The organism is Pedobacter jeongneungensis (assembly GCF_039538295.1).
In the GTDB taxonomy this organism is placed as follows: Bacteria; Bacteroidota; Bacteroidia; order Sphingobacteriales; family Sphingobacteriaceae; genus Pedobacter; species Pedobacter jeongneungensis.
This window is the reverse complement of the sequence record NZ_BAABBY010000009.1, coordinates 288,358-344,724: the sequence shown is the minus strand read 5'-3', so window position 1 is coordinate 344,724 and position 56,367 is coordinate 288,358. Positions and strand designations below refer to the sequence as shown.

Here is a 56,367-nt window from a genome sequence, read left to right as displayed (position 1 = left end):
TTATTATAACTGGGAAAGACCACACCAGGGAATTAATGGTAAAAAACCGGCGGAAATGGCAAATATAAATAACAAAAAATAACTCTAGTTCATTACCGAATTACTAAACCTTTACAGCAATGACGACTCTTTTCAAAATAAAAAAGCCGAACTAAAATTAATCCGGCTTTACTATATTACCTTTTTTGAAACGATCGCTATTTGACTACAGACTCAGGACTATTTCCATCCTTTTACCCACTCTGCCTGTGCGGCTTCATCATGGAAAGTCCAGGCTACGAAACGACTTATTTTTTGTCCCTGGCTCATTTGCACCGTACGAACTTCGAAAGCATCGGCCTTAACCAAAGCATTATAAATACTTTTCAGGTTAGCACTTTTAGAAACGAGTGAGCTGAACCATAAAACCTGGTTTTTGATTTGTGCACTCTGGATAATGATTTGCTCAACAAAGGCACGTTCGCCGCCCGGGCACCAGAGTTCGGCTTTGTTTCCACCAAAGTTTAATACGTGTTTTACCTCTTTTTCATTTCCCCCAAGGTTGCGCCATTTCTGGCGGGTGCCCTGCTCGGCTTCTTTTAACGAAGAATGGAAAGGTGGATTACAAACTACCGCATCAAAGCGCTCTGTTCTGCCCACAATCCCTCTGAAAATACCCATTTTTGAAGATTGCTGACGAATTTCTATGGCACCCTGCAATGGTTTATTGGCTTCGATAATGCGTCTTGCAGATTCGACCGAAAGCGGGTCTATTTCTGAACCTACAAAGTTCCAGCCATATTCCTGGTGACCAATAATCGGGTAAATGCAGTTAGCACCTACACCAATATCGAGCACATTAATGTTAGCGCCTTTCGGACTTTTACCTTTATTGCTCGATCCTAGCAGATCGGCTACATAATGGATATAATCTGCCCTACCCGGAATAGGCGGACAAAGAAAATCAGCAGGAATATCCCACTGCTGGATATCGTAAAAATATTTTAACAATGCCCTGTTCAATGCTTTTACGGCATTTTGATCTGCAAAATCGATAGAATCGTCGTTATGCTCGTTTTTAAAAACGAAACGTCTTAAATCTTTTGAAGTTGCAATAAGTTGTTTGAAATTGTAACGCGAACGGTGCTTGTTGCGTGGGTGTAACTCGCTCTTTTCTTTGCGGTTATTTTGTTCTTCCTGAGCCAATGTGCTATGAATTAATTAAACAAGCTGTGTGCATGTTTCTGCTGCAAAGATAGGTAATTAGTTGGGAGTTCGGAGTTTTAGTTGGGAGTTACAAAGCATCCTCAAAATTCATTCCTCCAAACGCTCACCGCTGAACTAAACTTCTTCCTCTTTTTCTATCATCACAGGCTGAATGGCCTTTAAATACTTTTCTTCATCAAACTGGTTTTCGCTTTTGGAAATTACGATGGTTGCTATACCGTTGCCGATTACGTTGGTGATGGCCCTTGCTTCGCTCATGAAACGGTCTACCCCGATCAATATGGAAATGTGTTCGATGGGCATGATTTTTAAAGCGGTTAAGGTTGATACCAACACAATAAAACCACTTCCAGTTACGCCTGCTGCACCTTTAGAGGTTACCATGAGTACGCCCAAAACGGTAATTTGCTGTCCTAGGGATAAATCGACATGAAAAACCTGACAGAGAAATATAACCGACATGGCCAGATAAATGGCCGTACCATCGAGATTAAAGGAATAACCGGTAGGAATTACTAAACCAACAACCGATTTATCGCAGCCGATGGATTCCATTTTCTGCATCATACTTGGTAAAGCTGATTCGGAAGATGAAGTACCTAAAACAATTAAAATTTCCTGACGGATATATTTTAAGTACTGCCACAAACTGAATTTATAGTATCTGCATATTCCGTTTAACACAATAAAAATGAAGAGGATACAGGTTAAATACACTGAACCCATCAGTTTGGCCATCCCCACTATACTTTGTAAGCCGTGCGTACCGATGCTAAAAGCCATCCCACCAAAAGCACCGATGGGTGCTAAACGCATAATTACCTTCATGATTTTAAAAAGCACTTTCGATATTTTATCAAAAGCATTTAAAACACTGGTTCCTTCGTCGCCCAGTTTATTCAGTCCGTAACCAAAAAGAATGGCAAAAAGCAAAATCTGCAGGATGTTTCCTTCTGCAAAAGCAGCAATTACATTATGCGGAATGATGTGCAGGAAAAATTCAGCCCAGTTCATTTCTTTGGCTTGTTCGGCATAACCTGCAATTTTTGTTGCATCGCCAGCTTTGGCGATCATTCCTGCACCAGGTTTTAAGATATTGGCCACCAGTAAACCAATTGCAATGGCTACCGTGCTCACAATTTCGAAATACAATAGTGCTTTACCGCCTACCCGGCCAACCTTTTTCATATCGCCCATGTGTGCGATGCCCAAAACAATGGTAAAAAATATGATCGGGGCAATTAACATGCTGATCAGGTTAATAAAACCCTGACTGATTAATTTAGCCGTGGGCGCAAAACCAGGAAAATAAGCACCAACATAGATGCCTATAATGATGGCAAGTAAAACCTGAAAGGTTAAATTGGCAAATATTTTCTTTACAAATTCTTTAAATGTCATTTGCTTGGTGTGAGTAAGAATATATATGTGTATTTTTATATTTAGTGCAAACAGCTTCAAGCTTTAATTAATACAGCTACTTAGTTATTTATAAATATTAACTTCAATTTTACCATCTGCGGTAATTGTTCCCCTATACATGCCTTCGGTGTTAAAAGGCATTGCTACGTTACCGTGTTTATCTAAGGCGATCAAGCCACCATCACCGCCCATTTTTCCCACTTTATCCAATACAATTTTCGAGGCTTCGGCAACTGAAATGCCTTTATATTCCATTAAATCGGAAATGGCTTTAGCTACTACATTGCGGATGTAAAATTCGCCCCAGCCGGTACAAGAAATACCTGCAGTTTCGTTATTGCAATATGTACCTGCGCCAATAATTGGTGCATCACCCACACGGCCATATTTTTTGTTAGTCATGCCCCCAGTTGAGGTTCCCGCAGCTAAATTGCCTGCTTTATCGAGTGCAACACAGCCCACGGTACCGAATTTATAATCGTGATTTTTTATCCCCAAAAGTTCCGATTTTTTATTTCCATGATCGAGAACAGCTTTTGTTGAGTCTTCTTTAATTGCTTTTTGCAGGCCATCCCAGCGCTCTTTTGTCCAGAAGTATTTCGGATCTACGATTTCCAAACCAACTTCTCTGGCAAACTGCTCTGCTCCTGCGCCTACCATCATCACATGTTCCGATTTTTCCATCACAGCCCTTGCTGCAGAAATTGGGTTTTTAATGGTCGTTACTCCAGCAACCGAGCCTGCCATTAACGTTTTTCCGTCCATTATAGCTGCGTCGAGTTCATTTCTTCCATCGTGAGTAAAAACTGCACCTTTGCCGGCATTAAAATGCGGATCGTTTTCTAAAACATGAATAGTAGCTTCAACAGCATCGAGGCTGGATTTACCTGCTTTAATTTGGCCATATCCCGCCTGTAAAGCCTGAGTTAGGACCGCTATATAGGCTGCTTCTTTTTCGGGAGTCATATTCTTTTTAAGAATGGTACCTGCGCCGCCATGAATAACCATTACATACTTTTTCTGCTGGGCAGTAACCTGTAAAGTTATCACCGAAAGTAAAAATAAGGCAATCAATTTTAATAATTTCATCTTCCTGTTGGATTTAAGAAGCTGTTAAATTAAGAAAATCCTTGAAAATAAATGAGTTTTAAACTTTAGCAATTCCTTTAGAAGAGAACTGAAGATCGTAAAGTTTTTTATAATAGCCGTTTAGCTTTAACAACTCCTGGTGTGTGCCTTTTTCCTTGATTTCGCCTTTATCGAGTACAATAATCTGATCGGCCTTCTGGATGGTGGATAAACGGTGGGCGATTACAATCGAAGTTCGGCCTTCCATTAAATTATCAATGGCTTTCTGGATCAACAATTCGGTTTCAGTATCTACGGATGAAGTAGCTTCATCTAAAACCAAAATAGCCGGATTGTGCACCAATGCACGGATAAATGAAATCAGCTGCGCCTGCCCTGCTGAAAGTGTTGCGCCCCTTTCCATCACATTATATTGATAGCCACCGGGCAAACGTTCTATAAAATCGTGTGCGCCGACTTTTTTGGCCGCATTTACCACTTCATCGATAGTAATTTCAGGGTTATTGAGTGTAATGTTGTTTAAAATAGTATCTGAGAACAGGAAAACATCCTGTAGCACTGTAGCGATGTTGCTTCTGAGGTAATCCAGGTCAAAATCTTCGATACGAATGTCATCAACCGTAATATTTCCTTTTTTTACTTCGTAAAAGCGGTTCAGGATGTTGATGGTAGAAGATTTACCTGCGCCAGTTGCCCCAACTAAGGCCACCGTTTGGCCGGCTTTCACCTCAAAGGTGAGGTCTTTCAATACATAATTTTCGTCGTTATAGGCAAACCAAACATTTTCAAACTTAATATTTCCTTCTAATATGGCTGGTTTTTGCGTACCCTCGTTGGGTGTAGTTTCATCAGTATCTAAAACTTTAAACACACGTTCAGCACCAACCATTCCCATCTGTAATGTATTAAATTTATCGGCCAACTGGCGGATCGGCGTAAACACCATACCCAGATACATAATAAATTGAGTGATGGTTCCAGGAGTAACATCTAAAGGCTTGGAAAGGATACATTTTGCACCATACCACACCAGTAAACCCAACGACATGGCCGAAATTAACTCTACCACCGGGAAAAATATAGAATAATACCAGTTAGAGCGGATATTGGCATCACGGTAACGTTTGTTAATGGCATAAAACTTCCGGTATTCCTGTTTTTCCCTTGCAAAATACTGCACAATAGAAACGCCAGTAATGTGCTCCTGCAAAAAGGTATTCAGGTTGGATACTTCATTCCTGATTTCCTGAAAGGCTACTTTAATGGCTTTCTGGAATTTCCGGGTGGCCATAATTAATAGCGGAATGGGCAAAAGTACTACCAAACTCAATTCCAAATCAGTATAGAGCATCACACCCACAATTACCACAACCTGCAAACTATCGCCTATCATGGAAATTAAACCTTCCGAAAAAATATCGGCAATGGTTTCGAGATCGGAAACGGTACGTGTAATTAATTGTCCGATGGGTGTTTTATCGAAATATTTAAGGCGAAGCCTGGTAATGTGGTTAAAAACATTGATCCTTAAGTCGCGGATAACCGATTGCCCTAAAGTATTGGTTAAAAGTGTATGGTTATACTGAATCAGCGTTTGCAACAGCAGCATGAAGATCATCAGCATCGTCATGTTTACCAAACCATCATATTTTCCGGTTAAAATGTAATGATCAAGTGTGTATTTTATCAAAAACGGGCGCACAGGAGAAATGGCGGCCAATAGAATAGTTAAAATAACCGACCAAACAAAAACGGCACGGTAGGGCTTTACATATTGAAAAATACGTTTCAGTAATCCGGTGTTATATACGTCGCCTGTAACTGCCATTTTTTTATTTAATGAGTGAGTTCTGAATGAGTGAATGAGTGAGTATTATGGGCGATGGCCATTTCACATTCACTCATTAAATCAACCTCTAATTCTTTCATTTATATAAGGATACTCAATCTTTACTAAATACAAACCACAGGCGGGTACCGATTGGCCAGCTTTACTGCGGTTTTTGCTTTCTATTATTGCTTTAAAATCGTCTAAATTTATTTCTTTTTTTCCAATCTGCACCAAAGTTCCCATAATCGCCCGCACCATATTCCTTAAAAAACGGTCGGCCTGAATGGTAAATACCAACCCATCTTCCTGCTTTTCGAAAACAGCTTTTATTACCTTGCAATTGTTGGTAAAGGTTTGGGTATTCGATTTGCTGAAGCAGGAGAAATCGGTATAATTTAATAAAAGTGACGCAGCCTGGTTCATTGCTTCTACATCCAGTTTATCTTTAATCAGCCATGAACGATTAAGCTTAAAAGGATTTTTTCCGAAGTGAAGGTAATATTTGTAGGCACGTGCGGTGGCATCAAAACGGGCATGGGCCTCATTATGCACCGGAATGATTCGTTTTGCTGCAATCTGATAAGGCAGCATGGCGTTAATACCAGCAATTGCACTTAAAACCTTTGTTTCTTCTAAGTCTTCAACATCGAAATGAGCATAAAAATCTGTCGCATGTACACCGGCATCTGTCCGGCCACAACCTAAAGTTTCGATCGGCTGACGAAAAAAAACAGACATAGCTTTATCCAGCAATTCCTGAACGGTGATGGCATTGGGTTGAATTTGCCAGCCATGATACAAGCTGCCATCATAAGCCAATTGGATGAAATACCTTTTTTTATTCAAAGCGATGCAAAAATACAGTTTAAGGGGGAAAGGGCAAAGTGATGAGTGAAGTGTTTAGCGCCGGGAGTTTGGCGTTCGGTGCAAATGGTTCTTTAACGAAGATTCTTTAACCACGGATGCACACAGCTAAACACAGATTTTATCCTTTCTATCTATTATTAAATCGTATTTGACTATAATAAGCGCTTAACTACTCAAGAACTTTATTCTTTCTTTTCTCAAAAAAAGCTAGATTTGTTGTTATATATTTTACATTCATGATACAAAGAATACAATCGATCTGGTTTTTTTTAGCTGCTTTAACTTTAATTTTAATGCTGTTTTTGCCTATTACCAGTAAACAAACCACAGGAACAGAAATGGCCGTGTACTCTAGTGGCTTATTTCAGATTATTGCAGGCAAGGCAGGCTCTCCATTTAAAATACAATCATTTTTACCCTTATTGATTACCAATATCGCTATTGCTATCCTTTGTTTTATCAATATTTTTAATTTTAGAAAGAGAACTTTTCAAAAACGCTTTGCTGTTATTTCGATCATATTAATTGGTGGTTTCGCCTTCTGGTGCAGTATTTATGCAAAAAAATTACCAGGGGGCATTGAAGGTGCCAGTTTCGGTATTGGTGCATATTTACCAGCTTTGGCCATTTTATTTATTGTATTGGCGATTTTTGGAATTAACAAAGATGAAAGGCTGATCCGTTCGGCAGAGCGGTTGAGATAACAGCGGAAAGCGGTTGGCGTTGGATCGTATCATCATTTCGAGCGGAGTGCAACGCAGTCGAGAATTCTATTTTGGTAGATCTCTCCCTGCCCGTAGCAGGCGGGCATTCCACTGCATTCCAGTCGAGATGACGATCTTTTATTAAAGTTTTCTTTTGCAATTAACCAATTTCAACAATTAACCAGTTAACCCAAGTTTATTTTAGCTCTTCTATCCCCAATTTCACTGCAAGCTCATTCAGGTCTTTTACCACAACATCAATTAACGGGATACCGCTTATTTTTCTTTCCTGTTCAAATTCATGTTCCGGTTCGCCGGGGATGATTACTTTTTTATCGGGATCTATTGTTTTTGCACTTTTAAAGCGTTCTACCCAATTATCTAAGTGATCTTTAAATTCGGCAGCCGGCCTGAAACCATCAACCCGCATGGCACCTAAAAAATGCCCCAGGCCTTCGCCAACCGGGTTTGCAGAAGGCTCTAAGAAAGCAACAAATGGAGGCACCCAGGGACCATAATTAGCACCAGAAAGTACAGCAGATAAAATATCAACTGTGGCGCTCAGTCCATAACCTTTATGGCTGCCATGATCTTTATCGCTACCCAGTGGCAATAAGGAACCGCCGCTTTTCAGCTCATTCGGATCAGTAGAATTTTCGCCGTTTTTATCCTGAACCCAGCCATCCGGAATACTTTTATTGGCTCTTTGGGCAATTTCCAGTTTTCCATTTGCTGCTGCAGCTGTGGCCATATCTACAATTACAGGAGGATATTTCCCCGCAGGGAACGCATAACACATCGGGTTTGTACCCAATAAACGTTCGTTGGCATAAGTTGGGGCAACCAGCGGACTGGCATTCGTCATGCTGATTCCGATCATATCTTTTTCTACCGCCATTAAAGCATGATAGCCCGCAATACCAAAGTGGTTGGAATTTTTAACCGATACCCAGCCGCTTCCATATTTTTCGGCTTTCTCTATCGCAACTTTCATTGCAAATGGCGCGACCACCAAACCTAAACCCGCATCGCCATCAACTGTTGCCGTAGTTGGGGTTTCGTGCACAATTTTAATGTTAGGTGTAGCATTTATCCTTTTCTTTTCCCAAAGACGAACATAACCACTTAACCGGGCCACACCATGCGAATCGATGCCACGTAAATCTGAACGGATTAACACATCGGTTGCCAGCTCAGCATGTTCATCAGAGCAGCCCATTTTTTTAAAAACGTTGTAGGTGAAGGCGCGTAAGTTGGTTTCGGTAAAGGTGATGAAGTTCATTTTATACTATTAGTCGTCATTGCGAGGCATGAAGCAATCTTAATGCGCTCAATTTAGCGAAAGTTGTAGGGTTGCTTCGTGCCTCGCAATGACGGAATTATTTAAAAATTAAGGCAATAAAACCGTAAAATCGCCGCCTAATGGTTCGAAATTTTCTATACACGAAGAAAGAAAATCTTCTCCGTAATTTACATACATCGGGGCAATATTCATGGTTCTTTCCTGTAGGGCTCCGTTCGGGAAAAGCCTTTTCTTTACATTATCAATCTGTAATAGCGCGGTTTCATGTTTTCGTTTTTCTGCACGGAAAAGCTTCTTTTCGAGGTTGGCCAGTAGATGATTGGTTTTTTGCTTCGCTGTATCGGTTGATACGGAAAGCGTTTTATCAATTTTATAGGCGTTTAACTTAATCTGGTCGAAAATACTGTTAATCGCCCTTGTTTCATCAGCTAAACTCAACTGTGCAGTTGTGTTCCGCTTAACCCAGATGTTTTTTAACTCTTCAACAGGTAAGAAAATATCTTCTAAAGAAAATCCGAGGTTATATAAGTTTTGCGCACTGCGTTTATCAATCAGCAAGGCCGAATTACGCAATAATAACACCGGAAAATCAACTTTATAAAAATCGAAATTGGTTTTCAACTGCATCCAGTAAGATACTTCGGCTCCGCCACCGATATAGGCAATGTTAGGGAGAATCACTTCCTGGTACATAGGCCTCATTACTACATTCGGACTAAAGCGTTCGGGATGTGATTCGATTTCAGCTTTTAGTTCACTTTCAGTAAAGCTGATGTCGGTATGATTGACGGTATATTTACCTTTTTCAAAAATTAAACGTTCGCGCAGGTTATCAATAAGGTAAAAGAAATTAATGTCACGGCCATTAACCTGAGTTTTGTATCCCAAATCTTCGAGATTTTTCGAACTGTTTTCGATATTTTTCGCACTGTTGTGCTGAATAATATCTTCGGTAATGATATTAGCGAACTGTTTTTTTAATTGAGGATCGTCTGCATTTACAATCACCAATCCATATTTTTCGAATAAATTATTCACTAAAAACCTGGTGGCATCGGCTAAATTATCGTGTTGTAAGTAAGCCTGTTCTACCAATCTGGCAATCCGTTTTCCGTTTTTTGAAATGCCAAGATAACCTTTGTAAGCGGTTACCGCAGCGGCGACGGTTTTGGTGCTCAACCTTCCGGTTGCACCATTGGTTTGTTGTATCCAGCTGATGTTTTTTTCATCAACACTTACATGGTTAATTTCTTCAAAATCGTGATCTTCTGTAGCCATCCAATACACCGGAACAAAATTTTTGTCGGGATGTGCCATTTTTAACTCAATGGCCAGGTTAATGGCGGTTACAATTTTATAGATGAAATATAGTGGACCGGTAAACAGGTTTAACTGGTGACCAGTGGTAACGGTAAAGGTATTTTCGAGGCCTAGCAATTCGATATTTTTGCTAACCGATTTATTGGCCTGAAGATGCTGATATTGGTTTTGCAAAACCTTTACCAGCGTAGAACGATCGCCCTGGAAATTTCTATTATCTATTGCTTTGGCTAAACCCTCCATATCAGGGCGGTAACTATAAAAAGCCTGAAGCTGTTCTTCGTTATTAATATAATCCAAAACCAGTTTTGAAAATGAACCGGTTTCCTGATATGAGATATATTTTGCCTGCATGATGTGCGAAAGTAATGCAATTTAAGGATAATTATAAAGTTGCGTTACTATTTTACAATTGTTAAATAATTAGAGGTTACTCTCAATTGCGCCAACTTTTTCGCGGTATAAATCGATAGGGCCATCTAAAAGCACAGCGATTACGGTTAACACCGGATCTAATTTATCTTCAGGCACAGGAATATACACAATGCCGGGAATTTTGCTCCAGTATAGTTTGTTATAAATTTCGTGCGGAAGCATGGTACCCTCCCCTACAATCCTGATCCTGCTGATGCTATTTTTTAAGCCTTTAATGACAATCGGACCAGTTGGTTTGCCTTCAACAAACAGGTAGAGGGTCTGTTTATCTGCAGAAAGTGCAGTATTTCCCTGATAATGTCCTGCGGGAATTCCTCCTGATGTTTTGTACAAGGCCTCCGCATTTTTGATTACCCAGTTGTTCACGGTTTGATCCAAAGGTTTAATATTAGCGTTGAAATCCATTCCGTCAGCTGCTAAATTGGTGTCGTTAAAAATATTGATACCCCTGTCTAAAGTTGTAGCTAATTTTTTCAGTTTGTAGGGAACAGAAATCTGTTTATTATTTGCTGTAAATAAATCTTTTAATGAAATGGCTTCATTTTCGGTTTCGATAAGAGCAACAGGTTCATCAAAACTTACTTTTACTACGGTCACATCCTGATCAAAATCAGTTAAAGGGATATTGATTATATAATCCGATGCGTTAATATTGGCGAATTTTACCTGACCACCGCGAACTACCTGCATATTTTTTACTTTTGATTTTATACCCGTGAGCATAATGCCTTCATCTGTTTTATAATCGAGGTAGAGGAAGAGCGTTTTTCTATCTTTAGAAAGCGCCGTTTTCCCGTTGAAATGTTTTTTAGTGATGCCGGCTTGTGTTCCGTAAATAGCTTCGCCATGTTTTTTGGTCCAGCGACCTAAATCTTTTAAAATCTGAACCTGTTCTGGTGCGATGGTACCATCGGCTTTTGGCCCGATATCAAGCAATAAATTGCCACCCATACTGATACAATCAACCAGGGTACGGATGATCATATTAGACGATTTATAGTGATTATCATAAGGTTGATAACCCCACGAATCGTTCATGGTATAACAAAGCTCCCATTCTGGCGAGTTTGGTTTTACTACCGGAACACCTTGCTCCGGAGTATCATAATCGCCATGGCCGTTTAAGCGGGAGTTAACAATAATGTTCTGGTTTACCTTTCGTAAATTTTCTAATATATTTTTGGCCTGCCATTCTTCTCCGATGTGTTCCCAATCGCCATCAAACCACACCAGATCAGGATTGTATTTTGTTGAAAGCTCGTTTAATTGTCCCTGAAAGTAGTTCTGAAACTTTTTGAAACGCGTAGGGTCTTGTTTATAATCGTAACGTTTTCTGTCGCGGGTAAAACCATCATAATCCGGATAACTCCAATCAGGTAATGAAAAATATAACCCTGTTTTTAATCCCGATTTTTTAAGTTCGGTTACAAACGGCGTGATTAAATCTTTTTTTGCAGCACTATTTTTTAAGGTTGTAGTTGCATTTGGCATTTTACTGTTCCATAATGCAACACCATCGTGGTGTTTTGTGGTAATCACCGCATATTTAGCACCACTTTCTTTAATTAAATTGACCCATTCTTCAGGTTTATATTTTGCAGCGGTAAAACCATTAAGCTGTTTCATGTAAGCATCATGATTGATGTAGTTGTTAAAAAACGACCATGATTCGGAAATACCATTAACCGAATAAATTCCCCAATGGATGAAAATGCCCAGTTTGGCATCGGCAAACCATTGCATTTTCTGACTTGAAGCCGCTGATTGCTGGGCAGAGAGTTTACCAATAAACAATAGGAATAAAATAAAGAAAAGCTTAAAATAACGCATGATGTTGTTTAGTATATCTAAACGTTAAATATAATATTTTTTGATAAAATTGCTCGTTATTGCAAGGCACAAAGTAATCCTAATGTGCACGCGAGATAGTAGTAGTTATAAGATTGCTTCGTCGGCTGAAAAAGCCTTCTCGCAATGACGAATAGGAAACAAAAAAGCCGCCCAGAAAAATCGGGACGGCTTGTAAAAATATTTGGTTTAGTGATTTACCATTTTTTACGGCGCTCGCCACTTCCACCTTCACGGTTTCCGCCTTCTCTGCGTGGACCTCCGGTGTTACCACCTTTGTCATCACGGCTACGTCCAGAAAAATCTCTGAAACCGCCACCGCTGTTTCCACCTTCACGTCTTCCGCCGCCGCCAGAACTTCTTCTGTCGCCACCACGGAAACCACCGCCACCGCCGCTTCTGCGTTCTCCGCCGAAACCGCCACCGCTACGTCTTTCACCGCCACCGCGTCTTTCACCTGCGCCTTCACCACGACCACCGTCTCCACTTTTCTCGATACGTACCTGACGACCGTTGAATTCAACTGATTTAAAGCCTTCAAAAACTTTGTCGGCAACATCATCTTCTACTTCAAAGAAAGAGAAAACACCTTTTAAATCGATTTTACCAACGCTTTTGCCACCAATTTTACCGTTGTTACAGATAAAAGATAACATATCGCCACGGGTAAATTCATCTACAGAACCTAAGTTGATGAATAAACGGGTATAACCTTCGCTACCACGTCCGCGTCCGGCTCCTCTTTCGCCCCTGTCAGCACCGCGGTCGTCGCCAACTGCAGCATTTAAATCAGGTGCTTTAGAATAATAATCCAGGAAGCGGTTAAACTCTAATGAAGCAAAACGTTTAATTACATCTTCTTTAGATAAATCAGCAAACTCATCCATGATACGAGGAATATACTGATCGATTTGTTCGTTGTTAACTTCTACGTTATGTACTTTATGTACCAGAGAGAATAATTGTTTTTCGCAAACATCAAAACCTGTAGGTAATTCAGCTTTAGTAAATTGCTTACCAATAATACGTTCCAGCTGACGGATTTTACCTAATTCTTTAGAGTTGATGATACAGATAGAAATACCGGTTTTACCAGCACGACCTGTACGACCAGAACGGTGAGTATAACTTTCAATTTCGTCAGGTAAAGAATAGTTAATTACGTGAGTTACATTGTTTACATCGATACCACGTGCAGCAACATCAGTAGCAATTAACAACTGCATGTTACGCTCACGGAAACGTTGCATTACTTTATCACGTTGTTGTTGCGATAAATCGCCGTGTAAAGCATCTGCATTATAGCCATCTTTAATTAAATGCTCGGCAACATCCTGTGTATCCAATTTGGTTTTACAGAATACTACGGCAAAAATTTCAGGGTTGAAATCTACAATACGTTTTAAGGCAGCATATTTATCACGTGCACGAACGATGTAATATTCGTGTTCGATGTTTACGTTACCTGTATTTTTTGTGCCCATGGTTAATTCTACAGGGTTATCCATATAGTTTTTAGCTATACGGCGAACTTCTGCAGGCATAGTAGCCGAGAATAACCAGGTTTTTTTGTCATCAGGAGTAGTTGATAAGATGTCGTTGATATCGTCCTGGAAACCCATGTTCAACATCTCGTCAGCTTCATCAAGCACAACATATTTAACGTTTGAAAAATCAATTGCCTTACGGCCAATGATATCCAACATACGGCCGGGCGTGGCCACTACGATCTGAATTCCCTGACGGATTTCGCGTAGTTGCTGCATAATGTTCGCGCCACCATAAACGGCAACCACGTGGGCATTAGCAATGTTTTTAGAAAAGTTTTTAAGGTCGTTAGCGATTTGCAAGCATAACTCACGGGTAGGGCATAAAATCAATGCCTGTGGTTTGTTAACTTTAAAATCGATTAGTTCTAACAGCGGCAAACCAAATGCGGCTGTTTTTCCTGTTCCTGTTTGGGCCAAACCAACAAAATCATTAGTGCCTTCTAACAGTACAGGAATACTTTGCTCCTGAATAGGTGTTGGAGTTTCAAATCCAAGATCCTTTACGGCATTAACGACGTCATCACTTATCCCCAATAATTGAAATGGGTTTGTCATTCGTCTTTTTATTTTTAATTGAGCCGCAAAGGTACGGTTAATATTCCGTATTTCACAGATTACCAGGTAAATAGTTTTTCATGCTAAATGTTTGAAAATAAAGAAGTAACAGATAATGTAAAATGGGGGATGGAAAATGGATGATGTATGGGCTTTAAACGGAGATCGGAGATAGACTTTGGGGTTTATTTTTTTATTTCGGGTGTAGAAGGTTAAGTGTTTAAATTGGTTAACTGATTAATCGAGGGCATGAGACAAAGTGTAATTCCATCATCCGTATTACATCTTGCATCATTATAACAGAGGTCACTAAGAGAAGGCGTACAGAGTTGGATGCAGAAAATAAATTTTATTAATTCCATGCGTTCCGTGTTTCTGTGGCAGAATAATGTCAAAGTATTCTTCCTGCATAGATCCTTCGACTACGCTCAGGATGATGAATCTAATAAAAATCAAATTCTATTAACTCCGTACGTTCCGTGTTTCTGTGGCAAAAATAATTTCAAAGTATTCTTCCGGCATAGATCCTTCGACTACGCTCAGGATGACGAATCTAATAAAAATCAAATTCTATTAATTCCATGCGTTTCGTGTTTTTGTGGCAAAAATAATTTCAAAGTATTCTTCCGGCATAGATCCTTCAACTTTATATTGATTTTTATACAATAAATTATTCCTTGAAATGACGAAACAAAAAAGCCGCAGATTTAACCAGAATCTGCAGCAACTATTACTCGATTATGGTTTATACCCAACCATAGGGGGTGTATTTTTAAGGTTTAACCATTAAATTATCTTTTAAATAAAGTGCCTTGCTTGATGATCCGATCATGATGCGATATTCTCCTGGGGCAACATTCCAAACGTTATTGATATCAAGTGTTTGAAGTTCTGCCTTTCCTAATTGAAAAGAGACGGTTTTCGTTTCACCTGCCTTTAAACTTATCCTTTGAAAAGCTCTGAGTACCAGAACAGGCTGAGCCAGTTTGCTTAGTAATGGCCTCATGTACAATTGAACCACTTCTTCACCATCATAATTGCCGGTATTTTTAAGCTCGAAACTTACGGTCGCCGTTTCATTTTGAGTAATGCTTTTCTTATTGAATTTTAAACCGGAGTAGGAGAAATGGGTATAACTCAATCCGTAGCCGAAAGGGAAAAGCGGCTCACCGCTCAAATTGTTATAATCATCTCCCCTACCGGTAGGTTTGTGGTTATACACTAATGGTAGCTGCGATTCATCAACAGGGTAGGTAATCGGGAGTTTTCCTGAGGGATTTGCTTTACCCAACAGCACATCTGCAACGGCACTGCCACCAGCTTCGCCCGGATACCATACATTTAAAACTGCACTCACCTTATTTAACCAGGGCTGCATATTAATGGCGCTACCTCCGGTTAATACCACTACAATCGGCTTACCCGTTTTTGCAAGTTCCTGAAGTAAAATTTCCTGGTTACCCGGCAGGTTTAACATCGCACGATCTAAAAATTCGCCTTCTTTTATTCCTGCGACAAAAACTACCACATCATTATTTTTCGCTGCTTTTACCGCATTTGTTATTTCTTCTGAGTGCTGAACGTTATAATCCCATACCAATTTTATTTTCCCATTGCCTTTAGACTCGAAAAACTCTACTTTAATGGAGTAGGCTTTATTTTTCTCAAAATGGAACGGAGCTGTTTTTAAATTGAATGATTTTTTATCCCAGTTATCAATCACCAGTTTATCGTTCAGGTATAATCGGTAACCATCATTTCCCTCCAATCCGATATTAAGATCTGCATTTTGCGGAACTTTTATACTGCCCTCCCAGCTGATTGAATAATTATCCAAATCAAGTTTTTCATCAGGCGGATATAAAGTCCAGCTGAAATTGATGGCCTTATCCTGCACTGTTTTAACTGGCACTCCACTAAAATCTAGACCGCTATAATATTTTCCGCTCAATCCCGGCTTTTGATCTACAGAAAGAAACTGGCTATCTACAGGAACAAAAGACTGAACTTCGCGGCTGCTTCCTTTTAAATAATTAATTTCAATATCACCGGAAGCAGTACTTTTTAGTCCTTCCAGAATATTTATTTTTTTATTTCCAGTGCCACTATAACCGCCCAACCGGCCTTCAACAGCATCCTCGCCCAGTAATAAAATGCTTTTTGTATTTTTTAGTGGAAGAATATGGTTATCGTTTTTGAGCAATACAAAAGATTTTAAAGCGGCTTCTTTTGCCAAGATATGATTGCTTTGATCGCTTAACATTTTTTCAGCAATGCTTTCATCCACGTAAGGCTGCTCGAAAAGGCCTAATTCAAATTTTGCGCTTAATACCCTCGCAAGTGCATCGTCAATTCTGGATTTTGGAATGCTTCCGTCCAAAAACGCAGGTAGAAAAAGCTTGTAATGATTATAATCCACCTGAAAAATCACATCTAAACCGGCATTGATCGATTGTGCTGTAGCATCTTTATAATCTTTAGCAGTAAAATGCAAAACATTAGCGCCACCTACCGCTCCGGCATCAGAAATAACAAAACCTTTGAATCCCCATTCCGACTTTAACTTGTTAGTGAGCAGCCATTTATTTGAAGTAGCCGGCGAACCAAAAACACTGTTGTAAGAAGTCATTAATGAACGGATACCCACATTTTTAACGCCATCTTTAAATGCCGGAAAAGGGATTTCTTCTAAAAAGTGTTTATCCATTTCTATAGGATAACTGTCGCGGCCACCATCGCCTACATTGGCAATAAAATGTTTTGGGGTAACAATAATATTTTGTTTTTCAACGGCATTCATAAAAGCATGTCCCAATACCGTGGTTAAATAAGGGTCTTCGCCATAGGTTTCTTCTGTCCTGCCCCACCTTACATCCGTTGCCATATTAATTACTGGTGCCAAAAGATCTCTTAGACCACGAGCGCGGGCCTCATAGGCAATGGCTGTACCTATCTTAGCCACCATTGTGGTATCGAAAGTTGCTGCTAAACCAATGGACTGTGGAAAGGCTGTTGCACCTTGCCTTACCAAACCATGTAAGGCTTCATCAAATGGAATAATTGGGATGCCCAAACGGGTTTCTTCTATAAAGAATTTCTGGATTTTATTGATCTTTTTGGCAAGCGAAAGCCCATCTTCTGAGGTATTGTAGGTTAACATCTGCTGGGCGTTACCACTTCCCTGTGCGGCCGCACTTACCTGCAGGCCAAAAATTCCGTGTTTGAACTGTACTTTATTCTGTTCGGTAACATCGCCCGGGATCATAAACAACTGCCAGAATTTTTCTTCTGGTGTCATTCTCGAAATGAGGTCTTTTACCCTTAAATCGATGCTTAACTTTGAATTTTTATAAGGTAATATCTGCGCTTTTTTAACCTGTGCAAAAAGACTGCAAGAGAAAAAAAGCGTAGGCAATAAATACAAATATTTTATCGGTTTCGGCATTACTATTTGGTTTCGGGCGTAAAAGAAAATGTCAGGGCTATTTTCTCGTCGGTTTTAGGAAGATCGAAGTAAACCTTATCATTTTTTAATGTCCATTTTATTTTTTGGTTGGTAGCTAAAATGGTAACCGGAGTTCCTTTTTTAGGAATATTCCCCTGCCATGAAATTTCATTAACCGCAGCATCGTCGAGAAAGCTGATGCCGTAAATTGTTTTTCCATCCTTGCTCTGGGTAAACCAGTTCTGCCCGTCGTGATAGTTTTTGGTGATCCGTGTTCCGTAAATGGCAGCACCATTTTTTGAAGTCCACTGCCCAATTTCTTCTAACTTTTTAACCACATTATCAGGCAACGTTCCATCAGGTTTCGGTCCAACACCTAATAACAAACTTCCGCCTTTGGCCACAATTTCGACTAATTTATGTACCACTTCAGTTGCTGATTTATAATGATCGTTAGGTACAAATCCCCATGCACCACCTAAAGTCATGCAGCTTTCCCAGGGGTAATCCAATTGTTTTTCGGGGATTTTCTGTTCAGGAGTCTGGTAGTTTTCGAACTGGCCGTGTACGGTTCTATCCACCATGATTAAACCTGGCTGTGCTTTTCTGGCTATTGCTGCAATTTTAGGCATGTCAATATCCTGGCTCCATTCCGGAATTGGCGCTCCCCACGAAAGTACCTCCTGGTTAACACTTGCCCTCGGACGAACCCAGCCACCATCCAGCCACAAAATATCGATGCTGCCATAATTGTTCATTAATTCGCTGATCTGGTTTTGGGTATAGCTTTTGAACATATTCCATCGCCAGGGATTTTTACGGATATCGTAATTGTTGTTTCTGTTGGCTGTGGCATATTTATCCCACCAATAATATTGAGAATGCCAGTCGGGTTTGGAAAAATAAGCGCCGATCATAAAATTTTCTTTGCGGAATGCATCGAACACATATTTAACCACATCTTTCTTTGCATTGGTAGAAAAAGGACCTTTAGCGATGCTAAAATCAGATTGTTTGGTATCGAACATGGCAAAACCATCGTGGTGTTTGGTGGTAAATACCAGGTATTTCATGCCAGCATCTTTACCTGCTTTTGCCCATTGTTCGGGATTGAATTTTGTAGGGTTAAATTTTTCGCTCTGCCCCCAATACCATTTTTTATAATCTTCGTATTTAATAGTGCTGTCTCTTTCTATCCAGTCTTCTGAACAGATGGACCAGGATTCGATGATACCGGGAACGGCATAAAGCCCCCAGTGGATAATCATCCCAAATTTTTTATCCTGCCAGGTTTCGAGCTTTTGTTTAACTGCGGCATCTTTAGGCCACTCGTAAATCTCAGACTGAGGCATGATGTCGTTTTGCTGGGCGGAAGAATGGAGTGTAAACAGCGTTAAACAAAAAAGAAAGTAAATTTTTATCTTCATTATCAGGGTATAAAAAGAGGTTGTATCATAAATATAAATTTGTCATCCTGAGCTTGTCGAAGGACTTGTTTAAATACTCTTTAAACTGTTTCGACAAGCTCAACATGACAGCATTTGAACTTCAATCGCCTTTATGATACAGCACCTCTATCAGTTAATGTGTTTTAAAATTAAGGCATCCAGTACACCTTTTTGGCAATCTGAACATTAGCATCTACATTACCACCAATTGCATTTAAATTAGAAAGGTTGTTTGTTTTCTCATCATCAGGATAAGGCAATCTGTTGTAAGTGGCGGGTGTGTAAGTGGCATCTTTAGGTGTAACTCCAGTACGGCGAACGGTGCACCAGGTTTCTACGGCGTTAAAGATACTTGCCAGCCAAGATTGAGTGATTATTTTTTTATAATTTCCGGCTACATCACCAGCAGTAAATTTAACAGCCGGATTACTGGTAAAAACATCAATCTGTGCCTGGGTAATTGGGCCAGGTTTAGCTGCAGTTGGCCATATAGCAGTTGTATTGCTATTAACAGTAGTGTACCAAAAGTTAACAGAGGCTTTCATCCCTGCATTATATTCCGTTTCAGCCAAAGCCTGATCGGCACCAACACCTATGCCTTGATTATAAATTTCAGCCTTTAAAAAATGTACATCCGCTTCTGAAATAATTACATAAGGGAAACTCTGAAAATCACGTACGAGATAGTAATTAAATACAGCGAATTTATTACCGGGATCGCTACCAGGTGCTTTTGGACTATTGGTAGATTCATTCGGATAAGGTGTACCACCATCTTGTACAGACCCATTTTGTGGTTGAGGTACCCATTTACCTGCATTATTTGGCATAAACCAGACTTTGTAACGCGGATCAAAAAATCCGGATCCATCATCAGCGTTGGTAGACGACATTTTAGCAAACACATTCGAACTCATCCTGATGTTCGAAACAGAGAGTTCCCGGAATGCATACCAATAGCGATCGCCATAATCCGGAGAATTTGGTATAGATACTAAAGGAAAACTTCCAAAGTTACTTTTGTATAAGTCCGTAAGATCCTGATCATTAGGTAACGGGTAGATGGAAGGATTTCCCAGAATTTCCGCAATGATGGCCTTCGCCTTAGTTTGCAAATTGGTTTTACTTAAACGAACAGCATAACGCAGTCTTAAGGCGTTTCCAAACTTCTTCCAGGCAACAAAATCGTTGGCTAAAAAAGATTCATAAGTACCTATTGAGCTTTGGTTTGGGCCACCAACACCTTCAACAGCAGCTTTCAGATCATCTAATACACTATTATAAACGCTTTCTTCTTTATCATACTTTGGCTGGTAGTTTGCTGAGCCTTCGGTAGCAATAGCGGCCTGGCTGTAAGGTATATCGCCATAACGATCTAACATCGATAAAGTTTTTTGGCTCATCAAAATAGTTGCCATATACTTTACATCATTATAGATGCCTGGATTTGGGGCGGCACTAACCAGCTTTAATAATTGCTTATAATCGGCCAGATCCTGGTAATAGTTGCGCCAAAAAGTAGTAATATAATTAATATAGGGTAAGTTTTTATTCTGAACACCCTGCTGATTGGTAACTGGCATAAACAAACCCGCATAGATCGTATAATCTTCTTCTGTTGCACGCTTGGCCAGGTTATTAAAAAAGCCTGCAGGTGTTGCTGTAGAAACCGTTGCATCTTTGTATGGCTTATTTAATTCTTCGAAACCTTTTTTACACGATGCCACACCAACGATCAGTGAGAGGCCAAGTATAGTATGGATTACTTTATGTTGAATTTTCATGTGATTAATGCTTTAAGTGATTAAAATGAAGACCGGATAGTGAAACCAAATGATCTTGTTTTGGGCAGAGATCCATATTCTATACCTTGCATATTACCGATACCGTTTACACCTTCCGGATTTAAGCCTTTAGGTATAGTAGTAAAGATGTAAAAAAGGTCTCTTCCAACCAGTGAAAGCGACAGGTTTTGAATAAACTTTGTTTTTTGAAGCAATGTAGCCGGAACCTGATAAGTTAAAGCTACCTCCCTAAGTTTCATCCAGGAGTTTTTAAATACTGATGCAGAGCGTGGCGCACCTAGGTGGTTCCAGGCAGAAAAAGTACCCTGATAGTACCATTGGTAATTTACCACATCGTTGTTTGGAGTAGCGCTTGTAATATTACCCTGAGCATCGCGGGTAACAAAAACACCTCCAAAATTAACCCCGCTGTTTGAGGTCGTCCCATCAGGATAAACCAGAGGTAAACCTCCACCATCACGTTCTTTTAAGGTTTCTACTAAGTTTCCACTGCCCATACCTGCTGCATAAGAACCAAAAAAGGTATCACCACCAATTTTTGCATCAGCCAATACGTACAATGAGAATGCTTTGTACTTAAATGTATTGGTAATACCACCGGTTAACATGGGTTGAGAATTACCGATTGGCACCTCATCGGCTGTTTTTACCCACTGCGTACCTGCATAATAAGTTTTGCCATTAACGGTATACTGTAATGGCTGCCCATCTGTTCCTTCAGCACGCATAACTATTTTTTGGCCATTGTAATAGGTAAAATCCCTTCCGTATAGGGTGCCATAGTTTTCGCCAACTTTAACACGTTGTGAAATACCGTTCCCTCCAAAAAAAGTACCCAGGGTTAGGGTTTCAATCCCGTCCTGTAAAGCCAAAACCTTAGTTCTGGCATGTGCCCCGCTTATAGATACATCCCAGCTAAAATCTCTCGTTTTAATTGGAGAACCACTGATAATAAATTCAAAACCAGTATTTCCTAATGATCCTGTATTAATTTTAACATTGTTAAAGCCCGATGATAAGGCCAATGGATTATCCAAAATTTGGTTAAAGCTTTTCATGGTATAACCTGTTAAATCGATATTTAACCTGTTTTTAAATAAACCTAAATTAATACCGGCCTCGAACGATCTGCTTTTTTGCGGCTTTACCCCTTCAAATTTTAGTGTACCTGGCAGACTTTGTGCTTGCTGACCGTTATTTGTGGTTACATCCAAAAGATTAAAAATAGAGTATGGGTCGGTATCTGATCCTGTTTCCGCATAAGAAAGCTTCAACTTTCCGAAACTTAACCAGGGTAAGCTGTTCTGTAACCCCTTAATCCCATCAGTAAATACATAACTTAAATTTGTTGCTGGATAAAAGTAAGAGTTAGAACCGTTTGCCAATGTACTCGACCAGTCGTTACGTGCTGTAGCTTCTAAAAAGAGATAATTTTTGTAAGAAAGGTTTAAAAAACTATATGCAGAATTTATCTTTTTAACATATTTTGTTTCTTCAGGTTGTGGGACAGGATTTGAACCATTATTTAAAGCAAAAACAAACGGTTTTACTAAACTGCCATCTGTCCGGTTACTCGAAACATAGTCATTGCGATAATAGCTTTCTACCCCTGCAGTTAAACTTGCATTAATTTCTTTACCAAAAAGATTGTCTTTATGTAAACGGGCAAAAGCTTGTAGGTTGGTTGACAAATTTTTGGCTTGTGCCAGCTTATAAGCACCGTTTGCCTGTCCTAATACATCGGTAGGATAATTTTTCACAGTGGTTACATCATTCGAATTGTCTACCCCACCTTGTGCGGTCACATTTAAGAAATCAGTTAAATCGGCCATTACCTTCATTCCCCCGGTAAGTCCATTACGATTAAAAAGCGTGTTATTGTTATTGATATTCCAATACTGGTTAGCTAAATAACTTCCGCTGTAAGGATAAGCAGGCGAACCTGCAGGGAAATTACTTGGGGTAAGTACATCCTTCCGCGAATTGTTAGGACCATAAGTATTGTCGAAATCTACGTAAGGGTTATAATCTCTTGGCATGGAATAAATTACCCCACCTAAGTAACCCGAACCAACGGTAGGGGCATTTAAACGGGTAAAGTTTACATAACTTGCCGTAACTTCTGCACTTACTTTTTTAGAAACCTTAAGCGTAGAACCTAAGTTAAAAACGTTCGATTGAATGTTACTATTTAAAATATTGGCTTTGGTGTCATTTCGCGTATAAGAAATACGTCCTGTAGCATTATCATTACCGCCAGAAATGGCTACATTATGACTTACTACTGAACCATCAGGAAAAAATGCCTTCCAGTTATCTGGCTGCGCAGAATATGGCCGCAAAACCCCATCATAATTTAATATTGGAAGATTATCGAATCTCGGGCCCCAGGATTGACTACCCGGATAACTGAAATAGGCATCAGTTGCTTTACCGTTTGGATAAGGAACCGTACCGAAAGAATTACTCAAATATTCTCCCGCTGAGGTATAGTTATTTCCAATTTGATAACGCTGGCCTGCACCATTTACAGGGAACATTTTACTGTTATCTGCCGTTAACATAGAGGCTACTCCACCTTGTCCGTATTCATTTTGAAAATTTTGAAGTTCGTAAGGATTTGTATGTCTGTAAGAGTAAGTGTAATCTATTCCAAGTCCAGGTCTGTTGCTCCCTTTTTTACGTGTAATTAAAATAACACCATTACCACCCCTTGCGCCGTATAGTGCAGCCGCAGCAGGACCTTTTAATACGGTAATGCTTTCAATATCGTCCTGATTGATGAAGTTCATACCCGTACCCCAATCGTTATTCGACGAAACATCAGCTCCGGTATTACCGGCAACTGATGAAGTATTGTTTCCGTTCACGTTGGCCGGATCGTTGTTAATGGCTACTCCATCAACGATGATCAAAGCCCGGTTATCGCCGGTTAATGAGGTATTTCCACGGACTACAATCCTCGATGAGCCACCTTCTACCCCACCACCTGATTGTGAGATCTGTAAACCGGCAACTTTACCCATTAAACCCTGCGCTATAGTAGGTGCCTGGCCTATTGTTAAGTCTTTTCCGGATACCTCCTGCGTAGAGTAGCCCAGCGCTCTTTTTTCCTTTTTAATTCCAAATGCTGTAGTAACCTGAACCTCTTCCAAACTGTTAGCAGACGATTCCAGTTTAACATTTACAGTGGTAGATGCTCCTACCGTGATTTCTTTAGAGGTATAACCAACAGACTTAAAAACGAGAATATTTCCTTCTGCTGCTGAAATAGAGAATTTACCATTCCCATCGGTTTGAGTGGCTTTGGTTGTTCCTTTAATAGCGACACTTACACCTGGTAAGGGTCCTGATGCTTCCACCACCGTACCGGTAATGGTTTTTTGTGCAAAAACAGTTATTGCTAAAAAATTCAACAATAAAATACTTAAGCACCTTAAGTACATTCTTTTCATAAATGGGTTTAGTTTAGGATTAGTTAAAAGTGGTTCATAACTTGGTGGAGTGGGTTTTCTTTATTTTGTCATATAGTATCAGTTTAGTTATAAAATATTGGTCTTATTCGTTTTAAGGTTAGCTATTCAAACAAACTACTCTCTACCGTTAAACTGGCAGCAGCAAGTAATTCTGCCTCATCGGTTAGTTTAGAAAGTTTAATTTCAGTTTGCTCTGCAATTCGCGGGATACAAAACTCGTTAATGGCCTGCTGGATTGGCGGCAACAGCATTTTACCTGCTTTAGCACCCCTCCCACTCAGCACAATGGATTCGGGATTTAACAGATGGATTAACGTTGATATCCCTTTTCCCAACTGAAAAATGGCTTTTGCCAATATCGATATGGCAACCGGATCCTGTTTGGCAACTGCACTTAAAAAGTGGTCGGCAGGATGTTTGCTTTTATCCATAAACAATCTAGTCATGCTCGATTCAGCACCACCTGCAATTGCTTCCTGAGCTTTCCTGGCCATTACCAGTAATGAGGTGTCAACTTCCAAACATCCTCTTCTACCGCAAGAACAAAGATTATCGCTGTCAGATAGCGGGATATGGCTAAATTCGCCGGCACTACCACTACTACCGCGGTATAATTTTCCATTAATAATCATTCCCAATCCGGTTCCCCAGCCAATATTAACAACCATTACATCTTTCAAATCAATGGCTACACCAAAATTCAGTTCTGCGAGCGCAATTAAACTGGAGTCGTTATCTATATGTACCTGCAAATTAATATGTTGCGAAAGATATTGCTGTAAAGTTGTATCATCTTCTACCTTTAAAAAAGAATGGTTAATTCCCTCATCTGCATTAACAAAACCCGGCATCCCGATGCCAACGCCCAAAATATCCTCTCTTTTGATTTTAGACTGATTTATACTTTTATTGATAAAATTAACCAGATCGGTGATGCTGCTGTTTTTCGACGACATTTCGAATTCCAGGGTTTGTACTGGAATAACCATCTTGCGGGTAAGGTCGTAAATGGTTAATCTCGATGTCAGCTGATCCATTGCTATGGCCACAATATATTTTTTAAGGTCTGGATTTATTAAAAACATTGCAGCCCTTCTTCCTCCTGTAGATGGAGCCAGGCCTTGTTCTAAAACATATCCTTCGTTTATCAGATTATTTACATTGGAAGTAACCAGCGGTAAACTTTTTTTTGTTAGTTTACTTAAATCAGTAAGTGATAGTGCTTTCTTATAATATAAATGTTTGATAATATCGGCGCGCAGCCTTTGACCCTTCTCAATTATTACTGACATGTTTGGATGATTTTAAACAAACTTAATAATTTATTTTGTAAGCATCCGCATACTTTATAATAATTTAAATAAGTGATTTGGCTTCCTGATTCCGGAATTAAAAATAATCATACAGGCTTTGTCAAACCGACAAAACCTATATGATTAATTAAACCTTAACGACCTTGCAGATAAACTGAATACCTTATAGAACCTTGTTTATCTTTAAAAACGGCCGTAGGAACATCAATTTTAAAAGTATGATTACCGGCTGTTAAATTGCCAAGACTAATCTCACGTATCGGAATCGCATCCCCGGGACACCAGTTGCTCCATGACGACCAATCTGAAGCAGTTCTGGGAACAGAACCGTATATTCCATTATTTTGAGTATTATACTGGCGATAGGGTTCGCATGATTTTCCACCTGGTTTATATGTTAATTTTAAAACATTATCAAAATAAATATTATGGTCTCTACGCACGTATTCTTCCCCTCCGCTATTGGCTCCATGGGCAGAAGTAATGAGGTAAAGCCTGGCATCGGTAACCGCCAAAGGCAGGTTAATGGTATATGTTTTTTTACTACTTCCTACCTGGTCTGTATTGTTTGCAGTGTAGTTATCCAGATCTTTCTCATTCGCTATCGGGATCATCTGTACTGCTGTAGCAGGATCGGTTCCACCAGATTTATTAACAAATTCTATTGTACCATAAAAAGTTTCATTATGGCCTCCACACCCACTAATTTCATTCTGGGCTGCATAAGGCACCCCAAACAAATTAAATACCACATAAATATCATAAGAGGCCCGTACGCCTGCATCCCTTAATAAATTGGCGACATTATCTGTGCTAAAGAGATAGGGTGCAACATTTGGCGTTTTGTTTTTATCCATAAATGGTGTAATAAAACGGCCTACTTCAATGTGTTTGCCAATATTTTCATTAAAGGCCGAATTTTTTGGAATAAAACTCAGGCCTACAGATCCGATCCTGTCGTAATTATCGCAATATGGTGTAATACTTACCTTGATATCTAAACTATTAGAAAGTTTGGAAAGATCTGTGGTGCTTAACTTTTTAATGTATTTGGAGTTCGATAAACGTGTTACATCAGCAGGTACAGGTGCCGTTACGGTTGCGGCATAACCATCGTAAAATAAAATTTGGTCGAATACTTTAAAGGTATTGGGTGCTGCAGCGGGGGTATTGGCCAGGCTTAATGTGCCATTTTTGGACAGTGCAGGTTGCTCGCCAGAAAGCTGCTCACTCTCATTCCTTTTACATGAGGCAAATAATAATATTGCCGCAGAAAAGATTAACATTCTTTTTTTCATAGTTGATAAATTTTTGGTTAGAAGATTAGTCCACTTATAGCTCGACAAATCATAATAATATGACCGGCAAGACATAAGCATAAACTAAATTAATAAAAATAAATCAACTTTATAATTTTTTTAAAAAGAAATAATATCTTAATAAAAATATAATTAAGATATTATGTAAATAAAGATTATATATTGATTAAAACAGCTTGTTCAACTAGAAATTTATGAATTAAACTAAAGTTTTAGTAAGCTTCAATAGAACAAAGTAGATCAAATCTCTTGGGGAACAAGTACACAATTACTTTTCTATAACTGGCAAATCCTCATCGCCCTCTTCATAAGGCAAATATAATATTACCAAAGTGAGCATCTCGTCTATACTTTTCATCTCACCACCGCCATAGATATTTCTTGGTGGATTAAATAAGTTTTTTGGATTATCTTTTGAGTTGTCGTACGTACCTTCAATAATCAGATAAGAACCTTTGGGGATTATAAGCGGTTTTTGATATTTATAAAGCTCCTGCCAGTTAAAATCCCATTTAGGAATTGAGATTAATTTTAAGGTATCTTTTTGGGGTGTAATTGCATAAGCTTTAAAATTTTTTCCCAGTAAATGCATGTGTGGCCATACACCTAAAATAGACTGTTTTTCGGGATTGGTTATTTTTAGCTTAAAAGTGCGGACGCTATCGGCAGGAATCATGAAATATGGTGTAATTTCCTCTTCTGCAATTCCACCTGATCCTAGATTAATTACATCAATCACCCTTTCGATTGGCGACTTGGTAAAAAAGAAATTAATGGATGAAAAATCTTCTTCATCTTTTCCGGTTGGTGCATAATGTATGGTTAATAAGATTACACCTCTTTTAGGCATCACCCATCCAATGTTTTTAGGATACGATTCGTAATTTGTTCCTGGAATCCACCCTCCATAATAAATCATATTGCTTTTATATGCTTCATAGGCCGAAAAGTTAGCATCAGTCTCTCCTACAGTAGTATTGATATAATCAGGAGATTTATCAATCGAAATATTATTTGAAACATCGTAAATAGCAAAATTGGCATGATGGATTACTTTTCTATTTTTGGAAACAAATTCGATTGCTTCCACATTTTGAGACTGATCAAACTGATATGGTATTTTAAATACGATAAATCTTTCCTTATTATCGCCTTGTATCTGAAAAGTTTTCGCCATGCTTAAAACAGCATCAGGCTTACGCTTATAATTGGTACCCTGCTGATATTTTGTTAAAATTAAGGTAGTTTGTTTATTCGGACTTCCAATTGGCATTTTGTCATCAATCCAATCAATAATTGTTTTTTTTTCCAAAGCGGTTAAGCTTCTGTTTCCCTGAAAAGGAACTGCTGTATAGTGTCCATCGGCTTTCCAAGGTGGCATGTAACCAGAATTGACTACTTTCTTTATAAAAGAAGTTCGTTTAACTACATCTTCATAAGAAGTTAAGGGAAAAGGTCCAGCCTCTCCTACACGGTGGCAGGATGCACATTTATTATAAATAATTGGAGCAACATCTTTATAAAAGGTGCTTTTTTGAGCATTAATATAAGAAAGGTTAAAAAAGAAGAGAAGAATAAAATTTATCTTTTTCATTTAATTATAGATCATTAATATAACAGCCTATGGGCATGGTAGAACCTATTAAAACCTTCCTCTCAGTTTCTATTGCTTCTATGGCATCAGTAAGGAAATGTTTAGATGCCACTTGTTTTTGCTGACCAAGTTCTATTATTTTATCATCAATTAGCCCTGAGTATATTCTTTTTCCATTTTTATCCAATAAAATAACCTCAGGAGTAACCTTTGCATTCAATAACTTTGCTAGTTTTTTCTGTCCATCATAAATGGCCGGAAAGGTTATTTTATAATCTTTTAAAAAAGTTCTAATCTCTTGAACAGTGTAAGATTTACCTGCAAAAACACCGATTATTTCGCAGTTTTTATATTTTTCCTGTATTTGTTTGAGTTCGGGGATGTAATTTCTACTTAAGGGGCATTCTGGTGACAAAAATATAAATGCACAGCTTTTATTTAATTTTACTGGATGGCTGGGAGAGATTGATTCGAGTTTGAAAGATTTTATGTTAGCAAACAACCCAACTTGTTGAGATTTAAGGTCCTGAGCGTAGATTTTATTCAAAAAAGTGAAATAAACCAATAGCCAAAGTAAAAATTTTGCGCAATTTTTCATTTTTTACATTCAATTAAAATGGCCGGTTATACCGGCCATTTTTTAATAATAAAGGTAGTAATAACTTATGGAATGTCCCACCAAACGCGACCTTTAACATCTGTTGGTTGTCCAAAGTTTGGATCTTTTGCCATTTCTGTTATTGCCGCCTGTTTATTTGCATAATTGGCATCACCCGATAATGGAAAGTTGACCACAAAGCGTCGTGGAATACTTTGCACCTGACCACCGAATACAAAGTTTTCAAGATTTAGTGCCGTTTGAGCATTTGGCATACCTGTCCTTTTTAACAGTGCCCAACATTCGTTATAGTTTTTATAAAAATTTAAATATTGTTGGATAACAATCTGTTCTAACCCTTTTGCCGGATTATACACAATTTCAGGCATTGCTTTATAGGCCGCTATTGCACCAGCACCCAAAGCTACATAATCAGGTAACAATGCACTTTTCGCAATATTATCGTAAGTAATAATCGAGGCTTCTATACCTCTGTTATACCAGTCTGCAGCACTTTCGGTTGAGATATTCCTTGCAGCCAGTTCAGCTCTCAAGAAACAAACATCAGCGTAGGTTAAAACCAGAAACGTTGATGAACCAGTTCCAGAATTTGAGTTCGGATAAAACATACGTGTCTGAATAGCAGAAACGGTATCCAAATTCACATTTGCGGTACCATTTTTAATCACAACAGGTGAGAAAAAAGGCTGTTTAGAAGGTGTTGTACTTGCGTCAGGGCTAGTAAATTGTCCATAATAACGTCTATTATCATAAACTGCGGCTGCTGGTATCTTTCCCTGTGTCTTTGCTGCTGCAAAGTTATCAGTTGTCCATGAGTTTTTCTGGTAAAACAGCGGCAACCTTGGGTCTGAATTCCTCCACATAAAATCAATGGTTCCGTTTGCTCCATAAGCACCCGAAGCACTTACATCCCAGTTACCGCTTGTGCCTGTTAGGCTCGACGAAGCTTTGAAAGACCAGTCATCATCAGTAGATGACATTAAATCGGCAGCATTGTTTGTTAATATATCGGTAACAATAGTTTTAAGCTTAGCTGGATCTTTTTTAGATAAACGCATGGCAATTAATAAACGTAAACTGGTAGCCGCTTTGATCCATTTTGGCACCGATCCCTGATAATATAAATCATTAGAACCCAAACTTACTTGTTCTACAGCTGGCTGCGCTTTTAAAGCTACAACAGATTCCTTTAATGTTTTTTCAAAGTTATCATACAATTGCTGCTGCGAATCATAAACCGGGGTTAATGTTCCGCTGTACCTCGCCTGAAGAGCCTGGCTATATGGCATACTTCCATTTCCATCGGTTACAAACCAAGCTTCGTATACTTTTAGTATCTCGGCTATAACCCTCATTTGAGCATACCTGGGTTTTTGATCATCTGGTAATTTATCTATGGTTTTTTGAACATCAACCAATAAATTTCCAGAGTTTAAGTAAAAGCGGCTATAACGTTGGTTAATATTACCTATACCATCTGTTATGGTATTTGTATTACCTGTTAAACCTACCATCTGCCTTGTCCACCTCGATACGCCTCTATAATTTTCGTAAAATGCCTCAAAACTATCATCGTGCCAACCTGTTATTGCTTTTGTAAATATAGGTTGTGGCGATATTGCCGTTACTGCATCTGGATTTGTATTAAATTCAGCAAACTTTTCTTTGCTGCACGAACTTACGAAAAGTGCAGTACCTAAAACCAATGCTGCACTAATCTTATATTTTAAATATTCCATAATAACTGAATAAATTTTGTAAAACAATGATTAAAAACTACCATTAATTCCAAATGCAAACGTTCTAACATAAGGTGTACCTCCACCTAAAAATGCACCACCAGCACCTGTACTTGTAAAATCGTTTACATTAACATTATCTGGTGCATTATTATACAAGAAGCCTACATTTCTAGCACTTAAATTTAACCTAACACCATTCATCTTGATTCTGGAAACAAGTGATTTCGGTAAATCATAAGAAAGTGTAATATCCCTTACGGCAACCCAAGACGATTTAAAAGCTCCTCTTTCGCGGATACCATTAGCCCAACCATTGGAATTGTTATAGTAGCGGTAAGTTTGTGTTGGTATTCTTAATCCTTTATCAATGGTTTGCTGATGGGTCATCCCTCCAACGTTAACTCCATTTATTATGGTTCCATCAGGAAATACACCGTCTAAAACAACACCAATCTGCTGTACGCCATTTTCTGTATATGGCACTCCCCCACTTGCAACATCACGTCCATAAAGTGTATTTGCTAAATTTCCTGTTTGGCTACCATAGTAATAGGTATCAGAAAACACGTAACCACCAAATTTAGCATCTACTAAAGCACTCAATGATACTGATTTATAATTAAATACATTTCTTACGCTACCATAAAATTTAGGTAAGGTAGAACCAATTGTGCTTTCCGGTTCTAATCCATTTGCATAGTTAGCAGCCCTTGTGTAAAATGCACCACCACTGCCAGAAACCGACAATACTTTTTTACCGTTGTTTGGATTATCGATTGGATTGCCCTGAGCATCTCTTGCCTGGTATTTGGCATATCCGTAAGCAGCAACCATTGTTGAATATTCTCCGCCTACACGGGCAATCGTCCTAATTCCGTCGCCGCCTTCTAATTGTACAGTTGTTACGCCAGGAGCCAATGAAATAATTTTGGTTCTGTTTCTGGTATAGTTAAAATAGGTATCCCAAGAAAATGTTTTTGTTTTAATTGGTGTTCCTGATAATATAAACTCAATCCCCATATCCTGCACGTCACCACTGTTGATTAATGCAGAGCTTACACCAGACTCAGATGGAACAGCTAAGCCGACAATTTGATTTTTAGAATTTTTCTTGTATGCAGTAAAATCAAGGCCTAATCTGTTTTTTAGCATTTTCAGTTCTAAACCAACCTCCTGACTATATGTCCTAACAGGCTTTAAGTCGGTATTGCCTAATGTACTGCTATCAAAACCATATTGTTCTATCTCTGACCCAGAAATCGGCACATAGTTTCCATTTTTAACGTAATAACCTGTATTCGCCCTATATACCGAGGTTCCACCACCTGTAATTGAATAAGATGCGCGTAACTTTGCATAAGAAAAAACTTCAGGAAGTTTAACTGCATCTGTAATTACCCAAGCTAAATCTGCTCCGGGATAGAAATAACTGTAATTTCCAGTCCCATTAGAGTAAACAAGAGTAGAGTTCCATTCGTTACGACCATAAATATTTAATGTTAACCAATCTTTATAACCGATACTGCCTTGGGCATAAGTAGCAAAGTTTTGATATACATTACCTGCATACTCTCTAATTGTTGGGGTATTAATTGAATTTGAGATGCGATATTGTTTTGGTACCCTCAAACCTCCATTAGTATTGTATATACTTCCTTTAGTCTGAGAACGAACCAGTTCAGATCCTAATTGTAAAAACAGGTCGAAATCGCTGATTTTATGTTTTAGGTTAAAGCTGCCTCTATACCTGCTATCGATAACGTTTCGAACATCTGCACCAAAGTATCCTCCAGCAAAGTTAACATCCTGACCTAATTCTTTAGTATCTCTAGCAGTATTGTACCAGTTTAAACCAACATTGGCCTCAAACTGTAACCATTTTGTAAAATCGACCTTTGCATTTAGCGATCCTCTTAAGTTATTTTCGTTTTGTACCTGACTATTTTGGTTCATTCTGAAAAACAATGAATTTGTTCCGAAAGGGTCATTGGCACTTCTACCTCCTTTAACCGGGTCAAGATAATTCTGGCTCCAATAACCAAGGTCGTAATTGGTAGGATACCCCCAGGTTAACCCATATATTAAACTATTATCTCCAGATAACAATTGTGGATTAAAACCTTTTGTATTGGCATAAGAAACCGTAGCATCCAATGTAACTGCATTTGCCAATCTCTGGGTTCCCCTGAAATTAAACGTGTTTCTATTTAATTTATTCAAAGGACTTACACCATTACTATAGTTATTGGAATAAGAAAACCTAAAAGTTGTTTTCTCATTACCACCCTGCATAGCAATATTACTATTTATATAACGACCTAATTGATAAAGAGTTAAGGGATTATTTAAAACTGAATTGGTGATTTGCCTTTGTCCATCAGCATCAAGAATAGTTGATCCGTCTAATTTGGGTCCAAAACTGAATCCGTAAGATGCAGGATTAATCTGATTCATGCCATTAGGTGCTTTTACAAAATCGGTCATCGTAAAGCCTGAACCATATTCTTTCTGCATATCAGGCAAGGCATAGGCTTTATCAAAGGTTTCATCGTGACTAAATGAAATACCTAATCCTTTTTGAGAGTAACCTTTTTTAGTGGTGATCAAAATTACACCATTTGTAGCCCTACTTCCGTATAGTGCTGTTACTGAACCACCTTTTAAAACAGATATACTCTCTATATCATCAGAGTTGATATTTTTTAGAACGTTACCGAAATCCTGATCGCCACCTCTCGAAGGAACCACAACATCATCAGATAACATAATTCCATCAACAACGATTAACGGAGTGTTTTCTGATCCGTACAAACTTGAGGCACCACGGATCTGGAATTTTGGACTAGATTGAGGTCCGCCCTGCCCTGGTTGAACCATCATACCCGGAACTAATCCTTGTAATGCTGAAATTGGGTTGGTTGTATTGGTAGCTCTTATCTGATCGCCATTAATACTGGTAAGTGAATAACCTAAATTTCTTGTTTTTCTCTGTTCTCCTAAACCTGTGATTACTACATCACCAAGGACTTTAGCATCATCTTGTAAGGTTACATTTAAAACACTATTATTTCCTAAAGCAATTTCTCTGGTAATATAGCCCAAATACTTGAAAATAATTGTTGAATTTGGTGGCACTGACAGACTATACTTTCCTTCTGATGAGCTAGAAGTACCATTGGCAGAACCTTTCTGGAGAATGCTTACACCTGCTATGGGCATGCCTGCATTATCGGTTACCGTTCCTGAGACGGTTTTTTGAGCAAAAGCAGATATTGTTACTAGACATAGCAACAACATACTTAAGCTAGTTAAGTAGATTTTTTTCATAATCTGTTTGTGGGTAATGATTAGTTTATTGATAGTTACTTTAAAGCGGTTTATTATTCATTCTTTATTTTTTCATATTGTTTTGTTTTAGGGTGGGTGGATTCTGGTTTATAAAATAAAATCGGGCAGCATAAATATTTTCAATTCTATTACTAAATCGATTTAAAATGCAAACAGTTTGTTTAAAGGAAGTATCTGGTGATAGCTTGCTATAAATCCAGACGGAGGCATAGAATGGTTGGCTTCATAAATTATAGGGGTTTGATTAGTTATAACAAACTTAATAAAAAAACACAAAACCACACTATTCTTTTTAATTTTTTTAAAAAGGTGATTTTAGCATAAAAAAGGCCTGCATAAGCAAGCCTTTTTTAAATATTTTATGAATAATTTGATTAATGAATTCCCATAAATAACCTGCTCCACCTTATTTTATGTAAGAAAGAAGCGGTACTATCCCAGCTCATCCAAACAAATAAAGCTTTACCCACAATATGATCTTCCGGAACGAATCCCCAATAGCGCGAATCGGCAGAATTATGGCGGTTATCACCCATCATCCAGTAATAATCCATTTTAAAAGTATAAGTGGTAGCTGGTTTATCATTAATGTACCAAACCCCGGCTTTTTGTTCTACTTTATTTCCTTCGTAAGTTCTGATGGCCCTGTAATAAAGTGGCATTGTATTACTGTCAATATTAACGGTCCATCCTTTTGAAGGGATTTTAATTGGTCCAAAGTTATCCCTGTTCCACGCCCGGTTCGGATCGTTCGGGAAAACACCGCCCTGTACAGGCCCTGGTGCATCGGGACTTAAATTCACTGATTTTACAAAATCGAAAGTTTTGAGTTTCTCTGCAATTTCGGGCGAAGCATCTACTATATAGGTATTTGTAGCAACCGCTGGCGAATTACCAAGGTTCAGGTTAAATTCGTCAAGTGCGGCATAGTTAAAATCCATTGTTTTGAACTCAATGCGGTAAGGCATCATCCCGGTATTTTTCAAAGGTTCATTTTTACCGTTTACATTGGCAATACCATTGCTCATCGAAATTACATCGCCCGGAATACCAATGCAGCGTTTAATAAAATTCTCACGCTTATCAACCGGCCGGTCGATAATGGTAAAAGTACTCCTCACCTGCTGACGGCCCAAACTACGTTCTAAAGCATAATAACTTTCTGCCTGGTTTTCTACCGCAACAGTATCTCCTTCAGGGAAGTTGAAAACCACAACATCATTTCTCTTGATTTTTGACAAGCCTGGCAAACGGTGATATTTCCATTGTACGCCATCCCAGTAAGCTTTGGTAGAAGTAGTTAACGGCATGGTGTGGTGCGCAAAAGGAAAGGCAACTGGCGTCATCGGGATACGCGCACCATAATTAACTTTACTTACAAAAAGAAAATCGCCGATCAATAATGATCTTTCCATCGAACCAGATGGAATGGTATAAGCTTCTATAAAGAAAACGCGGATAATGGTTGCAGCTACAACAGCAAAAACAATGGCATCTACCCATTCGCGGGTTTTAGATTTTTTCTTCTTTGTGGCATCCTTTTTTTTCTGCCAGAATTTGTAATTCATATATCTTAATTTTGGTCCGCGATCAACTTAATCGGCTCCCCCCTGGTATCTTAATTGGTTAATTGTTTACCCTTCGACCACGCTCAGGGGGTTAATTGGTTAACTGTACAAATTGGTTAACTGAAACTGTCAATTGCCAATTGAAAACGGTTAACTTAAAACTAACTCTTATTCAAAAATATCGGTAATGTTAAAAAATCCCTTTTTATCTTTCACCCATTCTGCTGCTACAACTGCACCCAAAGCAAAACCTGCCCGGTTGTGTGCAGTATGTTTAATTTCAATTTCATCTACTTCACTGCTGTAAATCACAGTATGTGTACCCGGGATATTTTCGATCCTGTGCGATTCGATCAGCAACTGTTCGGCTTTTGGAAACAATTCAACATCTGTTCCCACCACTTCATTTAACCATTCCTGTTTTCTATCCAGGTTATCAACAATACCTTCGGCCAGGGTAATGGCTGTACCACTTGGCGAATCGAGCTTTTGAGTATGGTGGATTTCTTCTACCTGCACTTCGTAAGCCGGATAATTGTTCATTAGTTTAGCCAAAGTTTGGTTCAACTTAAAGAATAAATTAACGCCGATACTAAAGTTAGACCCATAAAGCAGTGTATTGTTACTGTTGCTGCAATCATCTTTAACTTCCTGCAATTTGCCGTACCAGCCGGTGGTACCCACTACAACGGGAACATTGGCATCAAAACAGGCATCAATATTTTTCAAAACCGAATCCGGCGTACTAAAATCAATCGCTACGTCAGCCGATTTTAAATTTTGCCTGGTTAAATCTTCCTGATTATCTACTGTAACTTTTAAAACGATTTCGTGACCGCGTTCAAGTGCAAATTTTTCGATAATCTGACCCATTTTGCCGTAACCTAAAAGCGCAATTTTCATTTCTTTATATTATTTTCTTTTTTGTGATAGATTTAATTGCCTGTGAGACACCTTTAACGGTTTAAAGGTAATAAAAGCATTAAGATTTCATATTGATCAGGGGCAATCATTTATTTTATTACATTAAAAAGTAAGGGAAAGCTTTAAGGCAGGGCTTGCGTTGAAACCATACATGGTATCAGAACCGATTACCGATGGCATTACTTTAAATGAAAGGTTATTATCAATATTGAAAAAATGCAAACGTGCAGCTACATAAGCATCGATAATGTTAGCTGCATACAGTAAGCCATATGAAAAATATACAATCTGCGAATTCCGCTTGTATAAACTTTTCCCATCCAGAATTCCCTGATCGGTGTACTGTGTTAAATCTGACTTTTTACCTGGATTTTGCTCACGGTATTGTGCTTCTGCTAAAAAGCGGCTGTAATTTTTCCTGCTGTCCATAAGAGATAAGGTAAGTGCCGTAGCACCACCGTAAATGGCTACAATTTTACCGCCGGTATATATTTTTTGAAATACCTGGCTTTTGCCTGCCCTGGTACCATAACCATCGCTTAGTAACTGGATATTGTATAACTGCCCCCAGCCCGGTATCAGCATCGATCTGAAAACAGCTTTCCTGCCGGCAACTTTACCCGGGTTTACATATTTCGCTTTTAACGAATCCTTTCTGGTTAAAGGTTTCCTGGCTGTATCTAAAGATTTGGTCAGTTTTACTTTCGAAGTATCAGCTGGTTTTAATACCGTATCCTTAACCTGCGCCGTGGCAAGGTTTACCATAAAAAATGTAAATAGAGAAACCAGTATTAAAAGTTTAGTCCTCCGCATTACCAGTCTAATAACTCTAAAATCCTGTTTAAGTCGTCGTCGCTCATAAAAGGGATTTCGATTGCCCCTTTACCGTTCTGACTTACTTTTAATTTTACACGGGTAGCAAATTTAGAAGCCAGATCGTCCTGCAATTTTTTATATTGAAAAGAAACGGCCTTTTCTTTTTGCTTCTCGCCTGCAGGTAAAGGAATATGCTGCAAATTGCGCACAATTTCTTCTACTTTACGTACCGAAAGGTTTTTATCAAGAATTTCCTGGTGGATGTATAACTGCTTATCCACCCCATCAACATTAATTAAAGCCCTTGCATGGCCCATGCTGATTTTCTGATCGCGGATAGAAGCCTGTATCGCTGGCGGAAGCTTTAACAAACGTAAATAATTGGTCACCGTTGTACGGTTTTTACCAACACGCTCCCCCAACTGTTCCTGTTTTAAACCTACCTCATCAATCATCCGCTGGAAACTCAAAGCCACCTCAATGGCATTTAAATTTTCGCGCTGAATATTTTCGATCAGAGCCATTTCCAGCATTTGCTGGTCGTTGGCACTGCGGATATAAGCCGGAATCTGTGTTAAACCGGCCAGTTTCGAAGCCCTGAACCTGCGTTCGCCCGAAATTAACTGGTATTTATTGGCGCCTAATTTCCTTACCGTAATCGGCTGGATCAGGCCCTGTATTTTTATCGAATCGGCCAGCTCATTTAAAGCTACCTGATCAAATTCTGTACGTGGCTGGTATGGATTGGTTTCAACTTCAGTTAAACTTACGTGACTGATATTGCCAATCTGCTCGGTTTCGCTTACAGCATTTACCTGCTGTTTCGGCGGATGAGAAGATTCGCTATCATCTAAAAGCGCACTTAACCCTCTTCCTAAACCTGTTTTTCGCTGAAAAGATGTCATCTATAATTTATAAAGTTGCTGTTCCAATGTTTTCTTCTTCCTTTAACAGGCCGTTTTTCTTTACAATTTCGCGGGCAAGGTTAAGGTAGTTAATTGCCCCTTTACAGTTGGCATCGTGCATAATTACCGAAACGCCATAACTCGGTGCTTCACTTAAACGGGTATTACGCTGGATAATGGTATCAAAAACCAGTTCGTTAAAGTGCGTTTTCACTTCTTCTACCACCTGGTTCGATAAACGTAAGCGTACATCGTACATGGTTAATAAAATACCTTCAATTTCCAGATCGGGATTTAAGCGGTTCTGTACAATTTTAATGGTATTTAATAATTTACCCAAACCTTCTAAAGCGAAATACTCGCATTGTACGGGAATAATAACCGAATCTGCAGCGGTTAAAGCATTAATGGTAATTAAACCCAGTGACGGAGAACAATCGATAATGATAAAATCATACTGATCTTTAATTTTCTCCAAAACCGCCTTCATTTTATACTCACGGTTGTTCAGGTTAATCATCTCGATTTCCGCACCAACCAGATCAATGTGGGCAGGTAATAAATCTAAATTGGGTGTATCTGTTTTCTGTATGGCCTGTAAAGGATCGATATCATTAATAATACACTCGTAAATACTGTCTTTGATATTCCGGGGATCGAAACCGATACCTGAAGTTGAATTTGCCTGAGGATCAGCATCTACCAGTAAAGTTTTGTATTCTAGAACGGCCAAACTCGCAGCCAGGTTTATAGATGAAGTTGTTTTACCAACACCACCTTTTTGATTTGCTAATGCAATAATTTTGCTCATCGTATGTATCCGAAATTTACTTAACGTTTATTTGGGCTGTGTTATTTATGCGTTTAAATTGCCAAAAAGTTCTATTTTTGCCATGTTTACGGCCTTTTTCACAATCAGCTAAGATACAAACTATATGGCAATTTTAGCAAGAAGCGCATTTGGGTTTTACACATCTTATTAACAATTTGTACATGATCACAATAATAGCCGCCACAAACAGACCCAATAGCAATACGCTAAAAGTTGCCAAATATTACCAGAGGCAACTAAAAGAAAAGGGTATTGATGCCCATTTGTTCAGTTTGGAGCACTTACCTATCGATGTGCTTAATACAGATATGTATGGCAAAAGATCGGAAGCTTTTCAGGAAATCCAGGATATGATTTACCAGACCGAAAAGTTTTTATTCATCATGCCCGAATACAATGGCAGTTACCCTGGTGTGTTAAAAGTGTTAATCGATGCCTGCAATTTCCCCGATAGCTTTTATGATAAAAAAGCGGCTTTAGTCGGCATTTCTTCTGGTAAATATGGCAATATCCGCGGGGTAGATCATTTTACAGGCGTTTGCCATTACATCCATCTCAATATTTTACCGCTTCGCCTGCACATTCCAAATATTAAGGCCGAACTAGATGCCGAAGGCAATTTCAATCATCCCGATACGATAAAATTTACCAGCGAGCAGATTGAAAAATTCATTAACTTTTAAAAAACAACTTCCGATCATTTTCTGAAAATCGCAGACCGTTCCGTAGGAACGATTCATGGGTAGCCAATTGCAAATTGGCGTTATCGTTCCGTAGGAACGTTTGGTGTTTTACCATTAATATCTCTACAGGCCGTGCCACCTAAACCGATGGAAGCGGTCCCGATTTTTCATCGGGATAAAGCGTACAGCGGGATTGCATTAGCCTAAACCCTACCGAACCTGCTTTCCAAAAAAAACATTTAATGCGTCAGGCGTGAAGCCAGACGCTACGGTACATAACGCATGTGATTCTATCAAATTTCAGAAAAGCAAAACCTGTGTTTCATGGTAACGTTAGACCTGTTTTCCGCTCATACGCCTGCAGGCCTTAGCCGCCGGGCCGGTATCCGCTTCAACCAGGTTTAAGGAACAAAAAACTGCACGTAAAACCTTCATAAGCTTCTCTCAAAAGATAAACTTCTTTCTGCATCCTGTAACCCCAAATCTTATTACAGGCCGTGCCACCTAAACCCGATGGAAGCGGTCCCGATTTTTCATCGGGATAAAGCGTACAGCGGGATTGCATTAGCCTAAACCCTACCGAACCTGCTTTCCCCAAAAAAAACATTTAATGCGTCAGGCGTGAAGCCGGACGCTACGGTACATAACGCATGTGATTCTATCAAATTTCAGAAAAGCAAAACCTGTGTTTCATGGTAACGTTAGTCCTGTTTTCCGCTCATACGCCTGCAGGCCTTAGCCGCCGGGCCGGTATCCGCTTCAACCAGGTTTAAGGAACAAAAAACAGTATTTCAAACGAAAAAGACCGACAGTTCAAAATGATAAAAACCCTTCCAAAATGAAAAGGTTTTTTGAAGCGTTTTTATAGATCAAAATGAAACCAAAACCATATCTCATTAAAAAACAATAACTTACAAACAAATCAAAGCCATTGGCATAACAATTGGCAACAGCCCGGCGAGACGCTATTTATTTAACCTTTGTTATGTAAATTAGTTCATCAGTAAACAGATTTAATTATAACCTATTTTTACCACAAAAAAGGAGAGAAAAATTCGCTTTGCGCCCCTTAGTGAAAAACCTTCTGCCCTTTACGGTTAAACTAAACACCATGAAAATAAAAACCAAGCTCCGCCTCGGATTCGGGTTTCTCTTTATAATCGTTTTATCCTTCGGGTTAATTGCGCTCTTTTATTTAAACGAGCTTTCCGATAAATCGAAAGTGATTCTTAAAGACAACTACAAATCGCTAAAATATGTTGCCGCCATGCGCAACATCACCGATCAGTATTCTTTTCCCTTAAGTGGTACACAACAGGCCCTGTTTACCGAAAACTTAAAAAATGAAGGCACAAATATTACCGAACCAGGCGAAAAAGCAGCTTTTCTACAGTTAGAAAAAGCTTTTAAAGCACTGGGCATACAGCAGCCAGAAAATGTTAAAACAAATAGCATTAAAGATTTACGCCTGGCGCTTCAAAACATAGAACAGGTAAACATGAAAGCCATTTATGATAAAAATGAACTGGCCAATGAAACTTCCTCGAGGGCAAACCTCTACATCATGATTGCTGCTACCCTAAGCTTTATCATCCTGTTTACTTTTATTGTTAATTTTCCCGGCTTTGTGGCCAATCCGCTTGCCGAATTCAGCGCAGCCATAAAACAGATCAGCAGAAAAAATTATAAACAACGCCTGCATTTTGAAAACGGAGATGAATTTACCGAACTGGCCGACTCATTTAACGGTATGGTGGTTAAATTAAACGAATGGGAAAACAGTAATTTATCGAAAATAAAATCCGAGAAATCGCGTATCGAAGCCATTATTGCGCAGATGCAGGATGCCATTATCGGGCTGAACGAAAAGGGCGAAATCCTGTTTTTAAACCGCCTGGCCGCAAAACTGATGAACCTCGACGAGGATAAGGTAATCGGACAAAATGTTGCGGAATTAATGCAGAAAAATGAGCTGTTAAAACGCATCATCAAACCCGAAACAGATGATAATACGCTAAAAATATATGCAGATGATAAGGAATCTTATTTCCTTTTGGAGAACCGCGAAATTATTATCCCGAACTATGAGGAACAGGAAGAAAAAGCTTTAATTGCTGCTTCAAAATCGGCAGGAAGTGTTTATATCCTGAAAAACATTACCCAGTTTAAAGAACTGGATGAAGCCAAAACCAATTTTATCGCTACGGTTTCGCATGAGTTAAAAACGCCCTTATCATCCATTAAAATGAGTTTAAAACTGCTTAATGATGAGCGCGTGGGTGCAATGAACGAGGAACAGCACGAGCTGTTGAATCATATTAAAGAAGATAGCGACAGGCTTTTAAAAATTACGAGCGAACTGCTCGATCTTTCGCAGGTAGAAACCGGTAACTTAAAACTCACCTTCGCGCTTACCAAGCCCGAAGATATTGTACAATATGCCATAGATGCGGTTAAATTCCAGGCCGAACAAAAATCTATCAATCTCGAATTAAATTGTGATCAAAACCTCCCCAATGTAAATGCCGATATCCAAAAAACGGCCTGGGTACTGGTGAACTTTTTATCGAATGCATTACGTTATAGCTCTGAGAAATCTAAAGTAGTAATCGATGTTTTTCAAAAAGATAAATTTATCGAATTCTCGGTGCAGGATTTTGGAAAGGGAATCGACGAAAAATACCAGAAACGTTTGTTCGACAGGTATTTTCAGGTACCAACTGATGGTCAGAATAAATCGGGATCTGGTTTGGGATTGGCCATTTCGAAAGATTTTATAGAAGCCGAACAGGGCAAAATATGGGTAGTAAGTGCCATTGGAGAAGGCAGTAAATTCTGTTTTAGTTTGCCTGTTATGGCTTAGGGAAATGGAAGATGGAAAATGGAAGAGGTAAGATGGAAAATGGATAATTCTGCGTGCATCAGTGTAATCTGCAGGAAACAATTTACCATCGAGTGTACTGAGATTTATAAGAGAATATAGGTAAGTAATGATGTAACGGCACCCCAAATACTCAATACTTAACTGATATTCAGCTTCATTTCTTAAAAGAGTAATTTTTCATCTCAAAAAAATTACATACTTTTAGCCAATCTAAATTTATACTAAAATGAAAAAATTAATTCTCTTAATCTGCCTCACGGCGGGTTTATTCGTTGCTAACAGTCACGGTCAGGAAAAAAAAGTAGCTGTTGTTAGTTTCTACACGGTTAAACAAATCGGCCTTACCGATTTTGGCTCAGCCGCTGCAATTGCAGCCGTAACCAAACTTGGAAACGATCCCAACTTTAACATGGCACCGCTGTTGCAAAATTTCCACAAACAGTTTTTTGAAGATTACTCAAAATCATTTCCTTTTCAACTTTTACCAGAAAAAGAAATCATTACTAATGAGGCTTATAAAAATTTTGTTCCCGCCGGTGATGGAGGCAAAGGCTTGTTTAAAGATGATGTAAATCTTCCAATTGAAGGATATAAAGTAATCCTTCCCTTATCAGGCAACAAGAATGAAGAAAGTCTGATTAAAATTTTTAACCAGGCAGATGGTATAATGAAAGTTTACATTGATTTTAACTTAGTTAAAATCGGACTTGGTGGTATGGGCGTGGTAAAAGTAGAAGCATTTGCTAATATTGTACTTTACAACAAGAAAGGTGATAAAGTATTTTCTGCACGTGAAAGTGCAAAATCGAAAAATGTAAGTCCGTTGGTTGGTGGGGTTCCGGTACTTACACCCGAAAAAATACTTCCAATGTGCGAAAGTGCTTTAACTGAACTCATGGCTGATCTGCAAAAAGGATTACCTAAGCTTATCAAAAAAGCAGATTCAAAATTATAGCAGAAATAAACCCAGAATATAATTAAAGAGCCCTTGATCAGTTATCAAGGGCTCTTTTGTTTTATACAATATAAGGCTCCATTTCCTTATCAATGCTTTTACGCAGTTCCATCAATTTTATAGCATAACCATGCATCGCAATCTCTTTTTCTGTTTTTGGTTTGAAAGAAGGGATTACTTTTGGCTGCCCGTCATCATCAACGGCTACAAAAACAATAATGCAATGGGTGTTTTTCACAAAGTCGGTTTGTCCAACGGGTTTTGAAAAGGCATCAACCGCGATGTGCATACTGGTTTTACCGGTGTAAATAATCCGGGCTTCCATTTTTACCAAATGACCGATGTGCACGGGATGGAAAAATCGGATTCCCCCAACATATACCGTTACGCAATAACTTTGGCTCCACTGTAGTGCACAGGCAAAGGCGGCCTGATCAATCCATTTCATCATCATTCCACCATGCACCTTACCACCGTAATTAACATCAGAAGGTTCGCTTAAAAATTGAAGTTCGATATGATTTTTCGTCCTGGGCATGGGGTAGCTTGTTTGATTTAAAGGTTTTGCTAAGATATTATAAAATAGATGAGCCACAAAATCATTTAACCACAGATAAAAAGGATAAACACAGATAGAGATATATTATCCGTGTTTATCCCCGCCTGAACGGCTGGGCAGGTGTGTCCATCTGTGGCAAAAAAAACAATGAAAAAGTCGTAGCGAGACGCTACGACTAGAGAAGTTGGAAACAACTGACGCCACGAAATTTATTTTGCCATAATGCTTATCGCATATCCCCCACCTGGTGCACAATATTGCGTTAATTTCGTTTTATTGGTTACTTCCATTTTGCGAATGGTATAAGCTTTCGGATTGGTTTCATAATGGGCATCCTTCGCATCCGCGTAAATGGTTGCGGTATATTTTTTACCAGGATCAAGGAAGCTGAAATCAATTTTTGAAGTACGGGCTTCTTCATCGTTGGTACGGCCCACAAACCAGTTGTTTTTTCCTTTAGCTTTACGTGCGAAAGTGATGTAATCGCCAGGTTCTGCTTCCAAAACTTTGGTATCGTCCCAATCTACCGCCACATCTTTAATAAACTGGAAAGCATCCATGTACTTGTTATAGGTTTCGGGTAAATCGGCAGCCATTTGCAGCGGACTGTACATGGTTACATAAAGTGCCAGCTGACGGGCCAGTGTACTGTGTACAAAGGAAGTATTTTCAGGATTATAAGCACTTACCTTAGTTTCGAAAATACCTGGTGTGTAATCCATCGGTCCGCCAATTAAACGTGTAAAGGGCAAAATAGTAGTATGATCGGCATTATTACCGCCAAAAGCTTCGTATTCTGTTCCCCTGGCCGATTCGTTTCCGATTAGATTTGGATAAGTACGTGCCAAACCTGTGGGGCGAACCGCCTCATGTGCATTCACCATGATTTTATATTCAGCAGCTTTTTGGATCGCATACAAATAATGGTTGTTTAACCACTGGCCATAATGGTGTTCTCCCCTTGGAATCATATTGCCTACATAACCGCTCTTAACGGCATCGTAACCATTGGCTTTCATAAATTTATAGGCCGTATCTAAATGGCGCTCATAGTTGCGTACCGACGAAGAAGTTTCGTGGTGCATAATCATTTTAATGCCTTTACCTGCTGCATAACGGTGCAGTTCTTTTACATCAAAATCCGGATAAGGCGTAACAAAATCAAAAACATAATCTTTCGTTTTACCAAACCAATCTTCCCAGCCTTCATTCCAGCCTTCCACCAAAACGGCATCGAGTCCGTTTTTTGCAGCAAAATCGATGTATTCTTTTACATGAGCGGTATTTGCGGCGTGTTTTCCGTTAGGTTTTGTTTTGGCATAATCGGTTACGCCCAATTGCACGCTTGTTAAATCGTTGTAGGCCCAGGTACTTTTTCCGGTAATCATTTCCCACCACACACCCACATATTTGGTTGGTTTTATCCACGATACATCTTTGAATTTAGTGGGTTCGTTTAAGTTATAGGTAAGCTTTGAAGTTAAAATATCAGCGGCTTTATCGCTCACAATTATGGTACGCCATGGCGATAAACAGGGTGCCTGCATATAACCTTTATCGCCAACGGCATCAGGCGTTAACCAGGATTCTAAAACCATGTTTTTATCATCGAGATTTAACGACATTAAAGAATAATTGATCAAAGCAGCCTCATGGATGTTGATGTACAAACCATCTTTGCTCTTCATCATCAAGGGCGTTTGTAAGCCGGTTGGCGAGAAAGTAGTTTGTGATGCATTTGGTGTTACCGCAGCTTTCATTTTGCCCCTAACCTCCGACAAATTCGAGGTCACCGTGCTGTATTCCTGCGTATCATAATCGCCCGGAAGCCAAAATGCTTTATGATCTCCGGCCAACGCAAACTGGGTTTTCTCTTCTTTTATGACGAAATAATCTAAATTTTTCTGTTCCGGGAATTCATACCTGAAACCTAAACCATCGTTAAATAAACGCAAACGCACGATAATGTAACGGTTAGTTTCTTTTTGCGTTAAGGTTACCGCCAGTTCGTTGTAATGGTTTACGATTTCTTTAACCTCACCCCAAACCGGTTTCCAGGTTTCGTTAAAAGTGCTGGTTTTGGTATCGGTGACAGAGAAACCGTTCATTAAAGATTTCCCGTCTTTAAGTTCTAAACCTAACTTACTCGTTTTAATCACCTCCTTGCCTTTATATTTTAGGCTATAGGTAGGCACTCCTCCGGTTGCCAGCGAAAAATTGGCCACTAAGTTTGCATCAGGCGATTTTAATTCCTGTGCAAAGGCAACTGAACCTAAAAGGCACAGGCAGATAATTAAATATCCGGAGAGGTTAAAAAATTTACTATTTTGATTTCTATTCACTGTATATAAATTTAATTTTTTTAATAATTAGCGTTAATGGCATCTTTACGACCATATTCGCTCACTTAACAAGTGCTAATTGACACTAAAACACTCAAATTTGAGACTAATAGTCTCTCGGGCGACACTAAAACACTCAAATTTGAGACTAATAGTCTCTCGGGCGACACTAAAACACTCAAATTTGAGACTAATAGTCTCTCGCGTGACACTAAAACACTCGAATTTGAGACTAATAGTCTCTCGCGCGACACTAAAACACTCGAATTTGAGACTAATAGTCTCTCGCGTGACACTAAAACACTCGAATTTGAGACTAATAGTCTCTCGCGTGATACTAAAACACTCAAATTTGAGACTAATAGTCTCCCGGGCGACACTTGCCATCCGGCGACTTCAAATTATTTCCGGGAACGTTCCCGAAACTTACCAAAAAAATAGCTAAGTGCACATTAATGTAAGGGTTTTAAAGCGGTTAAGGGATTGGTTAGTTTTTTTATTCATGTTATCATTTATTTATTGTTACTATTTAATCAATTTGAAATTGATGATTTTGGTTTCTATGTTCCGGTTCGTGGCGACACATACCGCGGCGGGAAATATAATCAGAATCAAACATCACTCAAAACGTATTTAATTACTTACAAACCGATTATGATCAGATGTTCACTCATGCAAAATAGATCATGAAACAAGTTCAGGATAACGATTCCCATGCAAGTTCCAAACCTCGCAGGTTTTTAAAACCGGCGAGGTCTAAATTAACATTACTCCAAAAGCAACGCGTCATCATCATCCGTTAAGCTCAACTGTACGCTATCACTACCGGCAATTCCTTCTATGGAGCCGCGGATGTGTGTAGCATTTAACAATACTTTTTCCAGTTGCTTTTCGCGGGCTTTCCATAACCGTTCCATGGCATCTCGCTCCCGTTGGATGGATAATTTCATGCTCATAAAACCTTCCCTAATGGCTTTCCATTGTTCCGAAAACTCCGCTCCCATCAGGTAATCGTAAAGCATATGCATTTTATCACCACGGTTTTCCTGCGATTTCATGGCACTCGATAAACGTAAAATCCCATCACGCAGCACATAGGCCACCGCATTTACTTCCTCGAAAGAACAGATCCAAACGCCATCCCGCTGACCGAAACAATCCATACCTTTAGGGTAACACTGGCTCACAATTACGGCTACATCAACACCCATGCTCCGCATGTCTTTTTTCAGTTTTTCAATCCAGTCGCCACCAAAATCTTTGGTGCGTTTACTTTCATAAATAATTTTGCCGCATTCCTGTCCAAACTGGTTGCGTACCACCTGCACACAATCGGCCCCGCGCACCCCTTTGCCAACCTCTTCAATTAAATCGAATGGGAAATTGCTCCGCAGCAGTTCTTCCAGGATAAGCTCCTGCACCTCGCCCTGTAATTGCATACTGCCTTGCTCGGCCTTGCGTTTCATTTCTTCGGCAAGCTTTTTCTGGTCGTCGAGCTGTTTTTCCAGTTCCTTTACACGCAGCTGGTGTTCGGTATCCCTGATGCTGTTTTTTTCGGCCTCCTGCTTACGGATCTGCTCAGCGAGTTCGTTACGCTGCTCCTGCATTTTACGCTGAAAAGCCAGCTCCATTTCTTCCTCTTTCACTTTCAGGCTTTCTTCGCGGCGCAGAAACTCCAGTTCTTTCTCCCTGGCCAGCCTTAATTTTTCGGCATTGTCTTTCGCAGTACCTTCCAGCATCTGCAGTTTCGTTTCAAAATCAGCCGCTATGCTTTTGCGCAGGTTTTCTTCCAGGTTATCTTTAAGTTTGGTTTTCTCTTCTGCCAGTTGAAGCTCGAAAGCTTTTTGTTGCTGCAGTTTTTCAGCATCTAAAGCCGCAACCTTATCCTGATATTCCTTGTCGCGCTGCTTCGTAAAAGACAGCATTTTTTCACGCAGTTCCTTTTTATAATCTTCGGCCATGGCTTCTTCCATCGGAAAAACATGGGCACAGTTGGGGCATTTTATTTCGGTAGGCATAAATTATTATTTGCTACAGTAAGTGCTGCAGTTTACAAATATATTAAAGCTTTTTCAGGATTAGACAGGCAAGTTTTGCACCATTTAACTAAAGTACTTTCGATCTCACTTCGTGCCCCACGGTTAAAATTTTACTTACCGGGCATTTACCTGCAATATCTTCCAGCCTGCTTTTTTGTTCTTCAGTTAACTGTCCTGTGCAGGTAATCTCTTCAAAAAACACCATTTCGCCATTCTCTGTATCGGTGTTTACCACTACTTCTATTTTATCAACCGGCCATTCTTTTCTATCCACATACATTCTTAAGGTGATGGCCACGCAGGATGCCAGAGAAGCCATTAACAATCCTTTCGGAGCAAAACCCTTGTGTGTTCCGCCTAATTCTACCGGTTCATCTACAATGATATCGTGAGAGCCATTACTTACCGAACACGCATAGTGCTCTTTATTTATTGTTGCTTTTACCATTCATCGGATATTTTAAAATATTAAACATACCAAATTTTATGCTTTGTTGAGATTTTACGAAACATTATAAGATAGCATTTGTTCCTTTTAAAAATGCTACGTTATGAAATACAGAAAGTTAATCGGAAAATATTTAAAGCACGAAACAGATAACAGTGCAAAAATAGCACTTGCCCTGGTGGCTGGTTTAGCCGCAGGTGCAGTGATCAGTATTTTATTTGCACCTGATAGCGGTGCAGGTACCCGGGGAAAAATTGCCGGTGGTGCCAGAAATCTGCGTTACGGATTTCAGGACAAGTACAATCTTTTGAAAGAAAAGGTTTTTGGGGTTGAAGCCATTGAAGAAGATATCGTTGAACAAGAAATACCTCATTTTAAACATACGGTTACCAAAAAACGCAAATCGGATGTGAAAGAGATCCTGGAAAATGCGCATGACAATGGCCAGGTACAGGAAGGACAGGGATAATGCCCTCCGAAATAATAAGTATATCTTTAGATTTACTTTATAATCAATACTATTTTTTCACCATATGAGATATTTAAGGATCATATAAGTTTATGTGTTCTTATATTTCTTATATGGTGAAAGCCTTGTGCTTATCACATCTATTCATCTGGCTTAGGTGGTAAATTGAATAGCATATTCTTTTTTATGAGTACCTCAGCCATACGAGGTCACCTTAGTTTAGTATATAGCCTGATAAGGTAACTACAAATCACAAAACGGCCGTCACCCCGACCGAAGCATTGCGGAGTGGAGAGCGCTATCGGGTCAACTCGAAATGACGGGCTTGCCAGGGTAATTTCTTAGCTTTACCGGAAAATAGCTTCACATGTTTTTTATCCTCTCCAAAATATTATTGTTCCTGATCAAGCCCATTTTATGGGTTGGTGTGCTTTTAATTTTAGCCCTGGCAGTCAAATCCCCAAAAAGGAAGAAACAATTTTTAATATTAAGTCTAATTGTTTTTTTCTTCTTTTCGAACGGTTTTATTGCCGGCAAAATAATAAACAGTTATGAAGCTGGTTATCCTAAAAATCAGCAATATGATGTAGGGATTGTACTTGGAGGCTTTTCGGGCCTAAATAAACGAAATAATGAAATTGCTTTTAACTGGACCAGCGATCGGTTATTCCAGGCAATTGCTTTATATAAAAAAGGACAGATTAAACAGATTTTGCTAAGTAGCGGAAGCGCAAACCTGATTGATAAAGAGGTTAAAGAAGCTAATCTGGCCTTAAAATATTTAAAGCTGATCGGTATCCCCGATTCGGCCATACTGATTGAAAACCAGAGCAGAAATACCATCGAAAATGCACGGTATAGTTTAGCACTGATTGCAAAAAAGAATCCAAAGGCCAAAATTCTGGTGATTACCAGTGCCTGGCACATTCCAAGAGCCAAAATCATTTTCGACAAGCAAGCGAAGCATAAAATTGAATATTATCCCACCAATTTTTCAAGAGGTACTGAATTTGAATTAGGCGATTTCATCATCCCCAATACATCTGCATTAGGTACATGGGAAATGTTATTTAAAGAATGGATTGGTTTGGCTGTAGACCGCTATAGACGTTAACCGTTTTTGGGTTAATCGGTTAACTGTATGCTATAGTTCTACAATTAACCGGTTAACCAATTTATACAGTTAACCTAAAAAAGTTATCCCTCTATCGCTTTCCAAAGCATATCTTTTAGCTCCAGAATATTTTTTTCGGCTACTGAAGAAATAAATATGGATGGAATACCCGGCAGGTCCTGTTTCATTTCATCCATCAGTTCGTCATCCAGCATATCTGATTTGGTAATGGCTAAAACGTGTGGTTTTTGCATCAGTTCGGGATTGTATGATTCCAGTTCGCTTTTAAGGATTTCGTATTCTTCTTTAATTGAACGGCTGGTATCGGCCGGAACCATAAATAACAGCACTGAGTTACGCTCTATGTGGCGTAAGAAACGGTAGCCCAAGCCTTTACCTTTTGACGCACCTTCGATAATCCCCGGGATATCGGCCATTACAAAAGATTTTCCTCCCCTATAACTTACAATACCTAAATTAGGAACAATGGTAGTGAAGGGATAATCGGCAATTTCCGGCTTAGCGGCAGAAACTACAGAAAGCAAAGTAGATTTACCGGCATTCGGGAAACCCACCAAGCCTACATCGGCCAAAACTTTTAATTCTAAAATGTTCCAAACCTCTTGCCCCTGCTCACCAGGTTGTGCAAAACGTGGCGTTTGCTGCACTGAATTTTTAAAATGCGCATTACCTAAACCGCCACGACCACCGGCCGTTAAAATTTTGGTTTCGCCATCTTTGGTAATTTCGAAAAGCACTTCTCCGGTTTCAGCATCTTTAGCGATGGTGCCGAGCGGAACTTCCAGGATTTCATCTTTACCCTGTTTGCCAAATTTATGCGAGCTACCACCAGCGCCACCATCTTCGGCAATGATGTGTTTACGGTATTTCAGGTGTAATAATGTCCAGATGTGGATGCTGCCTTTAACGATAATGTGGCCACCGCGACCGCCATCACCACCATCAGGTCCGCCCATGGATGTTAAAATATCACGATGTAAATGTGCCGATCCTGCCCCGCCCTTACCCGAACGGCAACAAATTTTTACATAATCTACGAAATTCGAACCCTGTGACATATATTATTGTTGAAATGTTTTAATGTTGGGAATTTTAAGATGACAATTCCTTTAAAATTAAAGAGTTATAACGTTTTAACATTATAACTCTTTGTATGTTTTTGAAATATGATCCGGTTAACAGATTAACCCGATACCATTTGATTAATAATTGATATTTGATATCTGCGTTTTAATACTCGATATCTAATACTGCTACTTAAACTTTATACTGATCAATTACTGCGCAAAGATCGTTATATACCGTTTCTATTTCGCCAATTCCGTTTACCTTGTTTAATTTCCCCTGCTCCTCGTAGTAAGGCAGCACATGGATGGTTTTATCAAAGTATTCTGAAATACGTTTTTTTAGTTTTTCAGCGTCATCATCTGGTCGGCCACTCACTTTATGGCGCTCAGCAATACGCTTTGTTAATTCGTCCTGATCTACATCTAATGCGATTACGCCTGCAATTTTACTGCCTTTGCGCTCTAAAAATAAATCAAGCTCTATCGCTTGTGGAACGGTACGCGGAAAACCATCAAACACAAATCCTTTCGCATCAGGATTTTTATCTACCTCTTCTTCCAGCATGGCAATTGTAATCGCATCAGGTACCAATTCTCCGTCAGCTAACAATTGACTAACTTTTTTTCCTAATTCGGTTTCTCCTTTAACGTGTGCTCTAAAAAGATCGCCTGTTGAAACGTGTACCAACTGATATTTTGCAATCAGCTTTTCAGATTGGGTGCCTTTACCCGCCCCTGGAGGGCCAAAGAGAACTAAATTAAGCATTCAAGTTGTTTAGGTTGTCTTCAAAATTAAAAAAGCCTTATTCCTATGGCTCTGTTAAAAGTAAGGTTCAAATCACTGATTAATAGGATTAGACATTGCTTACTTTCAAGGCTGCAAATATATAATTATTAATTTAGATGCCATTTATAATTGATAATTTATTTAAAAAAGGGCCATTTTGATGACATTTATCTTATTCTGCAAAGAATCTTGTGCAATTTTAATATTTTACAGAATATTCTTGAAATTGTGAGTCTGCCCGCCAAATAATACCTTTAAGATTTATCCGAAGCTGAGAATAAAGAGGTTACTGACTATAAAATATGAATTGGAAATACTTTGCTTTAATCAGCATAAAAAATACCTGAAAAGCTTGTAAAGCAAAAAAGGATCTCATAAAATGAAATCCTTTTTTTGTGCACTTGTAGGGATTCGAACCCCAAACCTTCTCATCCGTAGTGAGATGCTCTATCCAATTGAGCTACAAATGCATTTCCGTATCGTTAACGGACTGCAAAGGTATAATTTGATATTTTAATTTCCAATTAAATTTTAAAAAAAATCTCAAAATAATCTCTGCAATTTAAGCTTTATGCACCTAGTGCTTCATTAATTGCTTTGAAATCAGGTAAATCCTTTGCATTTTCCAAAACTTCAGCATATGCAATTTTTCCTTCTTCATCGATTACAAATGCCGCTCTTTTCGAAACTCCTTTTAATCCGAAGGCAAATTCATCATAAAATGCACCAAAAGCTGCAGATACTTCTTTGTTAAAATCAGACAGCAAAGGAAACTGGTAATTTTGCTCCTCTTTAAATTTGGCCAAAGAGAATGGAGAATCAACAGAAATACCGATTACCTGTGCATCGATGCCCTCATAATAACTGAAATTATCCCTCATGGTACATAATTGTTCGGTGCAGGTTCCGGTAAAAGCCATCGGGAAAAAGTGAATAACTACTTTTTTGCCTTTAAACCCGGAAAGAGAAATTTCTGTTAAATCAGAACTGTATAGTTTAAAATCAGGGGCGGTATCGCCAATTTGTAATGCCATTATATTTTTTAGTTAATGTATATTGTTAAATGTTTTAATTGCTTCATTGTTTCAAGGCTCACTACTTAAAACTGTCCTTTCATTTGTTCATCTAAAATCTTTAAGCCCTCTTCAAAAGAGTGTGGATTGTAACCTAAATCTTTAATCGCTTTATCGAGCACGAAACCAGTTTTAATTGGCCGCTTAGCTGTTTGGTTTAAACTTGCCGAACTGATTTCGTTTATAAATGTTTTATCAAGGCCCCAATAATCGGCAACTTTCCGCACTAAATCTGCAATACTCATGTAATCTTTGCCCGATATATGATATACTCCACCGGCATTTTTCTCAACAGCTAACAAACAGGCCTCAGCCAGATCTTCGGCTAGGGTAGGCATACGCCATTGATCGTTCACTACATTTACAGGAGATGCTTTTTCTAATGCGCCCTTTGCCCACAGCACAATATTGCTCCGGCTCATATCATTGGTAATCCCATAAACCAGGATCGTTCTTAATATGGACCAGTTTGCTTTTGAATCTTTGATCAGCGTTTCGGCCAACACCTTCGATTCGCCATAATAACTTACCGGGTTAACAGGATCATTTTCCTGATAAGGCCCATCGGCACCATCAAAAACAAAATCGGTACTTAAATGAATCAGCTGGATGTTGTTTTCTTCGCATATAGATATTAAAGTGTGTACAGCATCAACATTAAGCTGATGGCATAATGCTTTATTCGCTTCACAAGTATCAACATTCGTCATTGCTGCCGTGTGGATTACCGCATCAGGCCGGTACTTTCTGACAACGTTTTTAACCTGCTCCGCATCTAAAATATCCATTTCTGCATATTCGTAACCTTCTTTAACAGGATATCGGTTTAGTCCTTTGGAAGTGGCAACTAATTTTACCCTCCCCTCCGCCAAAACTTTTTCCGTTAATTTCTGCCCCAAAAGGCCGTTACTGCCTGTTGTTAAAATGGTTTTCATAAGCCCTTATTAAGCCTCTAAATTATCTATTAAAACCGTGTTAAAAAATTTTATAATATATATTTAAAATTCAGTAAGAATAACTTAACTTTGCCAACCGAATTGGAGCCCCTATAAACAGCTTTAATTCATTGACTGTAATAAATTTACTCACAACAGATATGCCTAACTTAGGAAAAATAGCACAAATTATCGGCCCAGTGGTTGACGTTAGCTTTGCTGATGATGCCCATCTACCTAAAATTTTTGATGCGTTAGAGATAACGAAAGAAAATGGACAAAAAATTGTTTTAGAAGTTCAACAGCACTTAGGTGAAGACCGTGTACGTGCAATTTCAATGGACTCTACAGATGGTTTGGTTCGTGGTATGAAAGTAGTTGATACTGGCGCTGCGATTAAAATGCCAGTTGGCGACCAGATTAAAGGTCGTTTATTTAATGTAGTTGGTGAAGCGATTGACGGTATTAATGCAGTTGATAAAACTGATGGTCGTCCTATCCACGCTACTCCTCCTAAGTTTGAAGATTTATCTACTGAAACTGAAGTACTTTTTACAGGTATTAAAGTAATCGATTTATTAGAGCCATATGCAAAAGGTGGTAAAATCGGTTTATTCGGTGGTGCTGGTGTAGGTAAAACAGTATTAATTATGGAGTTGGTAAACAACATCGCTAAAGCTTATGCTGGTTTATCAGTATTCGCAGGTGTTGGTGAGCGTACTCGTGAGGGTAACGATTTACTTCGTGAGTTTATCGAATCAGGTGTAATCAACTATGGCGACGAATTCTTGCACTCAATGGAAAAAGGTGGATGGGATTTGAAAGCTGTTGATACTGAAAAATTAAAAGAATCTAAAGCAACATTGGTTTTCGGACAAATGAACGAGCCTCCTGGTGCACGTGCACGTGTGGCATTATCAGGATTAACTGTTGCTGAATATTTCCGTGACGGTGATGGCGAAGGCGCTGGAAAAGATATCCTTTTCTTCGTTGATAACATCTTCCGTTTTACCCAGGCAGGTTCTGAGGTTTCGGCGCTGTTAGGTCGTATGCCATCAGCAGTAGGTTACCAGCCAACATTGGCAACTGAGATGGGTTTAATGCAGGAGCGTATTACTTCAACAAAACGCGGATCAATTACATCAGTACAAGCGGTATATGTACCTGCGGATGATTTAACTGACCCGGCTCCGGCAACAACTTTTGCCCACTTAGATGCAACTACAGTACTTTCTCGTAAAATTGCTGAGCTAGGTATTTATCCTGCGGTAGATCCACTGGATTCTACTTCACGTATCCTTTCTCCTGCTGTTTTAGGTGATGAGCACTATAACACTGCACAACGCGTTAAAGAAACTTTACAACGTTATAAAGAATTACAGGATATCATCGCGATCTTAGGTATGGACGAATTATCTGAAGAAGATAAATTAGTAGTATCAAGAGCACGTCGTGTTCAACGTTTCTTATCTCAGCCTTTCCACGTAGCTGAGCAATTTACAGGCTTAAAAGGCGTATTGGTTGACATTAAAGATACCATTAAAGGATTTAACATGATCATGGATGGTGAAGTTGATGAGTATCCTGAAGCTGCATTTAACTTAGTTGGTAGCATTGAAGATGCGATCGAAAAAGGTAAAAAATTATTAGCAGAAGCGAACTAAGAGAGACGTGAGACACTAGATATGAGATATGAGAGGGACTTGG

At 39.0% G+C, this 56,367-nt stretch carries 39 protein-coding genes and 1 tRNA gene; 7 read left to right on the top strand and 33 right to left on the bottom strand.

From position 1 onward, the window contains the following. Positions 1-219: 219 nt before the first annotated feature. The 5 genes from rlmF to truA form a co-directional block, all read right to left on the bottom strand. Complete coding sequence (rlmF, locus tag ABD769_RS19135; protein WP_344852967.1) at positions 220-1,185, bottom strand: 23S rRNA (adenine(1618)-N(6))-methyltransferase RlmF; 966 nt, start codon at positions 1,183-1,185, stop codon at positions 220-222. A 135-nt stretch (positions 1,186-1,320) separates the two neighbouring features. Continuing rightward, positions 1,321-2,607 (bottom strand): C4-dicarboxylate transporter DctA, encoded by a 1,287-nt coding sequence (gene dctA, locus ABD769_RS19130; protein ID WP_344852966.1) that lies wholly within the window; start codon positions 2,605-2,607, stop codon positions 1,321-1,323. Between the two features lie 84 nt (positions 2,608-2,691). Next, positions 2,692-3,717 carry an isoaspartyl peptidase/L-asparaginase family protein gene (locus tag ABD769_RS19125; protein ID WP_344852965.1) on the bottom strand — a complete coding sequence of 342 codons (1,026 nt, stop codon included), beginning with the start codon at positions 3,715-3,717 and terminating at the stop codon, positions 2,692-2,694. 58 nt (positions 3,718-3,775) lie between these two features. Continuing rightward, on the bottom strand, positions 3,776-5,545 hold the full coding sequence (locus ABD769_RS19120) for an ABC transporter ATP-binding protein (protein WP_344852964.1): 1,770 nt from the start codon (positions 5,543-5,545) through the stop codon (positions 3,776-3,778). An 81-nt stretch (positions 5,546-5,626) separates the two neighbouring features. Then, positions 5,627-6,394, bottom strand: coding sequence for a tRNA pseudouridine(38-40) synthase TruA (gene truA, locus ABD769_RS19115; protein WP_344852963.1), 768 nt, complete (start codon positions 6,392-6,394; stop codon positions 5,627-5,629). Between the two features lie 257 nt (positions 6,395-6,651). On the opposite strand from truA, the gene ABD769_RS19110 reads away from it, so the two are divergent. Further along, a complete protein-coding gene (locus ABD769_RS19110) occupies positions 6,652-7,119 on the top strand; it encodes a DUF4293 domain-containing protein (RefSeq protein WP_344852962.1) in 468 nt (155 codons plus the stop codon). A 196-nt stretch (positions 7,120-7,315) separates the two neighbouring features. On the opposite strand, the gene ABD769_RS19105 is transcribed toward ABD769_RS19110, so the two are convergent. The 19 genes from ABD769_RS19105 to ABD769_RS19015 all read right to left on the bottom strand — a co-directional run bounded on the left by ABD769_RS19105 (position 7,316) and on the right by ABD769_RS19015 (position 39,263). Then, complete coding sequence (locus ABD769_RS19105) at positions 7,316-8,401, bottom strand: Ldh family oxidoreductase (protein WP_344852961.1); 1,086 nt, start codon at positions 8,399-8,401, stop codon at positions 7,316-7,318. 108 nt (positions 8,402-8,509) lie between these two features. Continuing rightward, positions 8,510-10,096 carry a bacillithiol biosynthesis cysteine-adding enzyme BshC gene (bshC, locus tag ABD769_RS19100; RefSeq protein ID WP_344852960.1) on the bottom strand — a complete coding sequence of 529 codons (1,587 nt, stop codon included), beginning with the start codon at positions 10,094-10,096 and terminating at the stop codon, positions 8,510-8,512. Between the two features lie 69 nt (positions 10,097-10,165). Further along, positions 10,166-12,007, bottom strand: coding sequence for an alpha-L-fucosidase (locus ABD769_RS19095; RefSeq protein WP_344852959.1), 1,842 nt, complete (start codon positions 12,005-12,007; stop codon positions 10,166-10,168). 215 nt (positions 12,008-12,222) lie between these two features. Beyond that, on the bottom strand, positions 12,223-14,130 hold the full coding sequence (locus ABD769_RS19090; protein WP_344852958.1) for a DEAD/DEAH box helicase: 1,908 nt from the start codon (positions 14,128-14,130) through the stop codon (positions 12,223-12,225). 772 nt (positions 14,131-14,902) lie between these two features. After that, complete coding sequence (locus ABD769_RS19085; RefSeq protein WP_344852957.1) at positions 14,903-17,575, bottom strand: glycoside hydrolase family 3 N-terminal domain-containing protein; 2,673 nt, start codon at positions 17,573-17,575, stop codon at positions 14,903-14,905. A 2-nt stretch (positions 17,576-17,577) separates the two neighbouring features. Further along, positions 17,578-19,002 carry an alpha-L-fucosidase gene (locus tag ABD769_RS19080; protein WP_344852956.1) on the bottom strand — a complete coding sequence of 475 codons (1,425 nt, stop codon included), beginning with the start codon at positions 19,000-19,002 and terminating at the stop codon, positions 17,578-17,580. A 170-nt stretch (positions 19,003-19,172) separates the two neighbouring features. Beyond that, positions 19,173-20,807, bottom strand: a complete 1,635-nt coding sequence (locus ABD769_RS19075; protein ID WP_344852955.1) for a SusD/RagB family nutrient-binding outer membrane lipoprotein — start codon at positions 20,805-20,807, stop codon at positions 19,173-19,175. Positions 20,808-20,827: 20 nt separating this feature from the next. Further along, positions 20,828-24,283: a SusC/RagA family TonB-linked outer membrane protein gene (locus ABD769_RS19070; protein ID WP_344852954.1), complete on the bottom strand. Its 3,456-nt coding sequence runs from the start codon at positions 24,281-24,283 to the stop codon at positions 20,828-20,830. Between the two features lie 122 nt (positions 24,284-24,405). After that, positions 24,406-25,596, bottom strand: a complete 1,191-nt coding sequence (locus ABD769_RS19065; RefSeq protein WP_344852953.1) for an ROK family protein — start codon at positions 25,594-25,596, stop codon at positions 24,406-24,408. A 155-nt stretch (positions 25,597-25,751) separates the two neighbouring features. Beyond that, positions 25,752-26,915 carry a peptide-N-glycosidase F-related protein gene (locus tag ABD769_RS19060; RefSeq protein WP_344852952.1) on the bottom strand — a complete coding sequence of 388 codons (1,164 nt, stop codon included), beginning with the start codon at positions 26,913-26,915 and terminating at the stop codon, positions 25,752-25,754. A 289-nt stretch (positions 26,916-27,204) separates the two neighbouring features. After that, positions 27,205-28,530: a monooxygenase gene (locus ABD769_RS19055; RefSeq protein ID WP_344852951.1), complete on the bottom strand. Its 1,326-nt coding sequence runs from the start codon at positions 28,528-28,530 to the stop codon at positions 27,205-27,207. A 4-nt stretch (positions 28,531-28,534) separates the two neighbouring features. Continuing rightward, positions 28,535-29,077 carry a redoxin domain-containing protein gene (locus tag ABD769_RS19050; RefSeq protein WP_344852950.1) on the bottom strand — a complete coding sequence of 181 codons (543 nt, stop codon included), beginning with the start codon at positions 29,075-29,077 and terminating at the stop codon, positions 28,535-28,537. A 116-nt stretch (positions 29,078-29,193) separates the two neighbouring features. After that, complete coding sequence (locus ABD769_RS19045; protein WP_344852949.1) at positions 29,194-30,888, bottom strand: SusD/RagB family nutrient-binding outer membrane lipoprotein; 1,695 nt, start codon at positions 30,886-30,888, stop codon at positions 29,194-29,196. A 30-nt stretch (positions 30,889-30,918) separates the two neighbouring features. Further along, positions 30,919-34,218, bottom strand: coding sequence for a SusC/RagA family TonB-linked outer membrane protein (locus tag ABD769_RS19040; protein WP_344852948.1), 3,300 nt, complete (start codon positions 34,216-34,218; stop codon positions 30,919-30,921). A 395-nt stretch (positions 34,219-34,613) separates the two neighbouring features. Then, entirely contained in the window at positions 34,614-35,807 is a 1,194-nt protein-coding gene (gene lepB / locus ABD769_RS19035) for a signal peptidase I (protein ID WP_344852947.1), read from the bottom strand. A 168-nt stretch (positions 35,808-35,975) separates the two neighbouring features. Further along, complete coding sequence (dapB, locus tag ABD769_RS19030) at positions 35,976-36,710, bottom strand: 4-hydroxy-tetrahydrodipicolinate reductase (protein ID WP_344852946.1); 735 nt, start codon at positions 36,708-36,710, stop codon at positions 35,976-35,978. A gap of 123 nt (positions 36,711-36,833) precedes the next feature. Further along, positions 36,834-37,496: a DUF5683 domain-containing protein gene (locus ABD769_RS19025; protein ID WP_344852945.1), complete on the bottom strand. Its 663-nt coding sequence runs from the start codon at positions 37,494-37,496 to the stop codon at positions 36,834-36,836. Positions 37,497-37,543: 47 nt separating this feature from the next. Continuing rightward, on the bottom strand, positions 37,544-38,452 hold the full coding sequence (locus tag ABD769_RS19020) for a ParB/RepB/Spo0J family partition protein (protein WP_344852944.1): 909 nt from the start codon (positions 38,450-38,452) through the stop codon (positions 37,544-37,546). Positions 38,453-38,459: 7 nt separating this feature from the next. Continuing rightward, positions 38,460-39,263 (bottom strand): ParA family protein, encoded by an 804-nt coding sequence (locus tag ABD769_RS19015; protein WP_113950964.1) that lies wholly within the window; start codon positions 39,261-39,263, stop codon positions 38,460-38,462. A 182-nt stretch (positions 39,264-39,445) separates the two neighbouring features. On the opposite strand from ABD769_RS19015, the gene ABD769_RS19010 reads away from it, so the two are divergent. From ABD769_RS19010 to ABD769_RS19000, 3 genes are all read left to right on the top strand, one after another. Next, positions 39,446-39,967: an NADPH-dependent FMN reductase gene (locus tag ABD769_RS19010; RefSeq protein ID WP_344852942.1), complete on the top strand. Its 522-nt coding sequence runs from the start codon at positions 39,446-39,448 to the stop codon at positions 39,965-39,967. Between the two features lie 1,111 nt (positions 39,968-41,078). After that, positions 41,079-42,830, top strand: coding sequence for a HAMP domain-containing sensor histidine kinase (locus ABD769_RS19005; protein WP_344852941.1), 1,752 nt, complete (start codon positions 41,079-41,081; stop codon positions 42,828-42,830). A 247-nt stretch (positions 42,831-43,077) separates the two neighbouring features. Then, positions 43,078-43,806, top strand: a complete 729-nt coding sequence (locus ABD769_RS19000) for a hypothetical protein (RefSeq protein WP_344852940.1) — start codon at positions 43,078-43,080, stop codon at positions 43,804-43,806. A 61-nt stretch (positions 43,807-43,867) separates the two neighbouring features. Here the strand turns inward: ABD769_RS19000 and ABD769_RS18995 are convergent, their stop codons facing one another. The 4 genes from ABD769_RS18995 to ABD769_RS18980 all read right to left on the bottom strand — a co-directional run bounded on the left by ABD769_RS18995 (position 43,868) and on the right by ABD769_RS18980 (position 49,194). Next, positions 43,868-44,344, bottom strand: a complete 477-nt coding sequence (locus ABD769_RS18995) for an acyl-CoA thioesterase (RefSeq protein ID WP_344852939.1) — start codon at positions 44,342-44,344, stop codon at positions 43,868-43,870. A gap of 230 nt (positions 44,345-44,574) precedes the next feature. Beyond that, entirely contained in the window at positions 44,575-46,707 is a 2,133-nt protein-coding gene (locus ABD769_RS18990; protein ID WP_344852938.1) for a glycoside hydrolase family 97 protein, read from the bottom strand. Positions 46,708-47,474: 767 nt separating this feature from the next. Next, positions 47,475-48,725, bottom strand: coding sequence for a DUF2130 domain-containing protein (locus ABD769_RS18985; RefSeq protein WP_344852937.1), 1,251 nt, complete (start codon positions 48,723-48,725; stop codon positions 47,475-47,477). 88 nt (positions 48,726-48,813) lie between these two features. Continuing rightward, positions 48,814-49,194: an OsmC family protein gene (locus tag ABD769_RS18980; RefSeq protein WP_344852936.1), complete on the bottom strand. Its 381-nt coding sequence runs from the start codon at positions 49,192-49,194 to the stop codon at positions 48,814-48,816. A gap of 103 nt (positions 49,195-49,297) precedes the next feature. Between ABD769_RS18980 and ABD769_RS18975 the strand changes: the two genes are divergently transcribed. Further along, positions 49,298-49,663 carry a YtxH domain-containing protein gene (locus ABD769_RS18975; RefSeq protein WP_344852935.1) on the top strand — a complete coding sequence of 122 codons (366 nt, stop codon included), beginning with the start codon at positions 49,298-49,300 and terminating at the stop codon, positions 49,661-49,663. 367 nt (positions 49,664-50,030) lie between these two features. Then, positions 50,031-50,777: a YdcF family protein gene (locus ABD769_RS18970; RefSeq protein WP_344852934.1), complete on the top strand. Its 747-nt coding sequence runs from the start codon at positions 50,031-50,033 to the stop codon at positions 50,775-50,777. A gap of 83 nt (positions 50,778-50,860) precedes the next feature. Here the strand turns inward: ABD769_RS18970 and obgE are convergent, their stop codons facing one another. The 5 genes from obgE to ABD769_RS18945 form a co-directional block, all read right to left on the bottom strand. After that, a complete protein-coding gene (gene obgE / locus ABD769_RS18965; protein WP_344852933.1) occupies positions 50,861-51,856 on the bottom strand; it encodes a GTPase ObgE in 996 nt (331 codons plus the stop codon). A 199-nt stretch (positions 51,857-52,055) separates the two neighbouring features. Further along, the gene (locus ABD769_RS18960) at positions 52,056-52,631 is read right to left on the bottom strand and encodes an adenylate kinase (RefSeq protein ID WP_344852932.1); all 576 of its coding nucleotides are present in this window, start codon (positions 52,629-52,631) and stop codon (positions 52,056-52,058) included. 417 nt (positions 52,632-53,048) lie between these two features. After that, positions 53,049-53,122, bottom strand: a tRNA-Arg gene (locus ABD769_RS18955). A gap of 99 nt (positions 53,123-53,221) precedes the next feature. Further along, the gene (locus tag ABD769_RS18950) at positions 53,222-53,686 is read right to left on the bottom strand and encodes a redoxin domain-containing protein (protein WP_344852931.1); all 465 of its coding nucleotides are present in this window, start codon (positions 53,684-53,686) and stop codon (positions 53,222-53,224) included. Between the two features lie 65 nt (positions 53,687-53,751). Next, positions 53,752-54,660 carry an SDR family oxidoreductase gene (locus ABD769_RS18945; RefSeq protein WP_344852930.1) on the bottom strand — a complete coding sequence of 303 codons (909 nt, stop codon included), beginning with the start codon at positions 54,658-54,660 and terminating at the stop codon, positions 53,752-53,754. 161 nt (positions 54,661-54,821) lie between these two features. On the opposite strand from ABD769_RS18945, the gene atpD reads away from it, so the two are divergent. Further along, positions 54,822-56,324, top strand: a complete 1,503-nt coding sequence (gene atpD / locus ABD769_RS18940; RefSeq protein ID WP_025145829.1) for a F0F1 ATP synthase subunit beta — start codon at positions 54,822-54,824, stop codon at positions 56,322-56,324. Positions 56,325-56,367: the final 43 nt, after the last annotated feature.

Bases quoted from the DNA above. Each gene is read 5' to 3' on its own strand.
- dctA (WP_344852966.1), bottom strand. From the start codon at position 2,607: ATGACATTTAAAGAATTTGTAAAGAAAATATTTGCCAATTTAACCTTT.
- ABD769_RS19125 (WP_344852965.1), bottom strand. From the start codon at position 3,717: ATGAAATTATTAAAATTGATTGCCTTATTTTTACTTTCGGTGATAACT.
- ABD769_RS19120 (WP_344852964.1), bottom strand. From the start codon at position 5,545: ATGGCAGTTACAGGCGACGTATATAACACCGGATTACTGAAACGTATT.
- ABD769_RS19110 (WP_344852962.1), top strand. From the start codon at position 6,652: ATGATACAAAGAATACAATCGATCTGGTTTTTTTTAGCTGCTTTAACT.
- ABD769_RS19105 (WP_344852961.1), bottom strand. From the start codon at position 8,401: ATGAACTTCATCACCTTTACCGAAACCAACTTACGCGCCTTCACCTAC.
- bshC (WP_344852960.1), bottom strand. From the start codon at position 10,096: ATGCAGGCAAAATATATCTCATATCAGGAAACCGGTTCATTTTCAAAA.
- ABD769_RS19095 (WP_344852959.1), bottom strand. From the start codon at position 12,007: ATGCGTTATTTTAAGCTTTTCTTTATTTTATTCCTATTGTTTATTGGT.
- ABD769_RS19090 (WP_344852958.1), bottom strand. From the start codon at position 14,130: ATGACAAACCCATTTCAATTATTGGGGATAAGTGATGACGTCGTTAAT.
- ABD769_RS19085 (WP_344852957.1), bottom strand. From the start codon at position 17,575: ATGCCGAAACCGATAAAATATTTGTATTTATTGCCTACGCTTTTTTTC.
- ABD769_RS19080 (WP_344852956.1), bottom strand. From the start codon at position 19,002: ATGAAGATAAAAATTTACTTTCTTTTTTGTTTAACGCTGTTTACACTC.
- ABD769_RS19075 (WP_344852955.1), bottom strand. From the start codon at position 20,807: ATGAAAATTCAACATAAAGTAATCCATACTATACTTGGCCTCTCACTG.
- ABD769_RS19070 (WP_344852954.1), bottom strand. From the start codon at position 24,283: ATGAAAAGAATGTACTTAAGGTGCTTAAGTATTTTATTGTTGAATTTT.
- ABD769_RS19065 (WP_344852953.1), bottom strand. From the start codon at position 25,596: ATGTCAGTAATAATTGAGAAGGGTCAAAGGCTGCGCGCCGATATTATC.
- ABD769_RS19060 (WP_344852952.1), bottom strand. From the start codon at position 26,915: ATGAAAAAAAGAATGTTAATCTTTTCTGCGGCAATATTATTATTTGCC.
- ABD769_RS19055 (WP_344852951.1), bottom strand. From the start codon at position 28,530: ATGAAAAAGATAAATTTTATTCTTCTCTTCTTTTTTAACCTTTCTTAT.
- ABD769_RS19045 (WP_344852949.1), bottom strand. From the start codon at position 30,888: ATGGAATATTTAAAATATAAGATTAGTGCAGCATTGGTTTTAGGTACT.
- ABD769_RS19040 (WP_344852948.1), bottom strand. From the start codon at position 34,218: ATGAAAAAAATCTACTTAACTAGCTTAAGTATGTTGTTGCTATGTCTA.
- lepB (WP_344852947.1), bottom strand. From the start codon at position 35,807: ATGAATTACAAATTCTGGCAGAAAAAAAAGGATGCCACAAAGAAGAAA.
- dapB (WP_344852946.1), bottom strand. From the start codon at position 36,710: ATGAAAATTGCGCTTTTAGGTTACGGCAAAATGGGTCAGATTATCGAA.
- ABD769_RS19025 (WP_344852945.1), bottom strand. From the start codon at position 37,496: ATGGTAAACCTTGCCACGGCGCAGGTTAAGGATACGGTATTAAAACCA.
- ABD769_RS19020 (WP_344852944.1), bottom strand. From the start codon at position 38,452: ATGACATCTTTTCAGCGAAAAACAGGTTTAGGAAGAGGGTTAAGTGCG.
- ABD769_RS19015 (WP_113950964.1), bottom strand. From the start codon at position 39,263: ATGAGCAAAATTATTGCATTAGCAAATCAAAAAGGTGGTGTTGGTAAA.
- ABD769_RS19010 (WP_344852942.1), top strand. From the start codon at position 39,446: ATGATCACAATAATAGCCGCCACAAACAGACCCAATAGCAATACGCTA.
- ABD769_RS19005 (WP_344852941.1), top strand. From the start codon at position 41,079: ATGAAAATAAAAACCAAGCTCCGCCTCGGATTCGGGTTTCTCTTTATA.
- ABD769_RS19000 (WP_344852940.1), top strand. From the start codon at position 43,078: ATGAAAAAATTAATTCTCTTAATCTGCCTCACGGCGGGTTTATTCGTT.
- ABD769_RS18995 (WP_344852939.1), bottom strand. From the start codon at position 44,344: ATGCCCAGGACGAAAAATCATATCGAACTTCAATTTTTAAGCGAACCT.
- ABD769_RS18985 (WP_344852937.1), bottom strand. From the start codon at position 48,725: ATGCCTACCGAAATAAAATGCCCCAACTGTGCCCATGTTTTTCCGATG.
- ABD769_RS18980 (WP_344852936.1), bottom strand. From the start codon at position 49,194: ATGGTAAAAGCAACAATAAATAAAGAGCACTATGCGTGTTCGGTAAGT.
- ABD769_RS18975 (WP_344852935.1), top strand. From the start codon at position 49,298: ATGAAATACAGAAAGTTAATCGGAAAATATTTAAAGCACGAAACAGAT.
- ABD769_RS18970 (WP_344852934.1), top strand. From the start codon at position 50,031: ATGTTTTTTATCCTCTCCAAAATATTATTGTTCCTGATCAAGCCCATT.
- obgE (WP_344852933.1), bottom strand. From the start codon at position 51,856: ATGTCACAGGGTTCGAATTTCGTAGATTATGTAAAAATTTGTTGCCGT.
- ABD769_RS18960 (WP_344852932.1), bottom strand. From the start codon at position 52,631: ATGCTTAATTTAGTTCTCTTTGGCCCTCCAGGGGCGGGTAAAGGCACC.
- ABD769_RS18950 (WP_344852931.1), bottom strand. From the start codon at position 53,686: ATGGCATTACAAATTGGCGATACCGCCCCTGATTTTAAACTATACAGT.
- ABD769_RS18945 (WP_344852930.1), bottom strand. From the start codon at position 54,660: ATGAAAACCATTTTAACAACAGGCAGTAACGGCCTTTTGGGGCAGAAA.
- atpD (WP_025145829.1), top strand. From the start codon at position 54,822: ATGCCTAACTTAGGAAAAATAGCACAAATTATCGGCCCAGTGGTTGAC.